General features: G+C 72.5%; 50 protein-coding genes, 4 tRNA genes and 1 riboswitch (2 of these 55 only partly in view). Of the genes, 37 read left to right on the forward strand and 17 right to left on the reverse strand.

Annotated features, from left to right (window positions below; genetic code table 11):
* A protein-coding gene (locus RIN46_RS03420; protein WP_309079973.1) for a DUF3159 domain-containing protein crosses the window boundary here: on the forward strand, nt 1-70 show its 3' end. The gene continues 671 nt to the left of window position 1, outside the view; the window shows 70 of its 741 coding nt (coding positions 672-741); the start codon falls outside the window, past its left edge; the stop codon is at nt 68-70.
* Between the two features lie 8 nt (nt 71-78).
* Here RIN46_RS03420 and RIN46_RS03425 read toward each other — a convergent pair whose 3' ends face one another.
* Nucleotides 79-741 carry a TrkA family potassium uptake protein gene (locus RIN46_RS03425; protein ID WP_309079972.1) on the reverse strand — a complete coding sequence of 221 codons (663 nt, stop codon included), beginning with the start codon at nt 739-741 and terminating at the stop codon, nt 79-81.
* Entirely contained in the window at nt 738-1,457 is a 720-nt protein-coding gene (locus tag RIN46_RS03430) for a TrkA family potassium uptake protein (protein ID WP_309079971.1), read from the reverse strand. The genes RIN46_RS03425 and RIN46_RS03430 overlap by 4 nt, the downstream gene beginning before the upstream one ends.
* 129 nt (nt 1,458-1,586) lie before the next feature.
* On the opposite strand from RIN46_RS03430, the gene RIN46_RS03435 reads away from it, so the two are divergent.
* From RIN46_RS03435 to RIN46_RS03465, 7 genes are all read left to right on the forward strand, one after another.
* Complete coding sequence (locus RIN46_RS03435; RefSeq protein ID WP_309079970.1) at nt 1,587-3,698, forward strand: APC family permease; 2,112 nt, start codon at nt 1,587-1,589, stop codon at nt 3,696-3,698.
* Entirely contained in the window at nt 3,695-5,125 is a 1,431-nt protein-coding gene (locus RIN46_RS03440) for a TRAM domain-containing protein (protein WP_309079969.1), read from the forward strand. The genes RIN46_RS03435 and RIN46_RS03440 overlap by 4 nt, the downstream gene beginning before the upstream one ends.
* Nucleotides 5,126-5,377: 252 nt before the next feature.
* Nucleotides 5,378-8,083 (forward strand): aconitate hydratase AcnA, encoded by a 2,706-nt coding sequence (acnA, locus tag RIN46_RS03445; protein ID WP_309079968.1) that lies wholly within the window; start codon nt 5,378-5,380, stop codon nt 8,081-8,083.
* 130 nt (nt 8,084-8,213) lie between these two features.
* Nucleotides 8,214-9,701, forward strand: a complete 1,488-nt coding sequence (locus RIN46_RS03450) for an MFS transporter (RefSeq protein ID WP_309079967.1) — start codon at nt 8,214-8,216, stop codon at nt 9,699-9,701.
* Nucleotides 9,702-9,792: 91 nt separating this feature from the next.
* Nucleotides 9,793-11,778, forward strand: a complete 1,986-nt coding sequence (gene dxs / locus RIN46_RS03455) for a 1-deoxy-D-xylulose-5-phosphate synthase (RefSeq protein WP_309079966.1) — start codon at nt 9,793-9,795, stop codon at nt 11,776-11,778.
* Entirely contained in the window at nt 11,775-12,437 is a 663-nt protein-coding gene (locus RIN46_RS03460) for a DUF402 domain-containing protein (RefSeq protein ID WP_309079965.1), read from the forward strand. The genes dxs and RIN46_RS03460 overlap by 4 nt, the downstream gene beginning before the upstream one ends.
* Before the next feature lie 73 nt (nt 12,438-12,510).
* Nucleotides 12,511-13,074 carry a hypothetical protein gene (locus tag RIN46_RS03465; RefSeq protein ID WP_309079964.1) on the forward strand — a complete coding sequence of 188 codons (564 nt, stop codon included), beginning with the start codon at nt 12,511-12,513 and terminating at the stop codon, nt 13,072-13,074.
* 161 nt (nt 13,075-13,235) lie between these two features.
* On the opposite strand, the gene argG is transcribed toward RIN46_RS03465, so the two are convergent.
* Nucleotides 13,236-14,663 (reverse strand): argininosuccinate synthase, encoded by a 1,428-nt coding sequence (argG, locus tag RIN46_RS03470; protein ID WP_309079963.1) that lies wholly within the window; start codon nt 14,661-14,663, stop codon nt 13,236-13,238.
* Between the two features lie 173 nt (nt 14,664-14,836).
* Between argG and RIN46_RS03475 the strand changes: the two genes are divergently transcribed.
* The 4 genes from RIN46_RS03475 to RIN46_RS03490 all read left to right on the forward strand — a co-directional run bounded on the left by RIN46_RS03475 (nt 14,837) and on the right by RIN46_RS03490 (nt 19,213).
* Nucleotides 14,837-15,937 carry a nucleoside hydrolase gene (locus RIN46_RS03475; protein WP_309079962.1) on the forward strand — a complete coding sequence of 367 codons (1,101 nt, stop codon included), beginning with the start codon at nt 14,837-14,839 and terminating at the stop codon, nt 15,935-15,937.
* A 114-nt stretch (nt 15,938-16,051) separates the two neighbouring features.
* On the forward strand, nt 16,052-16,927 hold the full coding sequence (locus RIN46_RS03480) for an ECF transporter S component (RefSeq protein ID WP_309079961.1): 876 nt from the start codon (nt 16,052-16,054) through the stop codon (nt 16,925-16,927).
* 7 nt (nt 16,928-16,934) lie between these two features.
* A complete protein-coding gene (locus tag RIN46_RS03485) occupies nt 16,935-17,687 on the forward strand; it encodes an energy-coupling factor transporter transmembrane component T (RefSeq protein WP_309079960.1) in 753 nt (250 codons plus the stop codon).
* Nucleotides 17,684-19,213: an ABC transporter ATP-binding protein gene (locus tag RIN46_RS03490; RefSeq protein WP_309079959.1), complete on the forward strand. Its 1,530-nt coding sequence runs from the start codon at nt 17,684-17,686 to the stop codon at nt 19,211-19,213. Before RIN46_RS03485 ends, RIN46_RS03490 begins: the two co-directional genes overlap by 4 nt.
* Before the next feature lie 51 nt (nt 19,214-19,264).
* Here the strand turns inward: RIN46_RS03490 and RIN46_RS03495 are convergent, their stop codons facing one another.
* From RIN46_RS03495 to msrB, 6 genes are all read right to left on the reverse strand, one after another.
* A complete protein-coding gene (locus RIN46_RS03495; RefSeq protein ID WP_309079958.1) occupies nt 19,265-19,777 on the reverse strand; it encodes a Rieske (2Fe-2S) protein in 513 nt (170 codons plus the stop codon).
* Between the two features lie 33 nt (nt 19,778-19,810).
* Nucleotides 19,811-21,952 (reverse strand): 3-hydroxyacyl-CoA dehydrogenase NAD-binding domain-containing protein, encoded by a 2,142-nt coding sequence (locus tag RIN46_RS03500; protein ID WP_309079957.1) that lies wholly within the window; start codon nt 21,950-21,952, stop codon nt 19,811-19,813.
* 53 nt (nt 21,953-22,005) lie between these two features.
* Complete coding sequence (locus RIN46_RS03505) at nt 22,006-23,190, reverse strand: nitronate monooxygenase (RefSeq protein ID WP_309079956.1); 1,185 nt, start codon at nt 23,188-23,190, stop codon at nt 22,006-22,008.
* A gap of 10 nt (nt 23,191-23,200) precedes the next feature.
* On the reverse strand, nt 23,201-24,427 hold the full coding sequence (locus RIN46_RS03510; protein ID WP_309079955.1) for an HRDC domain-containing protein: 1,227 nt from the start codon (nt 24,425-24,427) through the stop codon (nt 23,201-23,203).
* Between the two features lie 69 nt (nt 24,428-24,496).
* Nucleotides 24,497-25,126, reverse strand: a complete 630-nt coding sequence (locus tag RIN46_RS03515; protein WP_309080126.1) for a DUF3000 domain-containing protein — start codon at nt 25,124-25,126, stop codon at nt 24,497-24,499.
* A gap of 55 nt (nt 25,127-25,181) precedes the next feature.
* Nucleotides 25,182-25,700, reverse strand: a complete 519-nt coding sequence (gene msrB / locus RIN46_RS03520) for a peptide-methionine (R)-S-oxide reductase MsrB (protein WP_375141831.1) — start codon at nt 25,698-25,700, stop codon at nt 25,182-25,184.
* On the opposite strand from msrB, the gene RIN46_RS03525 reads away from it, so the two are divergent.
* Complete coding sequence (locus RIN46_RS03525) at nt 25,699-27,093, forward strand: alpha/beta fold hydrolase (protein ID WP_309079953.1); 1,395 nt, start codon at nt 25,699-25,701, stop codon at nt 27,091-27,093. The genes msrB and RIN46_RS03525 overlap by 2 nt on opposite strands.
* Nucleotides 27,094-27,183: 90 nt before the next feature.
* Here the strand turns inward: RIN46_RS03525 and ybaK are convergent, their stop codons facing one another.
* Genes ybaK through RIN46_RS03540 form a run of 3 tightly spaced genes read right to left on the reverse strand, consistent with a single transcriptional unit; the run spans nt 27,184 to nt 29,055 of the window.
* Nucleotides 27,184-27,681 carry a Cys-tRNA(Pro) deacylase gene (gene ybaK, locus RIN46_RS03530; protein ID WP_309079952.1) on the reverse strand — a complete coding sequence of 166 codons (498 nt, stop codon included), beginning with the start codon at nt 27,679-27,681 and terminating at the stop codon, nt 27,184-27,186.
* A gap of 6 nt (nt 27,682-27,687) precedes the next feature.
* Complete coding sequence (locus RIN46_RS03535; RefSeq protein WP_309079951.1) at nt 27,688-28,131, reverse strand: SufE family protein; 444 nt, start codon at nt 28,129-28,131, stop codon at nt 27,688-27,690.
* A gap of 3 nt (nt 28,132-28,134) precedes the next feature.
* Nucleotides 28,135-29,055: a sulfurtransferase gene (locus RIN46_RS03540; RefSeq protein WP_309079950.1), complete on the reverse strand. Its 921-nt coding sequence runs from the start codon at nt 29,053-29,055 to the stop codon at nt 28,135-28,137.
* Between the two features lie 211 nt (nt 29,056-29,266).
* Between RIN46_RS03540 and zapE the strand changes: the two genes are divergently transcribed.
* Nucleotides 29,267-30,310, forward strand: coding sequence for a cell division protein ZapE (gene zapE / locus RIN46_RS03545; RefSeq protein ID WP_309079949.1), 1,044 nt, complete (start codon nt 29,267-29,269; stop codon nt 30,308-30,310).
* A 115-nt stretch (nt 30,311-30,425) separates the two neighbouring features.
* Here zapE and RIN46_RS03550 read toward each other — a convergent pair.
* The 4 genes from RIN46_RS03550 to RIN46_RS03565 all read right to left on the reverse strand — a co-directional run bounded on the left by RIN46_RS03550 (nt 30,426) and on the right by RIN46_RS03565 (nt 30,868).
* Nucleotides 30,426-30,502, reverse strand: a tRNA-Gly gene (locus RIN46_RS03550).
* Between the two features lie 54 nt (nt 30,503-30,556).
* Nucleotides 30,557-30,628, reverse strand: a tRNA-Val gene (locus RIN46_RS03555).
* 25 nt (nt 30,629-30,653) lie between these two features.
* Nucleotides 30,654-30,724, reverse strand: a tRNA-Cys gene (locus RIN46_RS03560).
* Between the two features lie 70 nt (nt 30,725-30,794).
* Nucleotides 30,795-30,868: transfer RNA gene (locus RIN46_RS03565), tRNA-Gly, on the reverse strand.
* A 238-nt stretch (nt 30,869-31,106) separates the two neighbouring features.
* Here RIN46_RS03565 and RIN46_RS03570 point away from each other — a divergent pair.
* The 13 genes from RIN46_RS03570 (at nt 31,107) to hisF (ending at nt 42,796) form a co-directional block, all read left to right on the forward strand.
* The gene (locus RIN46_RS03570) at nt 31,107-31,988 is read left to right on the forward strand and encodes a cytochrome (protein ID WP_309079948.1); all 882 of its coding nucleotides are present in this window, start codon (nt 31,107-31,109) and stop codon (nt 31,986-31,988) included.
* 171 nt (nt 31,989-32,159) lie between these two features.
* Complete coding sequence (gene def / locus RIN46_RS03575) at nt 32,160-32,759, forward strand: peptide deformylase (RefSeq protein ID WP_309079947.1); 600 nt, start codon at nt 32,160-32,162, stop codon at nt 32,757-32,759.
* The gene (gene fmt, locus RIN46_RS03580; protein ID WP_309079946.1) at nt 32,756-33,718 is read left to right on the forward strand and encodes a methionyl-tRNA formyltransferase; all 963 of its coding nucleotides are present in this window, start codon (nt 32,756-32,758) and stop codon (nt 33,716-33,718) included. Before def ends, fmt begins: the two co-directional genes overlap by 4 nt.
* Nucleotides 33,715-35,238 (forward strand): transcription antitermination factor NusB, encoded by a 1,524-nt coding sequence (locus RIN46_RS03585; RefSeq protein ID WP_309079945.1) that lies wholly within the window; start codon nt 33,715-33,717, stop codon nt 35,236-35,238. Before fmt ends, RIN46_RS03585 begins: the two co-directional genes overlap by 4 nt.
* Before the next feature lie 56 nt (nt 35,239-35,294).
* Nucleotides 35,295-35,963 carry a ribulose-phosphate 3-epimerase gene (gene rpe, locus RIN46_RS03590; protein ID WP_309079944.1) on the forward strand — a complete coding sequence of 223 codons (669 nt, stop codon included), beginning with the start codon at nt 35,295-35,297 and terminating at the stop codon, nt 35,961-35,963.
* Between the two features lie 19 nt (nt 35,964-35,982).
* Nucleotides 35,983-36,137, forward strand: a riboswitch (FMN riboswitch).
* Between the two features lie 114 nt (nt 36,138-36,251).
* Complete coding sequence (gene pnuC / locus RIN46_RS03595; protein ID WP_309079943.1) at nt 36,252-37,067, forward strand: nicotinamide riboside transporter PnuC; 816 nt, start codon at nt 36,252-36,254, stop codon at nt 37,065-37,067.
* On the forward strand, nt 37,064-38,206 hold the full coding sequence (gene ribD / locus RIN46_RS03600; protein WP_309079942.1) for a bifunctional diaminohydroxyphosphoribosylaminopyrimidine deaminase/5-amino-6-(5-phosphoribosylamino)uracil reductase RibD: 1,143 nt from the start codon (nt 37,064-37,066) through the stop codon (nt 38,204-38,206). The genes pnuC and ribD overlap by 4 nt, the downstream gene beginning before the upstream one ends.
* A gap of 8 nt (nt 38,207-38,214) precedes the next feature.
* Entirely contained in the window at nt 38,215-38,889 is a 675-nt protein-coding gene (locus tag RIN46_RS03605; RefSeq protein ID WP_309079941.1) for a riboflavin synthase, read from the forward strand.
* On the forward strand, nt 38,886-40,199 hold the full coding sequence (ribB, locus tag RIN46_RS03610; protein WP_309079940.1) for a 3,4-dihydroxy-2-butanone-4-phosphate synthase: 1,314 nt from the start codon (nt 38,886-38,888) through the stop codon (nt 40,197-40,199). Before RIN46_RS03605 ends, ribB begins: the two co-directional genes overlap by 4 nt.
* Before the next feature lie 37 nt (nt 40,200-40,236).
* Nucleotides 40,237-40,719 carry a 6,7-dimethyl-8-ribityllumazine synthase gene (gene ribH, locus RIN46_RS03615; protein ID WP_309079939.1) on the forward strand — a complete coding sequence of 161 codons (483 nt, stop codon included), beginning with the start codon at nt 40,237-40,239 and terminating at the stop codon, nt 40,717-40,719.
* 79 nt (nt 40,720-40,798) lie between these two features.
* The gene (locus RIN46_RS03620) at nt 40,799-41,062 is read left to right on the forward strand and encodes a phosphoribosyl-ATP diphosphatase (RefSeq protein WP_309079938.1); all 264 of its coding nucleotides are present in this window, start codon (nt 40,799-40,801) and stop codon (nt 41,060-41,062) included.
* Nucleotides 41,063-41,145: 83 nt separating this feature from the next.
* Nucleotides 41,146-41,994 carry an ATP phosphoribosyltransferase gene (gene hisG, locus RIN46_RS03625; RefSeq protein WP_309079937.1) on the forward strand — a complete coding sequence of 283 codons (849 nt, stop codon included), beginning with the start codon at nt 41,146-41,148 and terminating at the stop codon, nt 41,992-41,994.
* Between the two features lie 31 nt (nt 41,995-42,025).
* Nucleotides 42,026-42,796 (forward strand): imidazole glycerol phosphate synthase subunit HisF, encoded by a 771-nt coding sequence (gene hisF / locus RIN46_RS03630; protein WP_309079936.1) that lies wholly within the window; start codon nt 42,026-42,028, stop codon nt 42,794-42,796.
* Nucleotides 42,797-42,808: 12 nt separating this feature from the next.
* Here the strand turns inward: hisF and RIN46_RS03635 are convergent, their stop codons facing one another.
* Nucleotides 42,809-43,441 (reverse strand): TIGR03085 family metal-binding protein, encoded by a 633-nt coding sequence (locus RIN46_RS03635; RefSeq protein WP_309079935.1) that lies wholly within the window; start codon nt 43,439-43,441, stop codon nt 42,809-42,811.
* 96 nt (nt 43,442-43,537) lie between these two features.
* Between RIN46_RS03635 and hisI the strand changes: the two genes are divergently transcribed.
* From hisI to RIN46_RS03685, 10 genes are all read left to right on the forward strand, one after another.
* On the forward strand, nt 43,538-44,011 hold the full coding sequence (gene hisI / locus RIN46_RS03640; RefSeq protein WP_309079934.1) for a phosphoribosyl-AMP cyclohydrolase: 474 nt from the start codon (nt 43,538-43,540) through the stop codon (nt 44,009-44,011).
* A complete protein-coding gene (locus tag RIN46_RS03645; RefSeq protein WP_309079933.1) occupies nt 44,008-45,690 on the forward strand; it encodes an anthranilate synthase component I in 1,683 nt (560 codons plus the stop codon). Before hisI ends, RIN46_RS03645 begins: the two co-directional genes overlap by 4 nt.
* On the forward strand, nt 45,687-46,274 hold the full coding sequence (locus tag RIN46_RS03650) for a Trp biosynthesis-associated membrane protein (RefSeq protein WP_309079932.1): 588 nt from the start codon (nt 45,687-45,689) through the stop codon (nt 46,272-46,274). The genes RIN46_RS03645 and RIN46_RS03650 overlap by 4 nt, the downstream gene beginning before the upstream one ends.
* A gap of 106 nt (nt 46,275-46,380) precedes the next feature.
* Nucleotides 46,381-46,644 carry an HGxxPAAW family protein gene (locus RIN46_RS03655; protein ID WP_309079931.1) on the forward strand — a complete coding sequence of 88 codons (264 nt, stop codon included), beginning with the start codon at nt 46,381-46,383 and terminating at the stop codon, nt 46,642-46,644.
* 3 nt (nt 46,645-46,647) lie between these two features.
* Complete coding sequence (gene trpC, locus RIN46_RS03660; protein WP_309079930.1) at nt 46,648-47,478, forward strand: indole-3-glycerol phosphate synthase TrpC; 831 nt, start codon at nt 46,648-46,650, stop codon at nt 47,476-47,478.
* 190 nt (nt 47,479-47,668) lie between these two features.
* A complete protein-coding gene (gene trpB, locus RIN46_RS03665; RefSeq protein ID WP_375141836.1) occupies nt 47,669-48,919 on the forward strand; it encodes a tryptophan synthase subunit beta in 1,251 nt (416 codons plus the stop codon).
* Nucleotides 48,919-49,728 carry a tryptophan synthase subunit alpha gene (gene trpA / locus RIN46_RS03670; protein WP_309079928.1) on the forward strand — a complete coding sequence of 270 codons (810 nt, stop codon included), beginning with the start codon at nt 48,919-48,921 and terminating at the stop codon, nt 49,726-49,728. Before trpB ends, trpA begins: the two co-directional genes overlap by 1 nt.
* A 4-nt stretch (nt 49,729-49,732) precedes the next feature.
* Entirely contained in the window at nt 49,733-50,749 is a 1,017-nt protein-coding gene (lgt, locus tag RIN46_RS03675) for a prolipoprotein diacylglyceryl transferase (RefSeq protein ID WP_309079927.1), read from the forward strand.
* 229 nt (nt 50,750-50,978) lie between these two features.
* The gene (gene gltB / locus RIN46_RS03680; protein ID WP_309079926.1) at nt 50,979-55,580 is read left to right on the forward strand and encodes a glutamate synthase large subunit; all 4,602 of its coding nucleotides are present in this window, start codon (nt 50,979-50,981) and stop codon (nt 55,578-55,580) included.
* A protein-coding gene (locus RIN46_RS03685; protein ID WP_309079925.1) for a glutamate synthase subunit beta crosses the window boundary here: on the forward strand, nt 55,573-56,837 show its 5' portion. Its footprint extends 193 nt past the window's final position; only the first 1,265 of its 1,458 coding nucleotides appear in the window; its start codon is at nt 55,573-55,575; its stop codon lies beyond the right edge, outside the window. The genes gltB and RIN46_RS03685 overlap by 8 nt, the downstream gene beginning before the upstream one ends.

Below are 56,837 nucleotides of genomic sequence, written 5' to 3' on the forward strand. Positions count from 1 at the left end.
GCTCTACGCCATGGGCCTCTGGCTCGCCTGGACGGTCTCGCGTCCCGTGCGCCGCGCCGAGCCCGCGTAGCCCCGGCGCTACTCGCCGCTGCGCAGGGACCGGCGCAGTTCCGGCTCCGCCGAGATCGCGGTGATGAAGAAGACCTCGTCGCCGCCCTCGAGCACGTCGTCGGGGCTGGGGATCAGGGGGCTCTCGTCGCGCAGCAGCGCCACCACGGCGCACTCCTCGGGCAGGCGCAGCGACCCGAGGGTCCGCCCCACCAGCGGCGAGTCCTGCGGCATCGTGAACTCGACCATCGAGGTCTCCCCGGTGCGCAGGGTCAGGAGCCGGACGACGTCGCCGATCTCCACCGCCTCCTCGACGAGGGCCGTCATCAGGCGCGGCGTGTTCACCGCGACGTCGACGCCCCACGAGTCGTCGAACATCCAGTCGTTCTTCGGGTTGTTGACCCGGCCGACGGTGCGGCGGATCCCGAACTCGCTCTTGGCGAGCAGCGATACCACCAGGTTCACCTTGTCGTCGCCGGTCGCCGAGACCACCACGTCGGCGTCGCCGAGCCCGGCCTCCTGCAGGGTGGTCAGCTCGCATGCGTCGCCGAAGAACCACTCGACGCCGACGAGCTCGCTCCGGGCGCGCGACTCGGGCTTCTCGTCGATGAGCAGGACGTCGTGCCCGTGCGAGACGAGCTCCCGGGCGATGGACGCGCCCACACTGCCGGCCCCGGCGATGACGACCTTCATGCCTGCTCCTCCGTGCTCGTCTCGTCGATGTTCCCCTCGGCCGCTGCTGCCGCCTTCGCCGGCGGCTTCGAGAGCACGCGGTCGACCTCCCCGGTCGCGTCCACGGGCATCATGGCGTGGAGGATGTCTCCGTCCTGGAGGCGGGTCCCGGACGTGGGGAGGATGCCCTGCCCGAACCGCGTCAGGTAGGCCACCCGGACGCCGGAGGCGGACTCGATGTCCGTGACGAGCCGCCCGTACCACTGGCGGTGCACGTCGATCTCGCCGAGGACCAGCCGGCCCGAGGCCTCGCGGAAGTCGCCCTGGACCCCGGTCTCCGGCAGGATCCGGCGCAGCACCTGGTCAGCGCTCCACCGGACGGCCGCCACCGTGGGGATGCCGAGGCGCTGGTAGATCTCGGCACGCCCCGGATCGTAGATGCGGGCCACGACGTGCGGCACGTTGTAGGTCTCCCGGGCGACGCGGGTCGCGAGGATGTTCGAGTTGTCGCCGCTGGACACCGCGGCGAACGCGTACGCGTCCTTGATGCCGGCCTGCTCCAGCGTGTCCCGGTCGAACCCGACGCCGGTGACGGTCCTGCCGCCGTACCGGCTGGCGAGCCGTCGGAAGGCGTGCTCGTCCTGATCGATGATGGCCACCGTGTGGCCGGCCTCGTCGAGGGTGTGGGCCAGCATGACGCCCACGCGTCCGGCCCCCATGATGACGAAATGCGGCATCGACGTCCTCCGCGTCCGTAGTGCGCGGCCACCTCGGCCGCCGTCTCGGATCCAGTCTTTCACGGCCTCCGCGCCGGCGCCGCCGCGGACGGCATGACACCGGGCGGGGGAGGGACTACCTTTGACGAGGTGTTGACGTTCCTGGAAGCGCTCAAGCGGGTTCTCGTCGGCCGTCCCATGCAGACGGAGAGCCTCAAGATGGCGCCGCTCGGCCGGTGGGTGGCTCTCGGCAAGCTGAGCTCGAATGCCCTGTCCTCCGTCGCCTACGCCCCGGACGAGATCCTGCTGACCCTCGCCATCGCGGGTCTGAGCGCGATTCACTTCTCCCCCTACATCGGCCTGGCCGTGATGGCCGTGATGTTCGTCATCATCGCGTCCTACCGCCAGTCGGTCCGCGCCTATCCGGGCGGCGGCGGAGACTACGTCATCGCCAGCACCAATCTGGGGCCCAGGGCCGGCACGACGGCGGCGGCAGCCCTCCTGATCGACTTCGTCCTCACGGTGGCCGTCTCCATGTCCTCGGCGGCCCACTACCTCGTCGCCGTGTTCCCCGGGCTGCAGGGGCACCGGGCCGAGATCGCCGCCTGGGGCGTGGTGCTCCTCGCGTTCGTCGGCCTGCGCGGCTTCGGGCGCTCGCGCCTGGTCCAGGTGCTGCCCACCTACCTCTTCGTCGGCGCGGTCCTCGTCATGCTCGCCACCGGCTCCATCCTGGCGGCGACCGGCCGGCTGGGGCAGGCCCCGAGTGCGGACTTCACCATCGTCCCGGAGGCGGGGTTCGAAGGCGGCCTCACCGGGTTCTTCGGCGCCCTGCTGCTGCTCCGCGCGTTCTCCACCGGCTCGGCGGCGCTGACCGGCATCGAGGCGCCCACCAGCAACGTCCAGCAACTCCGCGCCCCGCGGGCCAGGAACGCCGGAGCGATCCTCGTCTGGCTCGGTGCCGTTGCCGCGGTCCTGACCCTCGGGACGCTCTTCCTCGCGGAGGCGACGCACGTGCGCATGGTGGAGGAGCCGCAGCGGTACCTCCGGCTCGACGGCGGCCCCATCCCGGCGGACTACTTCCAGGCGCCGGTGCTCGGCCAGCTCGCCTCGGCCGTGTTCGGCCCGGGCAGCCTGGGCGCCGTGCTGATCCTGCTGGTGACCATCTGGGTCCTCTGGACGGCCGGCGTCTCGACGTTCAAGTCCTTCCCGTTCCTCGCCTCCCACCTGGCCACCGACGGGTACCTGCCGCGTCAGCTCCGCCGCCGCGGCGACCGCCTCGGCTACAGCAACGGCATCATCGCGCTCGCTGCCGCGGCCATCGTGCTGGTCCTGCTCTTCGACGCGCACCTGCCCGCCCTGATCCAGATGTACGTCGTGGGCGTCTTCGTGGCGTTCACGCTCAGTCAGGCCGGCATGCTCAAGCACTGGAAGCGGAAGTTCGTCCAGACCCCGGACCGCCAGGTCCGGGCGCGGATCGTCCGGGCCCGCCTGCTGAACCTCGTCGGCTTCCTGCTCTCGCTGGCGGTGCTCGTCGTGGTCCTGGTCACCAAGTTCGTGCACGGGGCCTGGCTCGCCCTGCTGGGGATCGCGGTCCTGTACCTGGTCATGTACTCGCTGCACCGGCACTACGAGGAGGTGGACCGCGAGCTGGCCGTCGACTTCGACTCCGAGACCAAGGCGCTGCCGGCCCGCGTGCATGCGCTCGTGCTGGTGACCAGCGTGCAGAAGCCGGTGCTCCGGGCCCTCTCCTTCGCGCGCGCCAGCCGGCCGTCCAAGCTGGACGCGATCGCCGTCGACGTCGACGAGGACCGCACCGACCGGATCGTCGAGGACTGGGACCGGCTGCGGGTGCCGGTGCCCCTGACCGTGCTCGCGTCCCCGTACCGCGAGGTCGCCTCCCCGCTGCTGGACTACATCAAGAGCATCAAGCGCGACGCCCCCCGCGACCTCGTCGTCGTCTACGTCCCCGAGTACGTGGTGGGTCGTTGGTGGGAGCACCTCGTGCACAACCAGACCACACTGCGCGTGCGGACTCGGCTGCACTTCGAGCCCGGCGTCGTCGTCGCCTCGGTGCCCTGGCAGCTCTCCGAGCGCACGCACGGGCGGGCGCTCTTCGGGTCCGAGTCGCACGACGCCGCGGATCCCGCCGCCGCCGACCCGTCCGCCGGTGCCCGCCGCGAGCCGACGGCCGAGGGGCCCCGCACCGAGGACCCCGGCACCGAGGACCCCGCAACCGCCACCACCGTGAAGGACCGCCCGTGACCGAGCAGACCCCAGCCCCCGTCGTCGAGTTGTCCGTGGGCGCCGTCGCCCACGGCGGGCACTTCGTGTCCCGGCACGAGGGCCGGGTGGTCTTCGTGCGGCACGCCCTGCCCGGTGAGCGGGTGCGGGTGCGGTTGACGGAGTACGACGACGACGCGCGCTTCTGGCGCGGCGACGCCGTCGAGGTGCTGGAGGCCTCGCCCGACCGCCGGGAGCATGTGTGGGCCCCGGCCGACGCGCTCGCCGCCCACGGCGCCGGACGTCTGCCGGCCGGCGGGGCCGAGTTCGGGCACATAACCCTGCCGCGTCAGCGGGAGCTGAAGTCGGACGTCGTCGTGGAGCACCTGTCCCGTGCGGCCGGCGTGGACGCCGCCGCCGTCGGATTCGCCGGGGTCGAGGCTGCACCGGGGGAGGACCCGGACGGGCTCGGCTGGCGCACCCGCATGGCGTTCGCCGTGTCCGCGGCGGGCCGCCCGGCCATGCACGCGCATCGCTCCGACCGGCTGGTGGAGATCTCCGGCATGCCGCTCGCCGCCGCCGGGATCCAGGACTCCCGCCTCTGGGGCACGGACCTGACCGGGTTCGGGCGCGTGGAGGTCGCGGCGCCGGCCGTCGGCGGGCAGCTGCTCGTCCTGCTCGTCCCCGCCGAGGGCACGGCACCGGCCACCGCACAGCGCGCGGCCCGGCGGGTCGCCCAGGACCTCGGGCCGGAGGTCTCGGTGGCCCTGCTCTCGCAGGCCGACGGGCCCGCGGCGGACGGCCGCGGCGGCCTGCAGCGCATCTCGGGGCGGACCTGGCTGCGGGAGACGGTCGACGTCGACGCGCCCGGAGCGCCCTACGAGTACCGGGTCACCGGCGAGGGCTTCTGGCAGATCCACCGCTGCGCGCCCGCGCTGCTCACCTCGGCGGTGCTGGACATCGTCGACGCGCGGCCCGGGCACCGGGTCGCGGACCTGTACGCCGGGGCCGGCCTGTTCACGCGCGCTCTCGCCGAACTCGTGGGGCCGACCGGAACCGTCCTGTCGATCGAAGGAGCCCCCGGCACCAGCCGGGACGCCCGCCGCAACCTCCACGGCCACGCCCAGGCGCGGATCGTGCAGGGGCGGGTGGAGCGGAGGCTGCGCCCCGAGCTCGCCGACGTCTCCGGCGCCCGGGCCGGGACGGGGGTACGCGCCCCCGGCCGCGGCGGTGCCCTGGACGCCGTCGTCCTCGATCCGCCGCGCGCGGGCGCCGGCAAGGAGGCCGTGCGCCAGATCGCGGCCGCCGCGCCGGGCACGGTCGCGTACGTCTCCTGCGACCCGGCGTCCTTCGCCCGGGACACCGCCTACCTCGCCCGGGAGGGCTACCGGCTGGAGGGTCTGCGCGCCTTCGACCTCTACCCGAACACCCACCACGTCGAGCTCGTGGGGCGCTTCGCCGCCCGGTGATCCGGCGGTGCGGCACCACCGTGTGACGCGTGCGTGACGCCCGGCCACCCGCCGACCGTCCGTCCGGCGCACCGGGCGGGCCGCCGGACGGGCGGTGCGCCGGGGAGCCCCGCTCGCCGTGGGTTTCGCCTGACCGAGCGGATAGGATGGCCGCAGCTCTGCCGCGAACTACCATCTGTGCCGGTTAGGCACGCCTAACTGGCGTCGGGTCAAGCGTGCAACAAAGATGAAAATCTGGCGAGAGGAGTCCCAATGAGCAATGTGGACAGCTTTGGTGCCAAGGGCGTCTTGGACGTCGAAGGCAAAGAATATGAAATTTTCCGGCTGAACGCCGTCGAGGGTGCCGAGAGCCTTCCGTACAGCCTGAAGGTTCTGTTGGAGAACCTCCTGCGCACCGAGGACGGTGCCAACATCACCGCGGACCACGTCCGCGCCCTGGCCGGATGGGACAAGGACGCCCAGCCCTCCACCGAGATCCAGTTCACCCCTGCGCGCGTCATCATGCAGGACTTCACCGGCGTGCCGTGCATCGTCGACCTCGCCACGATGCGCGAGGCCGTCCAGGAGCTCGGCGGCGACCCGAAGCGCGTGAACCCGCTGGCTCCGGCCGAGATGGTCATCGACCACTCCGTGCAGATCGACGCGTTCGGCAACGCCGGCGCACTCGAGCGCAACATGGAGATCGAGTACGAGCGCAACGGCGAGCGCTACCAGTTCCTGCGCTGGGGCCAGACCGCGTTCGACGACTTCAAGGTGGTCCCCCCGGGCACCGGCATCGTCCACCAGGTCAACATCGAGTATCTGGCGCGCACCGTCATGACCCGTGAGGTCGACGGCGTGCTGCGGGCCTACCCGGACACCTGCGTCGGCACCGACTCGCACACCACCATGGTCAACGGTCTGGGCGTGCTCGGCTGGGGCGTCGGCGGCATCGAGGCCGAGGCCGCGATGCTCGGCCAGCCGGTCTCCATGCTGATCCCGCGCGTGGTCGGCTTCAAGCTCTCCGGCTCCATCCCGGCCGGCGCCACCGCCACGGACGTCGTGCTGACGATCACCGAGATGCTGCGCAAGCACGGCGTCGTCGGCAAGTTCGTGGAGTTCTACGGAGAGGGTGTGGCCGAGGTTCCGCTGGCCAACCGCGCCACCATCGGCAACATGAGCCCGGAGTTCGGCTCCACGGCCGCCATGTTCCCGATCGACGACGTCACCCTCGACTACCTGCGCCTCACCGGCCGGTCCGAGGAGAACGTCGCCCTCGTCGAGGCGTACGCCAAGGAGCAGGGCCTCTGGCACGACCCGTCGCGCGAGCTGCGCTTCTCCGAGTTCCTCGAGCTGGACCTGTCCACGGTCGTGCCGTCGATCTCCGGCCCGAAGCGCCCGCAGGACCGCATCCAGCTGACGGACGCCAAGGAGCAGTTCCGCAAGGACATCCACAACTACGCCGCCGGCGAGGCGGACGAGCTGGGCATCGGCCGTCCCTCGAAGGCCGTCGACGTGGAGATGGAGGACGGCCGCGCGTTCACGCTCGACCACGGCCTCGTCTCGATCGCCTCGATCACCTCGTGCACCAACACGTCCAACCCGTCCGTGATGCTGGCCGCCGCGCTGCTGGCCCGCAACGCCGCCGAGAAGGGCCTGACGTCGAAGCCGTGGGTCAAGACCTCCGTCGCCCCGGGCTCGAAGGTCGTCACGGACTACTACGAGAAGTCCGGCCTCACGCCGTACCTGGAGAAGCTGGGCTTCTACATCGTCGGCTACGGCTGCGCCACGTGCATCGGCAACTCCGGACCGCTCGAGGCCGAGATCTCCGAGGCCATCCAGGCCAACGACCTCGCCGCCACCGCGGTCCTCTCGGGCAACCGCAACTTCGAGGGGCGCATCAACCCCGACGTGAAGATGAACTACCTGGCGTCCCCGCCGCTGGTCATCGCCTACGCACTGGCCGGCACCATGGACTTCGACTTCGAGTCCGACGCCCTGGGCCAGGACGCCGACGGCAACGACGTCTTCCTGCGCGACATCTGGCCGTCCCCGACCGAGGTCGAGGACGTCATCGCCAAGTCGATCGACAAGGAGATGTTCGCGAAGGGCTACGAGGGAGTCTTCGACGGAGACGACCGCTGGAAGAGCCTGGAGACGCCCACCGGCGCTACGTTCGAGTGGGCCGATGAGTCCACCTACGTCCGCAAGCCCCCGTACTTCGAGGGCATGCAGGCGCAGCCGGAGCCGGTCGAGGACATCCAGGGCGCCCGCGTCCTGCTGAAGCTGGGCGACTCGGTCACCACCGACCACATCTCCCCGGCGGGTTCCTTCAAGTCGGACACCCCGGCCGGCCAGTACCTGCTGGCCAACGGCGTGGACCGCAAGGACTTCAACTCCTACGGCTCCCGCCGCGGCAACCACGAGGTGATGATCCGCGGCACGTTCGCCAACATCCGCATCAAGAACCAGCTGCTCGACGGCGTGGAGGGTGGTTTCACCCGCGACTTCACCCAGGAGGGCGCCCCGCAGGCGTACGTCTACGACGCGGCCCAGAACTACCGCACCGCGGGCACCCCGCTGGTCGTGCTCGGCGGCAAGGAGTACGGCTCCGGCTCCTCGCGCGACTGGGCCGCCAAGGGCACGGCGCTGCTGGGCGTCAAGGCCGTCATCACCGAGTCGTTCGAGCGCATCCACCGCTCCAACCTCATCGGCATGGGCGTTCTGCCGCTGCAGTTCCCGACCGGTGAGTCCGCGGACTCGCTCGGCCTGGACGGCACCGAGTCCTTCGACATCGCCGGCATCACCGAGCTGAACGAGGGCCAGACGCCGAAGACCGTGAAGGTGACCGCCTCCAAGGCGGACGGTTCCACGGTCGAGTTCGACGCGGACGTCCGCATCGACACCCCCGGCGAGGCGGACTACTACCGCAACGGCGGCATCCTGCAGTACGTGCTGCGTCAGATCTCCGCGAACTGATCGCTGTAGCACCCTCCGCTGGGGCGGTCGCCGGTTCGCCGGTGGCCGCCCCAGCGGCGTTCCGGGCCGACGCCGCCCCGGCCAGGCCCGGGGCCTACCGGTCCCGCCGCGGCGGTCCTACGCTGTTGCCATGTCGCACGAAGAGCCGTCGCCCGCCGAGGGGGCGCCGCCCACCGCGCCGCAGACGGCCCCCGGGGCGACGCCACCGCTCCGACCCGCCCCGGCAGCCGCGGCCGTGCCGCTCGAGGGCGGCACGGACGACGGCGGGGCGGTCGCGGAGCCCACGGTCCCGGCGGGGACCGGACGCCGCACCTTCCTCCATGTCCTGGTCAACACGGCGCTGGCCAACGTCATCACCAGCTTCCTCTGGTTCGCCCTGACCTTCTGGGTCTACCTGGAGACGCGCTCGGTCCTGGCGACCGGTCTGATCGGCGGCGCCTACATGCTCCTCGTCGCATTCTTCGGCCTGGCGTTCGGCGTCCTGGTCGACCGGTACCGCAAGCGAGCCGTGATGATCGGGTCGACGGTCTTCACACTCGCCTTCTTCGCGCTGGCGGCCGCGATGTTCGCCGTGCTGCCGGAGCACGAGCTGCTGCGGCTGGACGGCCCCTGGTTCTGGACCTTCGCCGCCGTCGTCCTGGTGGGGGCGGTCGTCGAGCAGCTACGCAACATCGCCCTGTCGACGACGGTGACCCTGCTCGTCGAGCCCGAGCGCCGAGCCAACGCCAACGGCCTGGTCGGCTCCGTGCAGGGCCTCGCTTTCCTCGTCACCTCTGTCTTCTCCGGCCTGTCGATCGGCATGCTCGGCATGGCCGGTACCCTGGCCATCGCCCTCGCCGCCTGCGCCGTCGTCCTGATCCACCTGCTCTTCCTCCGCATCCCCGAGCCGCGCATCGTCCGCTCGGCGGACCGGAACACGTTCACCGAGGTACGGGCGGGCATCGCCGCCGTCAAGGCCTCGCAGGGGCTGTTCGCCCTCATCCTCTTCACGACGTTCAACAACCTCACCGGCGGCGTCTTCATGGCCCTCATGGACCCGTACGGCCTGACCCTCTTCCCGGTCGAGGTCTGGGGGATCGTCCTGGGGGTGACCGCCACGGGCTTCCTGATCGGCGGCGCCGCCGTGGCGAGGTTCGGCCTGGGGCGCAACCCGATCCGGACGCTGCTGCTCCTGGTCGCCTGCACGGGCGTCCTCGGTGCGACCTTCACGCTCCGCGAGTGGTGGTGGCTGTTCGCGGCCGGGATCTGGCTCTTCATGATGCTCATCCCCGCCATCGAGGCGGCCGAGCAGACGGTCATCCAGAGAATCGTGCCCTACGAGACGCAGGGGCGCGTCTTCGGCTTCGCCATGACGTTCGAGGCCGCGGCGGCTCCCATCACGGCCTTCCTCATCGCGCCGTTGGCCGAGTTCTGGATCATCCCCTACGTGGCTTCCGGCGAGGGACAGCAGGCGTGGGGGTGGCTGCTCGGCGAGGGCGACGCCCGCGGCATCGCCCTCGTCTTCCTGGTCTCCGGCGTGGCGTCGATCATCCTCGCCGCGACGGCGCTGGGCACTCGCTCCTACCGTCTGCTGTCCGAGGTCTACGCGCGCGCCGTGCCCAGCCGGCCCACGGCCTGACCCGCGGACGGACGCCGGGCCCGGTGCCGAGCCGGGGCGGCCCGGGCGGTAGGATTGACTGACCTTCAGCCGCATCGAAAGGACCGCCTCCGTGGGACTGCTTGAGACCATTCGCGAGCCGCGCGACCTGCGCGCCCTGAGCCTGGTCCAACTGCAGGAGCTCGCCGCGGAGATCCGGACCTTCCTGGTCGCCAACGTCGCCCGCACCGGCGGGCACCTGGGGCCCAACCTCGGCGTCGTCGAGCTCACCCTCGGGATCCACCGCGCGTTCGACTCGCCGCGCGACTCCATCGTCTTCGACACCGGCCACCAGTCCTACGTGCACAAGCTCGTCACGGGCCGGCAGGACTTCGACACGCTGCGCCAGGAGCACGGCATCGCCGGCTACCCGGACCGGGGCGAGTCGGTCCACGACATCGTCGAATCCTCGCACGCCTCCAGCTCGCTGTCGTGGGCCGACGGCATCTCCCGCGCGCGCGTCCTCAAGGGGGAGCCCGACCGCTACGTCGTCGCAGTCGTCGGCGACGGCGCGCTCACCGGCGGCATGGCCTGGGAGGCGCTGAACAACATCGCCGCGGACAAGGACCGCCGCGTGGTGATCGTCGTGAACGACAACGGGCGGTCCTACGCGCCGACCATCGGCGGGCTCGCGAACCAGCTGGCCGGTCTCCGGCAGATGACCTTGGACAAGGTCCGGACCTCGCAGGCCTACGAGGTCACGCTGGACAAGGTCAAGGAGCGCCTGCAGGGCGGCGGCGCGATGGGGCGCCTGACCTACAAGTCGCTGCACGCGGCCAAGAAGGGCATCAAGGACTGGTGGGCCCCGCAGGGCCTCTTCGAGGACCTCGGGTTGAAGTACATCGGCCCCATCGACGGGCACAACCAGGCCAGCGTGGACGAGGCCCTCCAGCAGGCGCGCGCCTACGAGGGCCCCGTCCTCGTCCACGCCCTGACCGAGAAGGGCCGCGGCTACGCGCCCGCGCGGGCGCACGAGGACGACCAGTTCCACGCCGTCGGCGTCATTGACCCCGTGACGGGCGAGCCGGTGGAGTCGGGCTCGGCCCAGTCGTGGACCTCCGTCTTCGGCGAGGAGATCGCCTCGATCGCCGACGAGCGCGACGACATCGTGGGCATCACCGGCGCCATGATGATCCCCGTGGGCCTGAAGACCATGGCCGACCGGCACCCCGGTCGCGTCATCGACGTCGGCATCGCCGAGCAGCACGCCATGACCTCGGCGGCCGGTCTGGCGTACGGGGGCCTGCATCCCGTGGTCGCCCTCTACGCGACGTTCCTGAACCGGGCGTACGACCAGCTGCTCATGGACGTCGCCCTGCACAAGGCGGGCGTCACAGTGGTCCTGGACCGGGCCGGCGTGACCGGCCCGGACGGCCCCAGCCATCACGGCATGTGGGACCTGTCGATCCTGCAGTCGGTGCCCGGCATCCACATCGCTGCGCCGCGCGACGCCGACCGCCTGCGCGAGCAGCTGCGGGAGGCCGTCGCCGTGGACGACGCCCCGACCGTCCTGCGCTTCAGCAAGGGCACCGTGGGCCGCGCGATCGAGGCCGTCGAGCGGCTCGAGGACGGCGTGGACGTCCTGGCCCGATCCGGCGAGAGCAGGGAACACGACGCCGACGCCCGCGACGTGCTGATCGTCGCGGTCGGCTCGATGGCCGGCACCGGTCTCGAGGTCGCCTCCCGGCTCGCGGCCCAGGGGATCACGGCCACCGTCGTCGATCCCCGCTGGGTCCTGCCCGTGCCCCGGTCCATCGTGGGACTGGCCGCCCGCCACCGCCTGGTCGTCTCGATCGAGGACGGGGTCCGGGCCGGGGGAGTGGGCGCGCGGATCCGGCAGGAGATGCGCGCGGCCGGCGTGGACACGGCGCTGAACGAGGTCGGCCTGCCGGTGGAGTTCCTCGCCCATGGCTCGCGCTCCCAGATCCTCGAGCGCGTGGGCCTGACGGCGGCGAACATCGCGCAGAGCACCGTCGCCCAGGTGCTCGGGACGCAGGTGCCCTTCGCGCGGCCGCTGCCCGGGCAGGACCTGCCCACCGGCCAGATCCCCCGGCTGTGAGTCCCGCGGCCGTGGGCGTGGACGCCGGTCCGCTGCGGTCCGAGCCGGCGGGCGCCATCCCGGGCGAGCTGGTGGTCGCCCGGGCCTGGAAGTACGACGGCGGACCGCACTGGGTGGTGCCCGGCACCTACCTGGGCGCCGATGCGGCCGGCCACTGGATCTTCCAGCCCGCCGGGGCGTTCGTCGCCCGGCCCGGTGCCGGCTTCTACGCGGCGTCCGACGCGGTCTGCCTCGTCCCGCACCAGGGGCCGAGCGGTCCGGACGCAACGGTCCGGACCGCGGACTGGGTGGCGACCTTCTACGACGCCGCCCACCCGGGCGACTTCCGCATCTACATCGACGTCTCGACCGGGATCGGCTGGCGCCCGCTGCGACCCACCGGCTGGGAGGTCCACTCGGTGGACATGGATCTGGACGTGGTCCGCTCGAGTACCCGCGGCGTCTACCTCGACGACGAGGACGAGTTCGCCGAGCACCGCGCCGCGTACGGGTACCCGGACGGGCTGGTGGCGCGGATGAGCGCGGCCGCCGCCGAGCTGATGGCCGCCGTCGAGGGCCGCCGCGGGGTCTTCGACGTCGAGCCCGGGTCGGGGGCGAGCCGCGCCGCTCGGGCCTGGCTCGAGGACGGTCGGCGGCTCGCGTCGTCGTCCGGGGGCTGAGCGGGCCGCCGGCGCACCGGAGTTTTCGAGGAGTACCGATCCACGGGCAAACCGCCCGGACTGGAGGAGAAGCATGGCCATCATCCGCACCTACCGCCGTCGAGACGACGGATCGCTCGAGTTCCGCGAGGCATGGTACGAGACCTACGCCGACGGCGGCCTGGGGCAGTTCGTCATCAACCACGGAGCCGTGGGGCACCAGTCGACCACCCAGGACGTGCAGGACGTCGACGAGGAGACCGGCGAGTCGCTGCTCGCGGGCTTCGAGCTGCAGTGCCGCGAAGACGGCTTCGCCGAGCTGGCGCCCGAGGAGCAGTTCTGGGTGGTCGCCCAGTACCCGGCCAAGTCGGAGGGCGGCTACGGGCAGCGGCTGCGGGACACCGCCGTCCAGGTCCTCACGCCCCACCTGGCCTGGCGCGGACTGGGCACGGTGGAGTCGGCCGAGTTCGCACCCGGCAAGCTGAACATCAAGATCCTCACGCCGGACGCCAAGTCCGCCGTGTCGGCCATCAAGACCGCGGTGCGCGACCACAACCTCGACTTCTCCAAGCTCCGCATCGCCGCGGCCCCGTACGGCGAGCCGGAGAAGCTCAAGCAGAAGCATCCGCTGCCGCCGAAGCCATTCAGCCTGGACTAGGCATCGCTCCGGCCCCGGCCGGAAACCGAGTCTGTTGCCGGACTCCCGGGACCGGCGGTGGACCAAAGAACGAAGCGCGCCCCGCGCGGCTGCACAGCAGCCGCGCGGGGCGCGCTTCCTCATGCTCCGTCCGGCTCCGGCCTGCCGGAACCGGCGTCGGGCTAGTCCGTTCCGGTGTCGAACGAGGCCCGCTCGAGGGCTTCGTCGGCCGCGCGGTCGTCCTCGGTGACCTCCGTGCCGCCCGTGATGGCCTCGGCGCCGCCGGCCTCCATGTCGCCGATCAGCTCTCCGGTGGCGCCGCCGAGCAGGCCCGACCCCGTGTACTGCTCCAGCCGGGTGCGGGAGTCGGCGATGTCCAGGTTGCGCATGGTGAGCTGGCCGATGCGGTCCAGCGGGCCGAAGGCCGCGTCGCCGACGCGCTCCATCGACAGCTTCTCCGGGTGGTAGCTCAGCGCCGGTCCGGTGGTGTCGAGGATCGTGTAGTCGTCGCCGCGGCGCAGACGCAGCGTCACGGATCCCGTGACGGCCGACCCGACCCAGCGCTGGATCGACTCGCGCAGCATGAGCGACTGCGGATCCAGCCAGCGGCCCTCGTACATCAGGCGGCCCAGGCGGCGGCCCTGCTCGTGGTAGGTCGCGACGGTGTCCTCGTTGTGGATCGCGTTCAGCAGGCGCTCGTAGGCGATGTGCAGCAGAGCCATGCCCGGCGCCTCGTAGATGCCGCGCGACTTCGCCTCGATGATGCGGTTCTCGATCTGGTCGCTCATGCCGAGGCCGTGACGACCGCCGACCGTGTTCGCCTCCATGACCAGTGCGACGGCGTCGGAGAACTCCTGGCCGTTGATGGAGACCGGGCGGCCGGCCTCGAACGCGATGGTTACGTCTTCGGTCTCGACCTCGACCGAGGCGTCCCAGAACTTCACGCCCATGATGGGCTCGACGGTCTCCAGCGGGGTGTCGAGGAACTCGAGCGTCTTCGCCTCGTGGGTCGCGCCCCAGATGTTCGCGTCGGTCGAATAGGCCTTCTCGGCGGAGTCCCGGTAGGGGAAGCCGTGGGCGGTCATCCACTCGCTCATCTCCTGGCGGCCGCCGAGCTCGTGGACGAACTGCGGGTCCAGCCACGGCTTGTAGATGCGCAGGTTCGGGTTCGCCATCAGCCCGTAGCGGTAGAACCGCTCGATGTCGTTGCCCTTGTAGGTGGAGCCGTCGCCCCAGACGTCCACACCGTCGTTGCGCATGGCCTGGACCAGCAGGGTGCCAGTGACGGCGCGCCCGAGCGGCGTGGTGTTGAAGTACGTCTTGCCGCCGGAGCGGATGTGGAAGGCACCGCAGGCCAGCGCGGCGAGTCCCTCCTCGACGAGGAGCGGCCTGCAGTCGACGAGCCGCGACTTCTCGGCCCCGTACTCGAGGGCGCGCCCCGGGATGGAGTCGATGTTCGACTCGTCGTACTGGCCGAGGTCGCCGGTGTAGGTGTAGGGGACGGCGCCCTTGTCGCGCATCCAGGCGACGGCGACGGAGGTGTCCAGGCCGCCCGAGAAGGCGATGCCGACGCGTTCGCCGACGGGGAGGGAGGTGAGTACTTTCGACATACCTAGAATGCTAGGCCCTCCGCGCCAGATTTCCAATTGTTATGCATGACTATGAATGACTATGCACATGGGTGGCGGCGTGCCCCCGGGCGGCCCGCGGTAGGCTCGCGGGCGGGCCGCCGCGAGCGCGACCGCCGATTGCACATCCACCGCACGACCCCTAGGAGGCCCGCATGGAAACCGGCCGATCCGGCGCACCCGACCCCACGGTCCGCCTCCTCCTCGACAACGACACCGGGATCGACGACGCCCTGGCGCTGGCCTACCTCGCCGCGTGCGACCACGTCGAGCTCGTCGCCGTCACCAGCACCCCCGGCAACGTCGGCGTGGAGCAGGTCGCCGCCAACAACCGGGCGCTGCTCGACCTCTGCGGCCGCCCCGAGGTCCCGGTCCTGATCGGCGCCCGGCAGCCGCTGCGGATCCCGCTCGTCACGACCCCCGAGACCCACGGCCCCCAGGGCGTTGGTTACGCGGAGCTCCCGGCGCCGTCCCCGTCCGGGCGCGAGGCGGCCGGGACGGCGGACGACGACGCGGTCGACTTCTGGATCGAGGCGGCCCGCGCCGCGCCCGGCGAGCTGACCGCCCTGCTCACGGCGCCGCTGACCAACTTCGCCCTCGCCTTGCGCCGCGAGCCGCGACTGCCGTGGCTGCTCAAGGGCGTCGTGGTGATGGGCGGCAGCTTCAACTACCAGGGCAACACGACGCCGACGGCCGAGTGGAACACCCACGTGGACCCGCACGCCGCGCACGAGGTCTATGCGGCGTACGGGGCGGCGGCCGCGGCCGGGCTGGACGCGGGCCGGCTGCCCGTCGTCTGCTCCCTCGAGGCCACCGAGCGCTACGAGATGCCCCCGGAGGTCGTGACCCGCCTCGCGGCCGCCGCCGGCTGCGAGGCGCCCGAGCGGGTGCGCCCCGAGGATCCGGAGGGTCTCCGCAGCCGGGCCTCGGACCCGCTGGTCCGCTACCTCTCCGACGCGCTGCGCTTCTACTTCGAGTTCCACCGCCGCTACGACCAGGGCTACATCGCCCACGTCCACGACTACTTCGCGGCGGGCGTCGCCGTCGGGACCCTGGCCCACCGGGCCCGTCCCGCCGTCGTCGACGTCGAGACCGAGTCGCCGCTGCTGGTCGGGACGACGGTCGCCGACTACCGGGGGCTCTGGGGCCGGCCGGCGAACGCGCGCGTCGTCGACTGGAACGACCCCGAGGCGGGTTTCGCCGAGCTCGTCGAGCGGCTCGGCGCCCACGCCCGGCGGCTCCGGACGGCACCCTAGGGGCGCGGTGTAAAATACACTCTCGGCTTCCGAGGTGACATAGGGGGCCGTGCCGACGCCCGCCGGGCGTCCCCACGCACACCGCCCGCGATTCCGCGATCCAGGAGCACCCCTATGTCCGTACCCCAGCCCGCTGCGCCCGAACCCGCCCCCGGACCCGAGTCCGGCACCGACGCCACGGCCGGCGGCCTGACCCTGGAGGACCGTCCCGGCCACTCCGGCCCCGGACGCCGCCTCCTGGCGACGGCCGGCTTTGCGATCCTCGCCGTCACCTACCTCGCGCTGGTCCTCACCCAGCCCGCGGGCATCGCGGAGGGGCTGGGACAGGGCGTCGCACTGGCCGCGTTCGCCGGGTACCTGGCCGCCGCGCTGCTCCTGCTCGCCGCGGTCCTACCGGAGCTGCCGGTAGGGACGCTCACCCTCATCCCGGTCGCGCTGGCGCTGAACATCGTCCTCGGCCAATTCGTCGGCTCGGTCATGGTGCCGCTCTACCTCGACTCGATCGGCACGGTCCTCGTCGGGTTCCTCGCGGGCCGCCGGGCCGGGGCCGCCACCGGCGTGCTCGGCACCCTCGTCTGGGCCCTGTTCAACCCGACCGTCCTGCCCTTCGCCGCTGGCGCGGGCCTCATCGGCCTGCTCGCGGGAACGGCCGCGCGCCTCGGGGCCGTCCGGAGGATCGTCCTGGCGCCGCTCGCCGGTCTCGTGGCCGGCGTCATCGGCGGGCTCGTGGCCGCCCCCGTGGCCGCCTTCGTCTTCGGCGGAACGTCGGGCGTGGGCACCGGCGCGCTGGTGAGCGCCTTCGGTGCCATGGGGGACTCGCTGCTCTCCGCGGTCACCAAGCAGGCCCTGATCTCCGACCCCGGGGACAAGGCCGTCGTCTTCCTCATCGCCGCGCTCCTGGTGTACGCCCTGCCCGGACGCCTGACCCGCACCTTCGCGTTCGTTCGCCGCTACCGCGTCCTCGGCCGGCGCCGGCAGGCGCAGGACTAGCGCGCCGGTGCACCCGTTCACGGTCCTCGCGGTCGCCGCGCTCGTCGTCACCAGCACGACGGCGCTGGCCGCCTGGCCCGTCAGCCTCTCCGTGGTCCTCGTCTGCCTGGGCGTCGCAGCGACCAGGGGACGGCTCGCGGCCGTCGCGGCGGCCTCGACCGCGATCCTCGTGCCGGTCTGGTGCTCGCAGCTGATGATCCACGCCCTGTTCGACCGGGCCGGAACCCATGTCCTCCTCGAGGCCGGCTGGCTCCGGCTCACCTCTGAGGGATTGACCGTCGCGGCGCAGCTCGGGCTCCGACTCGCCGTCCTCGTGGTGGTCGGCGCGACCGTGGCCGTGGCCGTCGACCGCCACCGGCTGGTCGCGGCCATCGACCTCGCGCCGGTCCCGCCGCAGGCCGGCTACCTGCTCGCCGCGACGCTCGCCCTGGTGCCGAGGCTCCAGCGTCGCCGGCGCGCGATCGCCGACGCCCAGGCGCTCCGTCTCCTGGACGCCGCCCCGGAGGCCCGCCGGGCCGGCCCGCTCCGGCGGGCCTGGCGGGCGGTCCGGCTCCAGGCCGTGCCGCTCGTGCTGTCCTCTGTCCAGGACGCCGCCGAGCGCGCCCCGCACCTGGCGGCGCGCGGCTTCCCCTCCACCGCGGACCGCCGGACACGCCTGCGGGACGTGCCGGACTCCCGGCTCCAGCGCCTCGTCCGCCGCGCGGCGGCCGTCGGCGCCGTCGTCGTGCCCGCCCTGATCCTGATCGGCGGTGCCGGATGAGCGCCGGCGCGGAACGCGCGACGGCGGCGCTGCTGGACGCGCGGATCGACTCCTTCCGGTTCGGCGGCCACGCGGGCGAGACCCTGCGCGGTATCCGTCTCGTGGTGGCGCCGGGCACGCTGACAGCGATCGTGGGCGCCTCGGGCTCCGGCAAGACGACGCTGGCCCGGGTGCTCGCCGGAATGCTGCCGCCCCCGTCGCCGGGAGGCGCACCTGTCGCTGGTGCCGATGACGACCCGGACGACGACGTCCTGGAGGCCGTCCTCGAGCTGTGCGGGCGGCGGGTCGCCTTCGCACCCGGGCACCGGGTCCGGATCGATCCGGCGGGTTGGGCAGGCCGTGTCGGCCTGCTCCCGCAGGAGGCGCGGCACTTCCTCTCCGGGGCGCGGGAGACCGTCGCCGAGGAGATCGCGTTCGCGCTCGAGAACCAGGGCGTGCCGAGGCCGCGGATGCGCGAGCGGGTCCGGGCCGTGGCGGTCGACCTCGGGCTGGAAGGTCTCCTCGACCGGGATGTCGAGCGGCTCTCGGGCGGCCAGGAGCGGCTCGTCGCGCTGGCGGCGCTGGCGGTCGTCGATCCCGCTGTGCTGGTGCTGGACGAGCCGCTGGCGGGGCTCGACGCCGAGGCTCGTGGCCGGGTGGTCGCGTGGGCCGCGGACCGGTGCGCCCGCGGGCGCTCCGTGGTGCATCTGACGCGCCGCGAGGACGAGATGACCGTCCGTGCCGACGACGTCCGCATCCTCGCAGGCGGCGGACTCGCGCGCTCGTCTCCCGCTCGCGCCGCGGAGCCCTGTCCGCCGGCGGCCGGGGGAGTGGTGCCGTCGGCAGCGACCGGTGCGTCCGCGTCCCACCGGCCCTCGACCGGTGGGTCGGCGCGAGGGCTGCTGGCGCTCTCCGGGGCGAGCCTCGGCTACGGCGACCCCGGGCGCGCCCGGCGAGTCCTCCGCCGCCCGCGCCGCACCGGTCAGCCGGTGCTGACCGGCGTGGACCTGACTCTCCACGCGGGGGAGACGGTCGCGCTCCTGGGCCCCAACGGCGTCGGGAAGACCACGCTGCTCAAGACCGCGGCCGGCCTGCTGGAACCCCTGGCCGGGACCGTCCGGCGGACTGGGCGGATCGGGCTGCTGCTGCAGGACAGCGGGGACCAGCTCTTCGAGCGGACGGTGCGCCGCGAGGTCGGGTTCGGGGTCGACGCCCCGCGGGCCGTCTCGCACGTGCTGGACGGGCTCGGTCTCTCCGATGTCGCAGCGGAGCATCCGTACGAGCTGCCCGGATCGGTCCGCCGTCTCGTCGCACTGGCCACGGTCCTGGTCAAGGACCCGGACGTGCTGCTCTGCGACGAGCCCACGGTGGCCCTGGACGATGCCGGGCTCGATCTGCTGCGCGGAGTCCTGGCGCAGCGTGCCGGCACGGGCGGGGCGGTGCTGTTCAGCACCCATGACGAGGACTTCGCCGCGGCGGCTGCCGACCGGGTGATCCGCCTCCCCGGCCCTGGCGGCCGCGATCCGCACGACGCCGCCGCGGCCTAGCCGTCCGGGCTCGACGTGTCCGCGGCGTCGGGTGCGGCCCGGGGGTGGAGCTCAGACGTGGACGATGACGTCCTCGCCGTCGATCTCCGCGGCGAAGCGCTCCAGCGGCGCGTCGGCCGGCCCGGCGGTGGGCGTCCCATCCTCGGGCGCGAACTCCGAGTTGTGGCACGGGCAGTGGAAGTCGTGCTCGTCGCCGACCTGCACCTGGCACCCCGCGTGCGTGCACAGCGCTCGGTAGGCCAGAACCGAGGTCTCGCTCGGCCGGAACAGCAGGTAGTTGCGCCCCTCGATCTCCACGCCGAGCTTGGAGCCGCGCGGCAGCTCGGAGGCGGCGGCGACCACATGGCCTGTGGTGCCCTCCGCGCCCGGCTGCGGCGTCGACGGCGCGGACGCCTGCGGCGGGGCTGCGGGGGAGCAGGCCCCGAGCGCGACGGTCCCGGCGACCGCCGTGCCGCCGAGGGCGGTGCGCTGGAGGAAGCCCCGACGCGTCGGGACCGGCGCGCCCGGGGCGGGCGGAGGGGTCGCCTCGGCGGCGGGGGTCGGTGCGGCGTCGGGATGGGTCATGCCTCCATCATAGGAAGCAACCCGCCCCGTGCCTCAGCGCGCGGGGTGGAACTTCCGACCGTTCACGCGCTCGGAGGCGCCGACCTGGTCCAGGTACGGTGTGATGCCGCCGAGGTGCATGGGCCAGCCGGCGCCGAGGATCATGCACAGGTCCACGTCCTCGGGGCTGTCGACGACGCCCTCGGTGAGGATGAGCCCGATCTCCTCGGCCAGCGCGTCCTGCGTCCGCCGGAGGACCTGCTCCGAGGTGGACGGCTCGTCGCCGAGCTCGAGCAGTCCCATGGTCTCCTCCGGGATGGCGCGGCTGCCGTCGTCGTTCTGGACCCAGATCGTGGAGACGCCGTGGTCGATGAGCCGCTGCAGGTTCGACGAGACGCGGAAGCGGTCGCCGAAGGCGGCGTGCAGGGACTCCATGACGTGCTGGGCCACCGGCATGCCGACCATCGCCAGCAGCGTGAACGGGGTCATCGGCAGCCCCAGGGGGCGCAGGGCGTTGTCGGCGATGTCGGCGGGGGTGCCCTCGTCGAAGGCGTTCTGGACCTCGCCCATGAGCCGCAGCAGGACGCGGTTGACCACGAACGCGGCGGCGTCGCGGACCAGGACCGCCGTCTTGCCGAGGTTCCTCGCGAGCGCGAAGGCCGTGGCGACGACGGCCTCGTCCGTCTCCGGCGCCCGGACGATCTCCACGAGGGGCATGACGGCGACCGGGTTGAAGAAGTGGAAGCCCACCACGCGCCCGGGGTGCTGCAGGTCCGCGGCCATCTCGGTCACCGACAGCGAGGAGGTGTTGGTGGCGAGGATGCAGTCGGCCGAGACGACCGCCTCGACCTCGGCGAAGACCTGCTTCTTGACGGCGAGCTCCTCGAACACGGCCTCGATGACCAGGTCCGCGTCGGCGAAGTCGGCCTTGTCCGTGGTGCCCGTGATGAGCGCCCGGACGTCCTCGGCGTCCTCGGCCCCCAGACGCCCCCTGGCGACCTGCTTGTCGAGCTCGCCGGAGATGTGGGCGAGGCCGCGGTCCACGCGGCCCTGGTCGAGGTCGGTGATCGTCACGGGCACGCGCAGGGCCTGGGCGAAGAGCAGTGCGAACTGGCCGGCCATGAGCCCTGCTCCGACGACGCCAATCCGGCCGACCGGGCGGGCCAGCCCGGGATCCGGGGCGCCGGCGGGGCGCTTCGCGCGCTTCTGCACCAGCTCCAGGAAGGCGTATACGGTGTTGTGGAACTCGTGGGTGCGCATCAGTCCGACCAGCGCGTCGACCTCCAGCCGCGCCGCCTCCGGCTGCGCCAGGTCGCGGCCGGCCTCCATGACCTCGAGGACCTTCAGGGGGGCGGGCGCTGCGTTGGAGATCTTGGCCTCCACGAACGCAGCGGCCTTCCGCAGGGCCGCGTCCCACCGTCCGCGCCCGTCGGGCGTGGAGGGGTCCGTGGCGTGCGGGCGTTCGACGGCGGCGCCGTCGAGCACGCTCTCGGCCCAGGCGACGGACTCGGCCACGAAGTCGCCGTCGGCGACGAGGTGGTCGGCGATGCCGAGCTCGTGGGCGCGACGTCCGGTGAGCGAGCGGTTGTTGTTCAGCGGGTTCTCGAGCATCACCTGGAGTGCGACCTCCGGGCCGATCAGGCGCGGCAGCCGGTAGACCCCGCCCCAGCCGGGGATGAGCCCGATGAAGGCCTCCGGCAGGCCGATGCCCTTCGCCTCGGCGGCGACGGTCCGGTACGTGCACGCGAGGGCGACCTCCAGGCCGCCGCCGAGGGCGACGCCGTTGACGAAGGCGAAGGTCGGCACGCCCAGATCCGCGAGCAGCCCGTAGACGTCGTGCCCGAGCTCGGCCATCTGCCCGGCGTTCGCCGACTCGCGCAGCGAGGAGACGAAGGACAGGTCGGCGCCGGCCACGAAGAAGCCAGGCTTGCCGGTGACGGCCAGTGCGTGGATCTCGCCGTCCCGGGCGCGCCGCTGCTGGTCGAGGAGGACCCGGCCGAGGCCGATCAGCGAGTTCGGCCCCAGCGTGGTGGGACGCCGGGCGTCCAGGCCGTTGTCCAGGGTGACGAGCGCCAGGATCCGGTCGCCGGAGAGCCTGCGGTCCTCCACTCTGGCATGGGTGACGATCTCATCGGCGACCTCGCCGGCGAGGCCGTTGAAGCGGTCGAAGCGTTCCGGGGCGGAGACATCTGACATGGGGCGGCGCATCCTTTCGGGGGTCACTGCGGGTCTGTGATCCACAGCATATGTTACTCGCCGGTAATATCTGAGGCAATCGACGTCCCGGTCAGGAGCTCGGCGGTGATCTCCGCCGCCGTCGCCTCCCGGGCCAGGCCGGCACGGGTCCCTGCCCAGAGGTGGAGCCGCTCCCGGTCGCCGCTGGCCGCGGCCTCGGCGCGGATCGGACGGGTCAGGTGGTGGACGGCCGGGTAGAGCGCCGGTGCGGCCTCCGAGTGGCGGCGGAGGAAGTCGTTCGCGATTCCCCGGGCCGGCCGACCCGTGAACGCACGCGTGACGGCCGTGCCGCCGTCCCCCTCCGGCCCGTCTTCCGGCGCGCCCAGGGCCCGCAGCGCGGACCGGTGGGCGGCGCCGGTCCCGGCCTCTCGGCAGAGCAGGAAGGCCGACCCGGCCTGCGCGGCATCGGCGCCGGCGCGCAGGACGCGCGCGACGTCGCCGGGCGTGGCGATCCCTCCCGCGGCCGCGATCCACACCCGGCGGGCCCCGGCGGCGGGCTCGGTGCCGCGAACGGCCGCGACGACGTCGGGCAGCAGACGTGTGAGCGGCCTCGGGTCCGGTGTCTGCGCGCACTGGTGGGTCCCGCGGTGGCCTCCGGCCTCGGGGCCCTGGACGCAGAGGCCACCGAGGCCCAGACGCACCGCGGCGAGGGCCTCCTCCTCGCTGGTCACGGTGGCGACGGTGACGACGCCCCGGTGGCGCAGGGCCGCGAGCTCCGCGGCCGTCGGCAGTCCGAACGTGAAGGAGACGACGGCGGGCGGGGCCGGGCGGGCCACGAGGGCCGCCAGCTTGGCGGGGTAGTCGTCGTCGTCCGGGCGCGCCGCCGTGTCCAGCGGGGCGGGCCCGGCCGGCGTCCGTCCGTCTCCGTCGGAAGCGGCGGGGAGTTCGGCGGCGAGGCGTTCGCGGTAGCGGGAGAGCCGCTTCAGATCGGCGTCGGCCAATCGACGGAGGCGGCCGTCGGGAGTTCGTTCGGGGACGAAGAGGTTGACGCCGAGCGGGTGGTCGGTGAGCGCCTCGGCCCGGTCGAGCTGTCCGAGCATCGCGTCGGCACTGAGATACCCGGCGGCGAGGAATCCGAGGCCGCCGGCGCTGCTGACCGCCGCGGCGAGTTCGGGCGTACCGGGACCGCCGGCCATGGGGGCCTGGACGAGCGGGGAGAGCGAGAGGACGGGCGAGTCCGCGGAGGTCATCGGGCGCATGGCCCCGACGCTACTCGTCGGGACGATCCGGGTCGAGGAACGCGACCGTGATCACCGGGGCCGTGAGCCGCACCTGCCACGGGCGGGCGCCGAGATCACGGAGCGCGGCCTCGATGGTCTCGGGCTCGACCGGTGTGGGCGGGCGCCAGGCGATCCGGCGCAGGTGGTCGGGGGTGAGGAGGTTCTCCAGCGGGATCTCGAGCCGCTCCGCGACGCGCGCGAGCCGCGGCTTCGCCGTGTTGAGGCGCGCAGCGGCAGCCGGGTCCTTCTCGGCCCAGACGCGGGGCGGGGGCGGCGAGTTGGTCGGCAGGTGCAGGGGCGGAAGGTCCTCGGTGGTGCGTGCGGTCTGGAGGGCACGCACCCAGCGCGCGGCCTCCTTGGCGGCGGCCCGGCCGTGGAACCCCGGCGTCTTCAGGAGGGCCGGCACGGTGGCCGGCATCGCCTTCGCCGCCGCGACGATCGCCGAGTCGGGGATGATCCGTCCCGGCGAGACGTCCCGGTTCTCCGCCAGGGACTCGCGTTCGTACCAGAGCTCGCGGGCCGCGGCGAGCCGCCGCTGGTCGCGCAGGGCGTGCAGCCCGGAGGTCCGCCGCCACGGGTCCTGGCGCGGAGCGGCGGGGGCGGCCGTCCGGATCGCCTCGAACTCCTGCTCGGCGAACTCGAGCTTGCCGGCCTCCTCCAGGATCCGGTGGAGCTCCTCGCGCAGCTCGACGAGCACCTCGACGTCGAGCGCCGCGTAGTTCAGCCACGGCTCGGGCAGGGGCCGCTTGGACCAGTCGGCCGCGGAGTGCTCCTTGGCCAGCGACAGACCGAGGAGCGACTCGACGACGGCCCCGAGGCCCACGCGTGGCAGACCGGCGAGCCGGGCCGCGAGCTCGGTGTCGAAGAGCGCGTCGGGGCGCATGCCGCACTCGGCCAGGCACGGCAGGTCCTGGGTGGAGGCGTGCAGGATCCACTCGACCCCGGCGAGCGCCTCGTTGATCGGCGCGAGGTCCTCGAACGCCTCCGGATCGATGAGCCAGGTGCCCGCGCCCTCGCGGCGGAGCTGGACCAGGAACGCGCGCTGTCCGTAGCGGAAGCCCGACGCGCGCTCGGCGTCGACGGCGACGGGACCGGTCGCCGCGGCGAGGGCGGCCGCGGCCCGGGACAGGCCGGAGGGGGTGTTCACGACCAGGGGGACGCCCTCGCCGGGTGCGGTCAGGGGGGTGGGCGTGGCGGCGTCGCTGGTCTCGGTCATGATGAGCCATTCTATGAGACGCCGCCGTCGTCTGCTCCGGGTGCCGGGCCGGGGCGTCCGGCCGGGTGGTCAGTTGAGGCGCCGGCGGGGGAGCGCGGTGACGCCCGGCGGCAGCGGGGGCAGCCCGGCGAACGCGCAGACCATGTCCGCCCAGGCCTCGAGGTGGGCGGTGACATCGGAGGTGGCCGGGGTCCAGGAGGCGCGGAGCTCGATGTCGATGGTGTCTGGGCGGTTGGAGAGGGTGCCGAAGCTCTCGGAGAGGACGCGGGTGGCCGTGCCCCCGGCGTTGGAGTACAAGGCGTGGTGCTCGTGCAGCGCGTCGGAGAGCCAGGTCCAGGCGACCGTCCCGACGAGCTCGTCGTTGCCCATGTCCGCGTCGAGCTCGGCCCGGATGTAGGTGACGATCCGGAACGTGCCGTCCCAGACGGGGGAGCCGGCCGGGTCGTGGAGCAGGATGAAGCGGCCGGTGGCGAGCTCCCGCCGGTCCTCGGCGGCCTCGCGGAGGAAGGAGGCGGCGGGGCCGTGCACCGGCCGCGGGCCGACCGGCTCGAGGACGTCCGCGGACAGCGCCACCCCGTACGGGGCGAGGTTGGCCGGGGCGGGGATCTCGGCGAGCCCGACCTCCGGGCGCAGGGCCGCCCGCCGCAGGGCGCCCAGCGCCTCCACGAAGTCGTGCGGCGCCGTCGCCAGGTCCCCGATGTTGTTCACGCCACCGATTCTAGGGTTGTGCCCGCGGCGAGGGCGGAAGGCTCGCCTAGGTCGATTCGCGCAGATGGATGGAGAGCGAGTTGATGCAGTACCGCTGGTCCGTGGGGGTCGGGAAGCCCTCGCCGCCGAACACGTGCCCCAGATGGGAGTCGCAGGCCGCGCAGCGGACCTCCACGCGGGCCATGCCGAGCGACTCGTCGCGCAGGTAGCGCACGCGCCCCTCGGCGAGCGGGGCGAAGAAGGACGGCCAGCCGCAGTGGGCGTCGAACTTCTCGCGGCTCGTGAAGAGCTCGGAACCGCAGGCGCGGCACGCGTAGACCCCCTCCTTCCGGGTGTCCCAGTACTCGCCGGAGAAGGGACGCTCGGTCCCGGCCTGGCGAAGGACGCGGTACTCCTCAGGGCTCAGCTCGCGGCGCCACTCCTCGTCGGACTTCGTCACGGCGGGACGGTATTGCTCTGCTTCGGAATGCTCAGTCACAACGGGAACAACGTCCCGGGGCGCCGCGGCATTCCCGCCCGCGCGGGTGTTTGGCGCGGCGTCGGCCGGTTGACATGATGGAGCCATGCCGCGCCAGCATCCTGCACCCCCCGCAGAGTTCAGCCGCCACGATCCCCGCGCCACCGAAGCCCGCAAGGCGAGGCCGGTCCGGTGGGCGGTCGTCGGCGCCGTTGCCGGGGCGACCGCGGGCTCCCTCGTGGCCGGGGCCGTGTCGGGCCTCGCCAGCTACTTCGCCCGCCAGGTGGTCACCCCCGCCCGTCTGCGCCCGGAGGATCTGGAGATCCTCGCCGTCGTACCCTCCGACCGCCTGACCTACGAGCCGGCGCCGGACGGGGCTGCCGACGTGGGGCACGGGCGCCACCGCGCGCCCGGGCGCACCGGCCTGGGCTGGGACGTGATCCTCCCCGCCACCGAGCAGACCACCGTCCCCGGGACCTACTCCCTCGTGTTCGACGGCGGACGCGGGCACGCGCGGATCGGCGAGATCGTCTCCTTCGCCCCGGCGGACGGGACGGTGACCCGGCACGTCGAGCGCATCTACGAGGGGAACCTGCACGGGGCCGTGCGCGGACGGTGGTCCGGGGCGGCCTACCCGACGCCTGCGGAGGTCGGGTACGACTACGAGGAGGTGGAGGTGCCGGTCCTCGGCGGCACCTCCGAGTCGTGGCTCGTGGCCGGGAGCCACCGCCGGAGCACCTGGGCCATCATGGTCCACGGGCGCGGCTCCGATCGATCCGAGGGACTGCGGGCCCTGCCCGTCGTGCAGCAGCTGGGCCTGACCTCGCTGCTGCTGTCCTACCGCAACGACGGCCACGCCCCGGCCGCGCCGGACCAGCGCTACGGGCTCGGCAGCACGGAGTGGGAGGACGTCGAGGCCGCCATCGACTTCGCGCTCGAGCACGGGGCCGAGGACGTCGTGCTCTTCGGCTGGTCGATGGGCGGGGCGATCTGCCTCCAGGTCGTGGACCGCTCCCATCACGCCCCCCGCATCGCCGCGCTCGTCCTCGACGGGCCCGTCGTCGACTGGATCGACGTCCTCGCCCATCAGGCGCGCATCAACCGGATCCCCGCCTCGGTGGGGCGGCTCGGGCAGTGGCTCCTGTCCAACAAAGCGGGACGGATGGTCACCGGCCTCGCCGCGCCGCTGGACCTGAAGGAGCTGAACTGGGTCGCCCGCGCCGAGCACCTGCGCACGCCGACTCTCATCCTGCACAGCGAGGACGACGACTTCGTGCCGGTGGGCCCGTCGGCGGCGCTCGCCGAGCTGAACCCGCAGGTGGTGGCCTTCGAGCGCTTCACGCGGGCGCGGCACACGCAGGAGTACAACGTGGACCCGGAGCGCTGGGACGATACCGTCCGCTCCTGGCTCGGGGGACGCCTGGACGCGCCCTCGCCGCGCCGCGCGCAGCAGCATCCGGCCGACCGTCCGGCGGAACGGCCCGGCGCCGAGGCGCTCTAGCCGGGCGACGTCGAGCAGCGGACCCGTAGACGAGGCAGGCAGCGGGCTTGGGCCTCCGGGAGGGCGACAGCGGGTCCTCCGACGGCCGGCTCAGCCGCCGAGGCCAGCCGTCGTGCCGTCCGTCGCGGCGAGGAGGTCCGGTCCAGCGATCTCGATCTCCAGACCCCGGCGCCCACCCGACACGAAGACGGTGCTCGCGGCGAGCACGGACGCGTCGGCCACGAGCCGGTGCGGTCGACGCTGCCCGAACGGGGAGACGCCGCCGAGCACGTAGCCGCTGCGGCGCTCGACCGCGGCGGGCTCCGCCAGCGCCGCGCGCTTGACGCCGAGGGCGGCCGCCGTGGCCTTCAGGTCCAGCTGCCGGTCCACCGGGACGAGAGCGAGCGCGAACTCCTCGGGCTCGAGCCGGATCATGAGCGTCTTGAACACGCGGGCCGGCTCGACGCCGAGCGCCTCGGCCGCCTCGAGGCCGAAGGAGCCCGACGCGGGGTCGTGCCGGTAGGCGTGCAGCGCGAAGGGCACCCCGGCGGCGGTCAGTGCAACCGTCGCGGGAGTGCCCTTGGCCGAAGCGGCGGACCTGCTGCCCACCGGTGCCTAGGCCTCCAGGGCCCGGGCGACCTGGCGCTTGATGCGCCCCAGCATCGCCGTCATGCCGCGCATCCGCAGCGGCGTCACGGCGCGGGTGAGCCCCAGCTGCTCGGGCATGTCGTCCGGAACGGAGAGCACCGTCTCGGCGGGCAGGCCGTCGAGCCCCTCGTGGAGCACGGAGGCGAAACCCCGAGTCGTCGGGGCCTCCGGGGGAGCGGAGAAGTAGAGGCGCACGGGACGGTCCGCCTCCGCGCCGACCTCGAGGGTCAGGAAGAGCGGGGACTGACACTCGACGACCTGCTCCAGCAGCTCCGGGTGCTCGCGGAAGCGCTCCGGCAGCTCCGGCAGCGACTCGGAGAACTCCAGCAGCAGCTCCAGGCGCTCGCGCTCCTCGAGGGCCTGGAAGTCCTCGACGATCTCGGCCAGGGACGGGGGGAGGGACGCGGCCATCGGCTAGCCCACCGCTCCCGCGCCGCGGCCGGGCAGGGAGCCCGGCGCGGAACCCCGGACGATCGGGACGCGGACGGCGTTGCCCCACTCGGTCCACGACCCGTCGTAGTTGCGGACGCTCTCGAACCCGAGCAGGTGCTTGAGGACGAACCAGGTGTGGCTGGAGCGCTCGCCGATGCGGCAGTAGGCGATCACGTCGTCGCCGTCGGCCAGCCCGGCCTCGCGCAGGTATACGTCCTCGAGGGCGGCACGGTCCTTGAACGTCCCGTCCTCCGCGGCGGCCCGGGCCCACGGCACGGACGCCGCGGTCGGGATGTGCCCGCCGCGCAGCGCCCCCTCCTCGGGGTACGCGGGCATGTGCGTGCGCTCGCCGGAGTACTCCTCGGGGGAGCGCACGTCGATGAGGGGCCCGCGGCCGAGATGCGCGAGGACCTCGTCCTTGTAGGCGCGCGCGGCCGCGTCGTCGCGCTCGACGACGGGGTACTCGGTCGCCGTCGGAGCCGGTTTGTCCTTGGTCAGCTCGCGGCCCTCGGCGATCCACTTGTCGCGGCCGCCGTCGAGCAGGCGGACGTCCTCGTGGCCGAACAGCGTGAAGACCCAGAGGGCGTAGGCGGCCCACCAGTTCGACTTGTCGCCGTAGAAGACGACCGTGGTGTCGCGGGCGATGCCCTTCTCGGACATGAGCCGGGCGAAGCCCTCGCCGTCGACGTAGTCCCGCGTGACCTCGTCGTTGAGCTCGGTGTGCCAGTCGACCTTCACGGAGCCGGGGATGTGGCCCGTGTCGTAGAGGAGGATGTCCTCGTCCGACTCGACGACGACCAGGCCGGGGTCGCCGAGATGGGCCGCGAGCCATTCGGTGGAGACCAGCCGCTCGGGGTGGGCATAGGCGGAGAACTTCTCGTGGGTGTCTGGCGGTAGAGCCACGGTGCACCTCGGTTCGCACTAGACAATGGGGACTGCTCCCCAGACTACTGCCGCTCGGGCGCCTGGGGTGCGGATCGGCGTCGTCTCCGTCCCGGGACCCGGCGTGTTTCGCGGACAGCGTGACGCGCGGGTGCGTCCGTGCACGGGCGCACGTAAAGTTGCGGTGGCGGCACCGCTGCCGCCGCGACGCCGACGAAGGACTCAGACACCCGTGCCCACGATCGAACACCTGTCAGAACGCACACCCAACGTCTCGCCCGAGCAGCTGCTCGACGGGTTCAAGCCGTCCTACCGGTTCGGCGAGGTGTCGTTCGACAACTACATCCCCGACCCGCGCCAGCCGTCCCAGTCAGCGGCGGTCCAGCGCATGCGGGAGTTCGCCGCGTCGATCGACGGCGGCCATGGCGGCGGCTTCCTCGGCCGGCTCTTCGGCGGCGGCGCCAAGAAGACCAAGGCGGGCCTCTATCTCGACGGCGGGTTCGGCGTCGGCAAGACGCACCTGCTCGCCTCGCTGTGGCACGCCGCGCCGGGGCCGAAGGCGTTCGGCACCTTCGTGGAGTACACGAATCTCGTGGGCGCGCTGTCCTTCCGCAAGACGGTGGATGTGCTCAAGGGGTACAAACTCGTGTGCATCGACGAGTTCGAGCTCGACGACCCGGGGGACACCGTCCTGATGTCGCGGCTGATGCGCGAGCTGGCGGACGCCGGGGTGCGGCTGGTGGCCACGTCCAATACCCTGCCGGGTGCGCTGGGGGAGGGTCGTTTCGCGGCCGTCGACTTCAAGCGGGAGATCCAGGTCCTCGCGGACCAGTTCGACGTCCTCCGGGTCGACGGCGAGGACTACCGGCACCGCGGGCTTCCGGACGCCCCGGCGCCGCTGCCCGACGAGGGCCTCGAGGCGTACGCCGCCGAGCGGTTCCCGGACAAGACGCTCGCCGTGGACGACTTCTCCGCGCTGGCCCAGCATCTGCAGCGCATCCATCCGAGCCGGTACCGGCAGCTGATGGAGGGCATCGACGTGCTCGTCCTGCACAACGTGGAGACCATCACCGAGCAGTCCTTGGCGCTGCGGTTCGTGGTCCTGGCCGACCGGCTCTACGACCGCGACGTGCCGATCGTCTCGTCCGGGGTCCCCTTCGACGAGCTATTCACCCAGGAGATGATGGGCGGCGGCTACATGAAGAAGTACTTCCGCACCGTCTCGCGTCTGACGTCGCTGGCGCGCAACGCGCAGCTGGACGAGCCGGTCGCCTGACGCGGACCCTGCCGTCCGGGACGCCCGCGCCCCGGACGGCAGGGTCCGCCGTCGCACGGAGGCGGACGCAGACGAGGGAAGCCCCGGTCCGAGGACCGGGGCTTCCCTTTATTCTTGGAGCGGACAACGAGATTCGAACTCGCGACCTCCACCTTGGCAAGGTGGCGCTCTAGCCAGCTGAGCTATGTCCGCGCGTCTGACGTGACATCAGACCAAGGATTGCCCCCGCGAGGGGGAATGCCTGAGTGGGCGATACTGGGATCGAACCAGTGACCTCTTCCGTGTCAGGGAAGCGCGCTACCGCTGCGCCAATCGCCCGTGAGGGTTCGCATTACTGTAGCCGAGGTGGGGACGGGATTCGAACCCGCGTATACGGCTTTGCAGGCCGCTGCCTCGCCTCTCGGCCACCCCACCATGTCCATGGACACGATTCCTAGCAGAAATCGCATCCGTGGAGCGGTCGTGAAGACCTACAGTGAATGCGAGCGGACAACGAGATTCGAACTCGCGACCTCCACCTTGGCAAGGTGGCGCTCTAGCCAGCTGAGCTATGTCCGCATGTCAAGATCGCGGCCTTCCGGATTCCGTATCCGTTGCCTTCCGGCCGCGTTCCAACGAGTAAATACTCTAATGACCTTTTCGGCCGTGTGCAAATCGAGTGGCCGCTCGAGGGCCTCACAGTCCCCGTTCCCGGCCTGACAAGGCGCATTCTGCCGCGAGATCCCGGGGGAGGAGCAGGTTTGAGAATTTTTTCCCGGGAGCCAAGTTCTCAGTGCAGCGTGCCAGAATCGAGGCCATGACGACCCCAGCCCTCGCCCAGCAGACCGATCTCGGCCGGATGTACGCGCGAACAGTAGGAGGTCCCCTGGAGGTCCCGTCCATCACCACGGTGATCGGGCAGGCGTCCACGGATTTGACCGGCTGGGCGGGGCACATGGCCGCCAGCGCAGCCGTCCGGGATCCACGCCTGGCGAGCGCGGTCGGATCGCCCGGCCAGCTGACCGCGATCGCGCGCGACGCGAGCCGGGCCGCTGCCACGCACCGCGACGGCGCCGCGGCACGGGGGGACCGGGTGCACCAGTACTGCGAGCAGCTCGCGCTGCGGCAGCTGGGCCGCGAGCACCGGCTGGACGCGGCACGGGCGGATCTCGAGACGCACGGCGAGGGCTCGTTCGCCCAACGGGTCGACGAGTGGTGGTCGCTCTACGGGGTGGAGCCCATCGCGGCGGAGATCACGGTGTGGAACCACACCGTGGGCTACGCCGGGACCCTGGACCTGGTCGCTCGCATCGGCGGGCGCCTCTGCCTCATCGACTACAAGACGAAGGGGACGACCCGCGACGGCCGCGCGAAGCCGTTGGACAACAAGGTCGTCATGCAGCTGGTCGCCGGGTACAAGGCCGAGGAGATGATCGCGGACCCCGTGGGCGGCGCCTGGGAGCCGTGGCCCCACGGCGGGGACGGGGTGCCGCTGCTGCTCGGGGTCGCCGTCTCGGAGACCGAGGTCGTGGCGCAGCAGGCCCAGCCCGCCACCCTGCCGACCTATTGGCGGAAGTTCTGGGCGCTGCGGCAGGCCTGGGAGGCCGACCGCGTCCTGGCAGGCGTCGGACCCGCTCTGCGTCCCATCGCCCCGCCGCCGGTGACGGCGGCACCGGACTCCTCCGGCGCGGCCACCTAGACTGGACCGGGCGCCGCCGGCCCGCACCGGCTCCTCCCTGCGAGGCGGCCGGTCCGCCGCCGGCGCACGCACCCAGAGACACCCACCGCCAGACACCCATCCACAGCACATTGAGCCGCGACGCGCGGGGCCGGCAAGCCCCAGCGCGGACAGTCGGCGAGAGGAACCAGCATGGCCGTTCTACCCATCCGCATCGTCGGCGACCCCGTCCTGCGCACGCCGTCCGAGCCCGTCACGGAGTTCGGGCCGGAGCTGGCCCGTCTCGTCCGCGACATGGAGGAGACGATGCTCGACGTCGAGGGGGCCGGTCTGGCCGCGCCGCAGGTCGGTGTGAGCCTCCGCCTCTTCACCTACGCCGTCGACGGCCGCAGGGGGCACGTGGTGAACCCCGTGCTGGAGGTCGGCGACGCTCTCCAGACGGACGGATCCGAGGGGTGCCTCTCCGTCCCGGGCCTCGGATATCGGACCGTCCGCGCCGAGTGGGCCAGGGTCCGCGGTGTCGACGTCGACGGCGTCCCCGTCGAGGTCGAGGGCACCGGCCTCCTCGCCCGTTGCCTGCAGCACGAGACGGACCACCTGGACGGGAAGCTCTACATCGACGGCCTCGAGGGTCCGGAGCGGAAGGACGCGCTGCGTCGCATCCGCGCCGGACAGTTCAACCAGGTCGCCGAGTCCACGCAGGCCAGCCGGGCCCGGTCCGTCGGCAGCGTCTTCGGTGCCAGTCTCGGCCACGGCTCGGTGGGGCATCGCACGGACGGGGGCGCCCGATGAGGGTCCTCTTCGCCGGAACCCCGTCCGTCGCGGTCCCCTCCCTGCGGCGCCTCGTCGCCGACGGTCACGACGTTGTCGCCGCCCTGACGCGCGAAGACGCGCCGATCGGACGCAAGCGCCACCTGACGCCGTCGCCGGTTGCCGCGGCCGCCGACGAGCTGGGGCTTCCCGTGCTCAAGTTCAACCGCATCGATGCCGCCGCCGAGCAGGCCATCGCCGAGACCGGCGCCGACATCGCTGCGGTCGTCGCCTACGGGGGTCTCGTGCCACCGAGCGCCCTCGCAATCCCGCCCCTGGGCTGGATCAACCTGCACTTCTCGCTGCTCCCGCGCTGGCGAGGCGCGGCCCCCGTCCAGCACGCCGTCATCGCCGGGGACGACATCACCGGCGCGGTCACTTTCCAGCTCGAGGCAGGTCTCGACACCGGCCCGGTCTACGGCCAGCTCACCCAGGAGATCGAGCCCGGACAGACCTCCGGCGAGCTGCTTGGATCTCTCGCGGACTCCGGCTCCGTCCTCCTGTCGCAGACGATCGCCGGCATCGGCCAGGGCCGACTCGTCGCCGTCCCGCAGTCCGGGGAGGTCACCCACGCGCCCAAGCTCGTCCTCGAGGACGGTCGGATCGATTGGACCCAGCCCGCGCTGGTCATCCGTCGGCGCATCAACGGTGTCACCCCCGAGCCGGGTGCATGGACCACGTGGAGGGAAGCCCGCCTCAAGCTCGGACCGCTGACACGCCAGCCTGACCCAGCCGAACTCGCGCAGCTGACGGGTCACGGCGACCTTCGGGAGACCGCGCCGGGACGAGTCGTCGTCGCCGGGGAGCGGAAACCGAGAGTCTTCGTCGGCACCGGATCCCATGTGCTCGAACTCGAGGCCGTCCAGCCGGCCGGCAAGAAGATGATGGCCGCGAGCGACTGGGCCCGCGGCCTCGGGAACGACGAGGTGGCTTTCGCATGAGCAACGAACAGGGTCGCAACGCGCCGCGCCGCAACGAGCAGGGCCGCCAGCGCAACCGCGGCGGCAACGCACCGCGCCGGTTCAGCGCGGCAGCGCCGTCCGGCCGCAAGCGCGCCGCCGACCCGGCCCGGCTGACGGCCTTCGAGGTCCTCCGCGCCGTGAGCGCCGACGACGCCTACGCCAACCTCGTCCTGCCGGCGAGGATCCGCGCGCACCGCTTGGGCCCGCGCGACGCCGGTTTCGCCACCGAGCTGGCCTATGGCGCGCTGCGTGGGCAAGGACTCTACGACGCCGTGCTGTCGCGCTGCGTCGACCGCGCCCTGGGCCGGCTGGACGCCGCGGTCCTGGACGTCCTCCGTCTCGGCGCGCACCAGCTGCTCGCGATGCGGGTGCCCAGCCACGCCGCCCTCGACGAGACGGTGGCGCTCACCCGGGCCGAGATCGGCGCCGGCCCCTCGGGCCTGGTCAATGCGGTGCTGCGCAAGGTCTCCGCGCGCACGCTGAGCGAATGGACGGAGGAGCTCACCGCCGGCGTCGCCGACGACACGGCGCGCGCCAGTCTCCGGCACAGCCACCCGGAGTGGATTGTCCGCGCGCTCCGGCAGGCGCTCGTCGCCCACGGTCGGGGCACCGACGAGCTCGAGCAGCTCCTCGCCGCCGACAATGCCGCGCCCATCGTGAACCTCGTCGCCCTGCCCGGGATCGGCGATCTGGCCCCCGTCGTCGAGCGCGGCGCCCGCGCCGGGGAGCTCGTCGAGGGCTCGGCGCTGTACGACGGCGGCGACCCCGCCCGGCTGCCCGGCGTCGCCGAGGGCGCCGTACGCGTCCAGGACGCCGGATCCCAGCTCGTGGCCCGGGCCCTGGCCGACCATCCGCTCGAGGGGCGCGACGAGCGCTGGCTCGACCTCTGCGCAGGCCCCGGCGGCAAGGCAGCCCTCCTCGCCGCCCGAGCGGCCCAGCGCGGGGCGCGGCTCACCGCCAACGAGGTGGCGCCCCACCGCGCCCAGCTGGTGCGCAACGCGCTCGCGGCGGTCCCCGGTACCGTCTGGGAGGTCGAGGTCGGCGACGGACGGCGCTACGCGGAGTCCGCGGACGGCTACGACCGGATCATGCTCGATGCGCCGTGCAGCGGCCTCGGGGCCCTCCGCCGGCGACCCGAATCCCGCTGGCGCAAGCAGCCCGCGGACATCCCCGAGCTGACCGCGCTCCAGCAGGAGCTCGTCGACGCCGCCGTCGCAGCGCTGCGGCCCGGGGGGCTCCTGGCCTACGTGACCTGCTCCCCGCACCCGGCCGAGACGACCGCCGTCGTCCTCGACACCCTGTCTCGTCACCCCGGCATCCGGCTGCTCGACTCCGGTGCTGCCCTGGACGCCGCCGCGCTGCACCCCGTCGCCGCGGCAGCGCCCGTGCTCGGCCGCCGCGGCGAACCGCTTCCCGGTGCGACCACCGCGCAGCTCTGGCCCCACCGGCACGCGACCGACGCGATGTTCTTCGCGCTCCTGCAGCGGGCCGCGGACTGACCCCGGCCCCGCCGGACGCACCGCCCCGACCGAACCACGACCCCCCCGAGGTACCCATGACCTGCCGCATCCACCCCAGCATCCTGTCCGCCGACTTCGCGAACCTCGAGACCGAGCTGCTGCGGATCCACACCGCCGACGCCGTGCACGTGGACGTCATGGACGGGCACTTCGTCCCCAACCTGACCCTGGGCCTGCCCGTCGTGCAGCGGCTCGGGCAGGTCACGGGCCTGCCGCTGGACGTCCACCTGATGATCGAGGACGCGGACCGGTGGGCTCCCGGCTACGCGGAGGCCGGCGCCGCATCGGTCACCTTCCACGCCGAGGCGTCCGCCGCCCCCGTCCGCCTCGCCCGCGAGCTCCGCTCCGCCGGTGCGCGGGCGTCCATGGCCCTGCGGCCGGCGACGCCCATCGAGCCCTACCTCGACCTGCTGCCCGAGCTGGACATGGTGCTCATCATGACCGTGGAGCCCGGCTTCGGCGGCCAGTCCTTCCTCGATGTCACGCTGCCCAAGATCCGCCGGGCGCGGCAGGCCGTCGACGGGACCGGCCTGCCCATTGCTATTCAGGTCGACGGCGGCATCTCCCGCGACACGATCCGGCGGGCCGCGGACGCCGGTGCCGACGTGTTCGTCGCCGGGTCCGCCGTGTACGGGGCCGTGGACCCCGCGGCCGCGGTCGACACGCTGCGCAATCTCGCGGGCGCGGACCCGGCGCAGATGTGATGTAATCCTCTACGTACACAACGTGCTCCGGGGTCGGTGAAAGTCCGAACCGGCGGTGATAGTCCGCGACCCGAGCCGCAGCCCCGACCAGCGCCAGCTGGCAGGGGAGGCGGCGAGGCCGAACCGGTGGAATTCCGGTACCGACAGTCAAAGTCTGGATGGGAGAAGCACGAACAGTCACGGCCGAGACCGGCCGAAGGCTTGCCACGCAGTGCGGCGGCGCCTCCACCGGTCGACTCCAGCATCTGTCGTACCCCGGAGCTACCGCAGCTTCGCAAGGGAGGACACATGGAGAGTCTGCGGTGGCTCACCGAACTTTTCAACGCCTACATCCCCGTCGCCGGCGGCGGCCTGCTGATCCGCGAAGTGGTCGGCAACGCGTTCGGGCTCGCCAGTGCGCTCGGCGGGATGCGTCGGCGCATCTGGGCCTGGCCGGTCGGCATCATCGGCAACCTGCTCCTGCTCACGGTCTTCCTCGGCAGCCTCTTCGGCGACGCGGATGCAGCCAACCTCCTGGGCCAGGCCGGGCGCCAGATCATGTTCATCGCGGTGGCGGCCTACGGCTGGCAGCGCTGGCGGAGCGCCGGACGCGACAACGACGGCGGGCACGCCATCACGCCCCGCTGGGCGAGCCCGCGGCAGCGCATCGGCCTCGTGGCCGGTCTCCTGCTCGGCACAGTGGCGCTCACCCCGCTCTTCGCGGCGCTCGGATCCTACGAGCCCGTCTGGGCCGACGCGTGGACCTTCGTCGGATCGCTCCTGGCCACCTACGGCATGGCCAAGGGCTGGGTCGAGTTCTGGCTGATCTGGGTCGCGGTAGACGTCGTCGGCGTGCCGCTGCTGTTCTCCGCGGGCTACTACGCCACCGCCTTCATGTACCTCTTCTACGGGGTCTTCACTCTCATCGGCTTCTTCGTCTGGTGGCGTGCCCAGCGCGAGGCGAAACCGCGCATCGAGACCCGGCTGCCGGACCCGCGCCTGCAGCCGGCGGCGGACGTGCCTGCGAGGCGCACGTTCAGGGAGCACGGTGACCGGAGCACGGCCCCGGCCACCGGCCCGGAGTCCGGGGCCGCACCCGCGGTCTCCGGACGGGACGTGCGATGAACCACGGGGCAGCTGCAGGGGCAGCCAGATCCGACCGGGCAGGCGCCGGGCTGCTGCGGCGGACGGACGCAGGGCGCCGCGCGCTCGAGGCTGCGCTCCGGGGCGTGCGCGGCGCCAACCCGCTCGTCGGGGCCGTCGTCCTCGACGCGCACGGGACGGTCCTGGCCACCGGGCACCACGGCGGCGCCGGCACGGCCCACGCCGAGGCGGCCGCGATCGCCGAACTCGAGCGCCGGCTCGACGCCGGAGAGATCGCACCGGTGCCGGGGAACGAACCGGCCGACTGGAGCATCGTCGTCACCCTGGAGCCGTGCAACCACACGGGCCGGACCGGCCCGTGCTCGCATGCCATCCACCGGGCCGGGATCGGGACCGTCGTCTTCGGCGCCGCCGACACCACGGCGGAGGCGGCCGGGGGAGCGGCGTGGCTGGCGGCGCGCGGGCACACCGTCCACGCGGGCGACGCGGTCGCCCCGGACTGGGCGCACTCCTGCCGCCGCCTCAACCACCGCTGGGCGGCAGCGCGCGCCGACGGCCGCCCGTTCGTCACGCTGCACCTCGCGCAGACCCTCGACGGCCGGATCGCGGCCGAGGACGGCACCAGCCAGTGGATCACCGGAGCGGAGGCGCGCCGGCACAGCCACGGGGTCCGCGCCCGCGCCGACGCGATCGTCGTCGGGACCGGGACCGTCCTGGTGGACGACCCGCGGCTGACGGCCCGCACCGACGACGGCCGGGCCACCGACCGGCAGCCGCTGCGCGTGGTCATGGGCGAACGCGACGTCCCGGCCGCTGCCGCCGTGCGCGGACCCTCCGAGGAGTACCTCCACCTCCGGACGCGCGATCCACGCCGTGTCCTGCGCGTCCTCGCGGACGGGGCAGGCGGCCGCACCGTCGACCACGTCATGGTCGAGGGCGGCGCCTCCGTCGCGACCGCGTTCCTGGCCGCGGACCTCGTCGACGAGGTCTGGCTCTACCAGGCGCCGCTCCTCCTCGGCGCCGGCCGAGGCGCCGTCGGAGATCTCGGGGTCTCCACCCTGGCCGACGGCCGGCGCTTCGACTACGACGACGCCGGCGACGGCGCCGTCCTCCGGCTCGGCGGCGACGTCGCGCTCCATCTCGTACCCACCAGCAAGTGAGGCAACCCATGTTCACCGGAATCATCAGCGGCAGGGGCCGCATCGAAGCCATCGCACCGGCCGCCCAGGAGGGCGGGCTCGTGCTCACGCTCACCGTGCCGGGGCACACCGACGGGCTCGGGCTCGGCGGGTCCATCGCCATCGACGGCGTGTGCCTGACCGCGACCTCGATCGACGGGGACCGCATCGACGTGGACGTCATGGGCGAGACCCTCACCCACACGACCATCGGCTCCCTGGTCGCCGGCGACGAGGTCAACCTCGAGCGCTGTGTCCCGGCCGACGGGCGGCTCGACGGGCACATCGTCCAGGGGCACGTCGACGGCGTCGGCGCGCTGATCGAACGCGAGGACCAGGGCGCCTGGGAGCGGTTGCGCTTCTCCGTGCCCGCCGAACTCTCCCGCTTCGTCGCCAGGAAGGGCAGCATCGCCATCGACGGCGTCTCCCTGACCGTGACCGAGGTGTCCGGCCCCGCCGAGGAGCAGCAGTGGTTCGAGGTCGGTCTGATCCCGACCACCCTCCGTGACACCGGGCTGGGTGCCAAGCAGATCGGCTCCGCCGTCAACCTCGAGGTCGACGTCCTCGCCAAGTACGCCGAACGGCTGTTCGCGTTCCGGCCCGGCGCGGAGCCACGCCACGCCGCGGGCTCCGCCGACGGCGACGCCCGGACGGAGCGCGCGTGAGCGCCACCCGGCCGGCCGCGGCGGCCGGAGCCCCCACCGGGGCTGAGCCCGTGCACCTCGACCCCATCGAGACCGCCGTCGAGGCGATCGCCGCCGGCCGCCCCGTCGTCGTGGTCGACGACGAGGACCGGGAGAACGAGGGCGACATCGTCTTCGCCGCCCAGTTCGCCACGCCCGAGCTGATGGGCTGGACCGTCCGGTACACCTCCGGCGTCGTCTGCGTCCCGCTCTCCGGCGCCCGCGCGGACGCGCTGGGTCTGCCGCCGATGGTCGCGCGGAACGAGGACCGCAAGGGGACCGCCTACACCGTCTCCTGCGACGCCGCCTCCGGCGTGTCCACGGGGATCAGCGCCGCCGACCGGGCCCTCACCGCGCGGCTCCTCGCCGCTCCGGAGTCCACCGCCGCGCACTTCACCCGCCCCGGTCACGTCTTCCCGCTGCGGGCCGCCGAGGGCGGGGTGCTGCTGCGGCGCGGCCACACGGAGGCCTCGGTGGACCTGTGCCGGCTCGCCGGGCTCGAGCCGGCCGGGGTGATCGCCGAGCTCGTGCACGACGACGGGACGATGATGCGCCTTCCCGCCCTGCGCGCCTTCGCCGACGAGCACGGGATCCCGCTGGTGAGCATCGAGGACCTCGCCGGGCGGCTGGCCGCGCTGCGCGGGACTGCCGAGGCGGTGCCGGAGGAGCCTGTCTCGCCGGTCCGGGGCGGCCCCGTGGTCAAGCTGCCCACCCCGCACGGCGAGTTCGACGCGCAGGTCTGGACCGAGTCCGGCAGCGGAATCGAGCACTTCACGCTGACCCACCCGGGCTCCTGCGCGGACGGCGGGGAGCCGGCGGTGCCGCTCGTGCGCCTGCACTCGGAGTGCCTCACCGGGGACATCTTCGCGTCCTACCGCTGCGACTGCGGCGAGCAGCTGGATACCGCCCTGCAGCGGATCGCCGTGGAGGGCGGCACCGTGGTCTACCTACGGGGGCACGAGGGCCGCGGCATCGGGCTGGGCAACAAGATCCGGGCCTACGCCCTGCAGGACGGGGGAGTCGACACGGTGGAGGCCAACGCCCAGCTCGGGCTGCCGATCGACGCCCGCAGCTACGAGGCCGGCATCGCGATCCTCCACGGCCTGGGCTACTCGCGGATGCGCGTGCTGACGAACAACCCGCTGAAGACGGACGCCCTCGCCCGGGCCGGGTTCGACGTCGTCGAGTCCGTGCGCGCCCTCATCCCCGCGCGACCCGAGAACACCCATTACCTCATGACCAAGCGCGAGCGCCTCAACCACGCGATCGGCGACGACGCGTTCGAGATCTGATCGAAGCACCCCAGAGCACCAGCAGAAGGAGAACACCATGGCAGGACACGGCGCACCGAGCACCGACCCCGGCGAGCTGAAGGCCGCGAGCGGACTGGCGGTGGCGATCATCGCCGCCAGCTGGCACACGCAGGTGATGGACGGACTGCTCGCCGGCGCGCTGCGGGCCACGGCCGAAGCCGGCGTGGAACCGGCCGTCGTGCGGGTCCCGGGCACCTTCGAGCTGCCCGTCGCCGCCGTCCGGCTGGCCCCGCAGTACGACGCCGTGGTGGCCCTCGGCGTCGTCATCCGCGGTGGCACACCGCACTTCGACTATGTCTGCCAGGGTGCGACGGCGGGGCTCACCGACGTCTCCGTCCGCACCGGGATCCCGGTCGGCTTCGGCGTCCTGACCTGCGACGATGAGCAACAGGCGCTGGACCGGGCCGGACTTCCCGGGTCCGTCGAGGACAAGGGCTACGAGGCCGCGGCGGCGGCCCTGCAGACCGCCGTCGCCCTGCGCGACGCGCTCGAGGCCTGATGCCGGACGCGGGCGTTCGCATTGTCACAATGGGCCGGGCCGTGCCGGGGCCCCACCCGGAAACGGATAGGCTGGTCGGGTGAAAACTTTTGACGCGCTCTTCGCCGAACTGGCGGAGAAGGTTGCCAGCCGGCCGGAGGGCTCCCGCACCGTCCAGGAGCTGGACTCCGGCGTGCACGGCATCGGCAAGAAGGTCGTCGAGGAGGCGGCCGAGGTCTGGATGGCGGCGGAGTACGAGTCGGACGAGGCCGCGGCCGAGGAGATCTCCCAGCTGCTCTACCACCTGCAGGTCCTCATGCTCGCCAAGGGACTGAAGCTCGCGGACGTCTACAAGCATCTCTAGCCGCCGGCCGCCCTGCGTGGCCCGGCGGCTCCGCGCCCGTCTGCAAGCACCCAGTCCCGCACGCGAATCCCAGGAATAATCACATGTTGCGAGTAGCAGTCCCGAACAAGGGCGCCCTCTCCGAGGCCGCCACGTCCATGCTCCGCGAGTCCGGCTACCTCCAGCGCCGCGACAACCGCGAGCTCGTGATCGTCGACAGCGAGAACGAGATCGAGTTCTTCTATCTCCGTCCCCGCGACATCGCCGTCTACGTCGGCCGCGGCATCCTCGACGTCGGCCTCACCGGCCGCGACCTCTTCCTCGACGCCGAGGTCAACGGCGACGCCGAGGAGATCCTCCCGCTGGGCGTCGGTGCCTCCACGTTCCGCTTCGCCGGCCCGGCCGGCGCGTTTACCACGGAGGCCGAGCTCAACGGCAAGCGCATCGCCACCAGCTACGACGGCCTCCTGCGCGGATACCTCCGCGAGAAGGGGATCGACGCCGAGGTCGTCCGCCTGGACGGGGCCATCGAGTCCTCGGTCCGGCTCGGCGTCGCCGACGCGATCGCCGACGTCGTGGAGACCGGCAACACGCTCAAGGCCGCCGGCATGGAGACCTTCGGGGAGCCCATCCTCGCCTCCGAGGCCGTGCTGATCGGACGCACCGGGGCGAGCCCCGCCGGCCTCGAGGTCCTCAAGCGCCGTCTGACCGGCGTCCTCGTGGCGCGCCGGTACGTGATGCTGGACTACGACATCCGCAAGGAGCTCGTCGAGCAGGCCATCGCCGTCACCCCGGGCCTCGAGTCGCCCACCATCTCGCCCCTGGCGGACTCGGAATGGGTCGCCGTGCGCTCGATGGTCAAGAAGAACCAGACGAACACCATCATGGACGAGCTGTACGACCTCGGCGGCCGCGCCATCCTCGTCAGCCAGATCCACGCCTGCCGCATCTGATCCGCGGTCACCAGAGAAGAGGATTCCCCGCATGAGTGTGGCTGTCCGGGTCATCCCGTGCCTCGATGTCGACGCCGGCCGCGTCGTCAAGGGTGTGAAGTTCGAGGGCCTGCGCGATGCGGGCGACCCCGTCGAGCTGGCGAAGCGGTACAACCTCGCCGGCGCCGACGAGCTGACCTTCCTCGACGTCACCGCGTCGTCGTCGGACCGGGAGACCACCTTCGACGTCGTCCGCCAGACCGCCGAGCAGGTCTTCATCCCGCTCACGGTCGGCGGCGGCGTCAGAACGGTCGAGGACGTCGACCGCCTCCTGCGAGCCGGCGCGGACAAGACCTCGATCAACACGGCGGCGGTCGCCCGGCCCGAGGTCATCAGCGCGATCACCGACCGCTTCGGCTCCCAGGTCCTCGTCCTCTCGCTCGACGCGCGCCGCAGCGACGACCCGGCGCTGCCGTCCGGCTTCGAGGTCACGACCCACGGCGGCCGCACCGGCACCGGGATCGACGCGATCGAATGGGCCCGGGAGGCGGCCCGCCGCGGGGTCGGCGAGATCCTGCTGAACTCGATCGACGCCGACGGCACCAAGGAGGGGTTCGACCTCGAGATGATCCGGGCCGTCCGTGCCGCCGTGGACGTGCCGCTGATCGCCTCCGGCGGCGCCGGGTCCCCGGAGGACTTCCCGCCGGCCATCGCCGCGGGTGCGGACGCCGTCCTGGCGGCCTCGATCTTCCACTTCGGGCCGGTCGACATGATCGCCCGGGTCAAGCAGGCGATCCGCGACGCCGGTTTCCCGGTCCGCTGACGGACGCGTCCGCTACGTCGTGCTCCGCAGGAGCGCGACGGCGTCGTCCGTGCCCTCAAATGTCACGAGGGCGTGGTCCCGCCGTCCGAACGCGTGCATCAGCAGCTCGGAGGGCTCACCCGTGATCGCCACCGACGTGGCGGCCTTCCGGACCACGTGCCGCTGGCCGTCGGGGCGGACCAGGATCAGTCCGACGTCGACGCCGCGGTACGTGAGCCGCGCGACGCGCACCAGGGCCTTCCAGAGGCGCTCGGAGTACTCGGCGTCCAGCACCCGCGGCGCCCAGCGCTCGTGGGCGCGGCGGATGTCCTCGGTGTGCACGAAGAACTCGGTCAGGTTGGCGGCCCGCTCGACGGGGCCGACGGCGAACGGCGAGAGCTTGTGGGGTCCCTGTGCGAATCGACGGACCAGCCGGGCGTAGCCCGCGGGGGTCGAGGCCTGCTCCGCCCAGTCCTCGAGGAGCCGGTTCATGGGCCCCTCGAGCGGCCCGCCGGCGAGGCCCGCCGCGAGCAGGTGCTGCTCCCGCAGCACCAGGTGCGCCGCGAGGTGCCGCGTCTCCCACCCCTCGCACAGGGTAGCCGCCGAGGGACCCGCCGCCAGGAGGGTCTCGGCCAGCATTGCGCGCGAAGGCGGTACGAATTTCATCATCATGAAAGTAACACGGCCTACCGCGAAAGACCGGCACCAGTGCCGCCCGCAACAGGAGGCGCAGGACCGGCACCGGGACTAGACTGGCTGGCGATGTCCGAAAACTATGAAGAGCCCGGCCGCCCGTCCGGCGGGACCACGCAGAGCACCGCAGGGGAGGGACCCGCGGGCCGCGTCCCCAGCGGCCTCGCACCCGAGATCGCCACGCGGCTCAAGCGCGACCGCGACGGCCTGATCGCCGCCGTCGTGCAGCGGCACGACACCCGCGAGGTGCTCATGCTCGGCTGGATGGACGACGAGGCCCTGCACCGCACCCTCACGACGGGCCGCGTGACCTTCTGGTCCCGCTCGCGCGGGGAGTACTGGCGCAAGGGCGACACGTCCGGCCACGTCCAGTACGTCAAGGGTGTGAGCCTGGACTGCGACGGCGACGCGCTCCTCGTCGAGGTCCAGCAGATCGGCGCCGCCTGCCACACGGGCGCCCCCACCTGCTTCACGGGCCGCGCGCTGGAGGCCGTCGTCGGGTCCCCGGAGGCCGCCGACGCGGCGACGGGAGAGGCACGATGACGCAAGCCCGCCCCGAATCCGCCCGAACCGGGACGCAGCCGGGGCCGGCCGCCGGCGAGGCGCCGCATGCGGAGCGCGCCGCCGACGTGGCCGGGATCCGCCCGTCGCTCGCCGAGTTCCGCGGCCTCGCCGCGAGCCGCCGCGTCATCCCGGTCCACCTGAAGGTCCTCGCCGACGGGCTCACGCCGATCTCCATCTACCAGCGCCTGGCCGCCGGGCGGCCCGGCACGTTCCTGATGGAGTCCGCCGCCGCCGGCGGGGTCTGGAGCCGACACTCCTTCATCGGCGTCCGCTCACCGGCGACGCTGACCACCCGCGACGGACGGGCGCACTGGATGGGCGACGTCCCGGCCGGCCTGCCCACAGCCGGCTCGGCCGTCGACGTCCTCCGGGATACCGTCGCCGCGCTGCGCACCGAGCCGCTGCCCGGGCTGCCCCCGCTGACCAGCGGGATGGTGGGCTTCGTCGGCTGGGAGTGCGTCCGGCACTGGGAGCGGCTCCCGAACCCGCCGGCGGACGACCTCGGGCTGCCCGAGCTCGCCATGAACCTCGTGGGCGACCTCGCCGTGCACGACAACACCGACGGCAGCGTCACCCTGATCGCCAACGCGATCAACCACGACGGTGCCGACACCGGCGTCGACGAGGCCTACGCCGCGGCCGTCGAGCGGATCGACGGGATGCTGGCCGCCCTGAATCGGCCGGTGCCGACCGCCACCGCGACCTTCTCCGGGGCGGACGTCCCCGCCGAGGAGCTGATGGCGGCCGTCACCCACAGCTGGGACGAGGACGCCTACCGGCAGGCGATCCTGCGCGGCAAGGAGGCGATCGTCGACGGCGAGGTCTTCCAGGTGGTGGTCTCGCGCCGGTTCGAGTTCGAGACCCCGGCCGACCCCCTGGACGTCTACCGGATCCTGCGCACCACCAACCCGAGTCCCTACATGTACCTCTACACGCTGGCGGATCCCGACGGCGGCGAGTACTCGATCGTCGGCTCGTCGCCGGAGGCGCTGGTCACGGTGGACGGCCGCGACGTCGTCACCCACCCGATCGCCGGGTCTCGCCCGCGCGGGGCCACGCACGAGGACGACGCGCTCCTGGAGAAGGACCTCCTCGCCGACGACAAGGAACGGGCCGAGCACCTCATGCTCGTGGACCTCTCCCGCAACGACCTCTCCAAGGTCTGCCGGCCCGGGACCGTCGAGGTCACCCAGTTCATGGAGGTCGAGCGCTTCAGCCACATCATGCACCTGGTCAGCAACGTTGTCGGACGCCTGCGCGACGACGCGACCGCCTACGACGTGCTCGCCGCGACCTTCCCGGCCGGGACGCTCTCCGGGGCGCCGAAGCCGCGCGCCCTGCGATTGCTGGACGAGCTCGAGCCCCATCGGCGCGGCGTCTACGGGGGAGTGGTCGGCTACCTCGACTTCGCCGGCGACATGGACATGGCGATCGCCATCCGCTCGGCGCTGCTCAAGGACGGCCGCGCGTACGTGCAGGCCGGCGGCGGCATCGTCAACGACTCCGAGCTGGACGCCGAGGCGCTGGAGACCGTCAACAAGTCCGCTGCACCGCTGCGCGCCGTCTGGGCCGCCGGGACGCTCGCACCGTACGGGGCGGCACCGCCGGCCGCGGCGCTGAACGACGACGTCGCCCCGTCCGGCGGTGCCGCCCGGTGACGCGGCGCAACGTCGTCCTCGCCGGTCTGCTCGGCGGGCTGGCCGGCCTCCTGACCGCGACCCGGACGTGGATCACGGTCACGCCGGGGGCAGGGGCCATCATCCACGAGCCGGTGGACGTCTCCGGCTCCGACGCGGCCACCAGCGTCTCCGCCCTGGCGATCGTGGTGCTGGCCGCGAGCGTCAGCGCCACCATCGCCGGGCGGATGGCCCGCTGGATCGTCGCGGCGCTGTTGATCCTCGCCGGAGTCGGCATGGTCCTCGCGGCCGCGTCGGTGCTGGGCGACCCGCAGGCCGCGGCCGCGGCCGTGGTGGGGGAGGCGGCCGGGACCGCTCGGATCGAGGCGGACTACCGCCTGAGCGTCTGGCCGGCGGCCACCATCGCCGCCGGCGGCTGGACGGTCCTCGTCGGGGTTGCCCTCGCCGTCGCCGGGCGGCGCTGGAAGGTCGGCCGCAGGTACGCGCGGCCCGCGGCCGGGGAGCCGGCCGCACGGCGTGGGGAGGGTGTGGCGGACACCCGGGCGCGGCTGGACGAGATCGACGGCTGGGACCGCCTGTCCCGCGGGGACGACCCCACGCGCTGACCCGTGTCACCCGGCGGGCATTCCCCGCCGAACAGTGGCAGAATATTCCGTAGTTCTACGAAGGGGCGAAAACGACCCCGCCAGAGTCCACGAGGAGTCCTCCAGCATGGCCAATGCCGTCAATTCGCCCACCAACGCCGTCGATCCGATGCACTCCGAGCAGCCGGGCCACGGCAACAGCGTCGCCGCCTGGACGATGGTCGCCATCATGCTCGTCGGCGTCGGCGTCGGCTGCGTCGGCTACGGCCTCGCGAGCGTCACCGTCGTCATCGTCGGCCTGGCCCTCGTGGCCGTCGGCCTGATCGCCGGCTGGGTCCTGAAGAAGGCCGGCTTCGGCGTCGGCGGCGCCAAGAGCAAGTCCGGCCACTGACCCGTGTCCGTGCTCGCCGAGATCATCGCAGGGGTCCGTGAGGACCTCGAGGAGCGTCGTGCCGTGGTCGGCGACGCCGGCATCGCCGCCGCCGCTGCCGCGGCGCCCCCGGCCCGGGACGCGTTCCGGGCCCTCGGCGGCGCCCGGTCGCCGGAGGAGCGGGACGGCCGGCTCCGCGTCATCTCCGAGGTCAAGCGGAAGAGCCCGTCCAAGGGCGATCTGGCCGGGATCCCCGAGCCCGCGGCGCTGGCCCGCCAGTACGCAGCGGGCGGTGCCGCCGTCGTCTCGGTTCTGACGGAGCGCCGCCGCTTCGGCGGGTCGCTCGCCGACTTCGACGCCGTCCGCGCCGCCGTCGACGTGCCGCTGCTCCGCAAGGACTTCACGGTCGAGCCCTACCAGATCCACGAGGCCCGCGCCCACGGCGCGGACCTGGTCCTGCTCATCGTGGCGGCGCTCGAGGACCACGAGCTCGTGCAGCTGCTCGAGCTCACCCGGAGCCTCGGCATGGAGGCGCTCGTGGAGACGCACACCGAGGAGGAGGTCGACCGCGCGGTCGCCGCCGGAGCCCGGATCATCGGCGTCAACGTGCGCAATCTCAAGACCCTCGAGGTCGACCGCTCCACGTTCAGCCGACTGGCCGACCGCATCCCCTCCGAGGCCGTGATCGTCGCCGAGTCCGGCGTCCGCAGCGTTGACGACGTCGTCTCCTTCGCCGAGCGAGGGGCCGACGCCGTCCTGGTCGGCGAGGCACTCGTCAAGGACCAGGACCCCACAGCAGCAGTCGCCGCCTTCTCCGAGGCCGGCAGCGCCGCCAAATCCCCGCGCCGGGACTGACCGTTCCGCGCGGCCGGCGCCGCATCCACGCATCATTGGCGAAAGTAGGAACCACGTGAGCGAGTCCGCAGCGTCCCAGCCCGACACGAACCCGGCCGAGGGCTTCCTCGCCGGCGCCGACCCCAGCGCCGGGCCGGCCAGCCTGAAGGACGCCCCAGGCCCGTACTTCGGCGACTACGGCGGCCGCTGGATGCCCGAGTCCCTCATCGCCGCGCTCGACGAGCTCGCTCGGACGTTCGACGAGGCGAAGAACGACCCGGACTTCGCGGCCGAGGTCGCCGCGCTGAACCGCGACTACGCGGGCCGTCCCTCCCTCCTCACCGAGGCCAAGCGCTTCAGCGAGCACGCCGGTGGAGTCCGGATCTTCCTCAAGCGCGAGGACCTGAACCACACGGGCAGCCACAAGATCAACAACGTGCTCGGGCAGGCGCTCCTGGCCAAGCGCATGGGCAAGACCCGCCTGATCGCGGAGACCGGGGCGGGCCAGCACGGCGTCGCCTCGGCCACGGCGGCGGCCCTGCTGGGACTGGAGTGCGTCGTCTACATGGGCGCCGAGGACACGCGCCGGCAGGCGCTCAATGTCGCCCGCATGAACCTCCTCGGTGCCACGGTCGTGCCCGTCGAGGCCGGATCGCAGACCCTGAAGGACGCCATCAACGAGGCGCTGCGGGACTGGGTCGCCAACGTCGACTCGACCCACTACCTCCTCGGCACGGCGGCCGGCGCGCATCCCTTCCCGGCGCTCGTCCGCTACTTCCACCAGGTTATCGGCGACGAGGCCCGGGAGCAGATCCTCGAGCAGACCGGTCGCCTGCCGGACGCGGTCTGCGCCTGCATCGGGGGCGGATCCAACGCGATCGGTATCTTCCACGGCTTCCTCGACGACGCCGACGTCGAGCTCTACGGGTTCGAGGCCGGCGGCGACGGGGTGGACACGCCCCGGCACGCCGCGACCATCACCCTCGGTCGCCCCGGCGTGCTCCACGGTGCGCGCAGCTACCTCATGCAGGACGAGGACGGGCAGACCATCGAGTCCCACTCCATCTCCGCCGGACTCGACTACCCCGGCGTCGGGCCGGAGCACTCCTACCTCCACGACATCGGGCGGGCCACCTACGAGCCCATCACGGACGCCGAGGCCATGGAGGCCTTCCGGCTCCTGTGCCGCACGGAGGGCATCATCCCTGCCATCGAGTCCTCGCACGCCCTCGCCGGCGCCCTGAAGGTCGGCCGGCGCAGGGTGGAGGCCGGTGCCGCGCCGGAGGACGTCGTGATCATCGCCAACCTCTCCGGACGCGGCGACAAGGACGTGGCGACCGCCGCCGAGTGGTTCGACTTGCTCGACGCCGAGACGGCAGAGGCGGCCCGCGCCGAGGAGCCGCTCGAGGAACCCGCTACCGCCCGCGAGGGCCGGAGCCACGCAGAAGGGCAGGACGCCTGATGACCACCGCACCCGCAGCGACCGGGCGGACCTCCAAGTCCGCGGAGGCGATCGAGAAGGCCCGCGCCGAGGGCCGGCCCGCGCTGATCTGCTACCTGCCCGCCGGATTCCCCGACGCCCAGACCACGATCGACGCCGCCGTGGCCATGGCCGAGAACGGCGCCGACGTCATCGAGCTCGGCATCCCGTACTCCGACCCGGTGATGGACGGCGAGGTCATCCAGGCCGCGACGGTCCAGGCACTCGCGAACGGATTCCGCGTCTCCCAGATCTTCGACATCGTGGCCGCGATCACCAGCCGTTGCGACGCGGCCGTCATGGTGATGACCTACTGGAACCCCGTGCTGCGGCTCGGCGTGGACGAGTTCGCACGACGACTGGCCGACGCCGGCGGAGCAGGCCTGATCACCCCCGATCTCGTCCCGGACGAGGCCTCCGACTGGTTCGCCGCCTCCGACGCCCACAGCCTCGACCGCGTCTTCCTCGTGGCGCCCAGCTCCACGGAGCGGCGGATGCGCGAGGCCGTCGCGGCGAGCCGCGGCTTCGTCTACTGCGTCTCCATCATGGGGGTCACCGGGGCCCGGGCCTCGGTTGCCGCCACCGCCCAGGGCGTCGTCGCGGCGGCCCACGCCGCCGGCGCCCCCCGCGCCTGCGTGGGTCTCGGCGTCTCCACCCGCCAGCACGTCGACGAGATCGGGTCCTACGCCGACGGCGTGATCGTCGGGACCGCGCTCGTCGCTGCGCTGCGGGACGGCGGAGTCGACGCCGTCGCGGACCTCACCGCCGAGCTCAGCGGCCGGAAGGACTGAGGCCGTGCTGTCAGCGTCGATCCCCAGCCCTCCCGCCGAGTGGGCCAGCTTCGGCCTCGGCCCGCTGACCATCCACTCCTACGCGCTGTGCATCCTCGCCGGCATCCTGGCGGCCATGTGGTTGACCAACCGCCGCTGGCTCGCCAAGGGCGGGCCCGAGGGGGTCGTGTGGGACATCTGCATCTGGGCCATCCCCTTCGGCATCGTCGGCGGCCGGCTCTACCACGTCCTGTCCTCGCCGGACGCGTACTTCGGGCCGAACTTCGACGGCACGGGGGATCTCGGCCTCACCTGGCAGATCTGGCGCGGCGGCCTGGGCATCTGGGGTGCCGTGGCGCTCGGCCTGATCGGCGCCTGGATCGCCTGCCGGCGCTACGGGGTTCGGCTCTCGGCCTTCGCCGACGCCGCCGCCCCCGCCGTCCTGCTGGCCCAGGCCATCGGCCGGCTGGGCAACTGGTTCAACCAGGAGCTCTTCGGCGCCCCCACGACCCTTCCGTGGGGCCTGGAGATCGACGCCGATCATCCCAACTTCCCCGCCGACGCGGCGGCCGGAACACTGTTCCACCCCACGTTCCTGTACGAGATGGTCTGGAACCTCGCCGGCGTCGTCCTGCTGCTCGCCCTGGACCGGAAGTTCAAGTTCCGCCGCGGGGCGATGATGTGGCTCTACGTGGCCGTGTACACCCTCGGCCGGGTCTGGATCGAGATGCTCCGGATCGACGACGCGGAGCTGATCACACTCTTCGGCACCACCCAGCGGCTCAACGTCTGGACCAGCATTCTGCTGCTCGCCATCGCCGTCGTCGCGTTCGCCGTCACCGCCGCACGCTCCCGTAACAAGCCGGACCCCGGCGTCTACCTCGCGGGCCGCCAGCCGGCCCCTGGGGACTCCGCCGATGCGGCGGCCGCTCCGTCCGCCGCAGGCCAGAATTCCGCCGATCCCGCGGTGCCAGGGGCCGTGGACGACGACGGCCCCGACGCCGGCCGGGCGTCCGGGTCCCGGTCCGGGACCGGAGCGTAAAGAAACAACGCGCTCCGCGACCCCGCCGCCTGTCCCGGTGTAGTGTCGCGTCACCCAAGCGATGCGCTGACGGGATCACGACGCTGTGTCCCGTGCCGTTGAGAACCGGCACGCTCGGACCGCGATCTCCCCATCCGGCCGGCAGTGCCGGCCGACGCCGCCGCCACCCTCCCCGCCGCTTTCCGCGCCAGGGGTGGGCCGTGCGCCGGCCCCCCGGAGAAAGGACACCATGAATCAGACAGGTACCCCGAACACCGGCCTGGAGCCCCAGGCAGAGGTCGCCGTCTCGCCTTTCGTGCGGTTTGCGCAGATCCCCGAGGCGCAGGGCGTCTACGACCCGGGCCTGGAGAAGGACGCCTGCGGACTGGCGGTCATCGCCAGCATGCGCGGCGAGCCCGGGCACGACATCGTGGACCACGCCCTCACCGCCCTGCGGAACCTCGAGCATCGCGGCGCCGTCGGCGCCGACGAGGGAACGGGCGACGGCGCCGGTCTGCTGACGCAGGTCCCGGACGAGTTCTTCCGCGCCGTCGTCGACTTCGAGCTCCCCGCCCCCGGCCGCTATGCGGTGGGCACCGCCTACCTGCCCGACGTCGCGGCCGAGGAACGGGTCGCCCGCGAGGGCCTCGAGGACCTCGCCGACCAGGAGGGCCTCGTGGTCCTCGGCTGGCGCGAGGTGCCGGTGGAGGCGTCGATCATCGGCGAGGCCGCGCGTGCGTGCATGCCGCACTTCGTCCAGCTCTTCCTGGCTCCCCGGGACCCCGGCACGGAGGACCTCGACGCCCGTGCCTTCCGCGTGCGCAAGCGCGCCCAGAACAAGCACGGCGTGTACTTCCCCTCGCTCTCCTCGAAGACGATCGTCTACAAGGGCATGCTCACGACGGCCCAGCTGGAGCCGTTCTACCCGGACCTGTCCGACGAGCGGTTCAAGACCAAGCTCGGCATCGTCCACTCGCGCTTCTCCACCAACACGTTCCCGTCGTGGCCGCTCGCCCAGCCCTTCCGGACCATCGCCCACAACGGCGAGATCAACACGGTCAAGGGCAACCGCAACTGGATGCGTGCCCGTCAGTCGCAGCTCTCCAGCCCGATCCTGGGCGACGTCCCCGAGGAACTGTTCCCCATCTGCACGCCGGGCGCCTCGGACTCGGCGTCCTTCGACGAGGTCGCGGAGCTGCTGATGCTCTCGGGCCGACCCATCACGCACGCGATCATGATGATGGTCCCGGAGGCGTGGGAGAACCACGAGACGATGGACCCGGCGCGCCGGGCGTTCTACCAGTACCATTCGATGCTCATGGAGCCGTGGGACGGCCCCGCCGCCGTCTCCTTCACCGACGGCACGCTCGTCGGCGCCGTCCTGGACCGCAACGGCCTGCGGCCGGCCCGCTACTGGGTGACCGACGACGGCCTGGTGGTCCTGGCGTCCGAGGTCGGCGTGGTCGAGCTCGACGAGAAGCGGATCACGGCCAAGGGCCGCGTGTCCCCGGGCAGGATGTTCCTGGTGGACACCGAGGCCGGCCGGATCGTCGACGACGAGGAGATCAAGGCCGAGGTCGCCGCCGCGAACCCGTGGCAGGAATGGGCCGAGCAGAACCTCATCGACCTCGCCGATCTGCCCGAGCGCGAGCACGTCGTGCACAACACCGCCTCGATCCAGCTGCGCCAGCGGACCTTCGGCTACACCGAGGAGGAGCTGCGCATCCTCCTGAACCCGATGGCGCGCACCGGGGCCGAGCCGCTCGGTGCCATGGGCTCCGACACCCCGATCGCCGTGCTGTCCCAGCGGCCGCGCCTGCTCTTCGACTACTTCGCGCAGTCCTTCGCCCAGGTGACCAACCCGCCGCTGGACGCGATCCGCGAGGAGCTCGTCACGAGCATGCGCACGTCGATCGGCCCGGACGGGAACCTCCTCTCCCTCGAGCAGGTCCGCCGCCCCCAGATCGGTCTCGGCTTCCCCGTCATCACGAACGACGAACTCGCCAAGGTAGCGAACATCACCGACGAGGACGGTGCCAAGGTCTCCCTCAGGGTGCGCGGGCTCTACCGCGCCGGAGGCGGCGCCGCCGAGCTGAAGCACCGGCTGCAGGAGATCTGCGAGACGGTCTCGGCGGCCATCAACCGGGGCATCCAGTACATCGTGCTCTCGGACCGCGACTCCAACGCGCAGTGGGCGCCCATCCCGTCGCTGCTGCTGACGAGCGCCGTGCACCACCACCTGCTCAAGAGCGCCAACCGGACCAAGGCGTCGCTCGTCGTGGAGGCGGGCGACGTCCGCGAGGTCCACCACGTGGCCGTCCTCATCGGCTACGGCGCCTCCGCCATCAACCCGTACCTGGCCCTCGAGTCCGTCGAGGAGATGGCCCGCAGCGGGGAGCTCGGCGACGTCGCACCGGAGCGGGCGCACGCGAACCTCATCAAGGCGCTCGGCAAGGGCGTCCTGAAGATCATGTCCAAGATGGGCATCTCCACCGTGTCCTCGTACTGCGGCGCGCAGACCTTCGAGGCGCTCGGGCTGTCGCAGCAGTTCGTGGACGCCTACTTCACGGGCACCCACTCGCAGATGGGCGGCGTTGGGCTCGACGTCGTCGCCCAGGAGACCGAGCAGCGCCACGCCGGGGCCTACCCGGCCGACGGCAACAGCGATCCGCACCGTCCGCTCGAGATCGGCGGCGAGTACCAGTGGCGTCGGGAGGGCCCGCCGCACCTGTTCAACCCGGAGACCGTCTTCCGGCTCCAGCACGCCACGCGCGAGCGCCGCTACGACATCTTCAAGGCGTACACGAAGGGCGTCGACGAGCAGGCCCGCGACCTCATGACCCTGCGCGGTCTGCTCGACTTCAAGACCGGCGAGCGCACCCCCGTCCCGATCGAGGAGGTCGAACCCGTCTCCGAGATCGTCAAGCGCTTCTCCACCGGCGCGATGAGTTACGGCTCGATCTCCAAGGAGGCGCACGAGACCCTCGCGATCGCCATGAACCGCCTGGGCGGGAAGTCGAACACCGGCGAGGGCGGCGAGGACATCGAGCGCCTGCTCGACCCCGAGCGCCGCAGCGCCGTCAAGCAGATCGCGTCGGGCCGCTTCGGCGTCACGAGCATGTACCTCACCAACGCCGACGACATCCAGATCAAGATGGCCCAGGGCGCCAAGCCCGGCGAGGGCGGCCAGCTCATGGCCCAGAAGGTCTACCCCTGGGTCGCGCGGACACGGCACTCCACGCCGGGCGTCGGCTTGATCTCCCCGCCGCCGCACCACGACATCTACTCGATCGAGGACCTCGCGCAGCTGATCTACGACGCGAAGCGCTCCAACCCGGGCGCCCGCGTCCACGTCAAGCTCGTCTCCGAGGTGGGCATCGGCACGGTCGCCGCCGGCGTCACCAAGGCGAAGGCCGACGTCGTCCTGGTCTCCGGGCACGACGGCGGCACCGGTGCGTCGCCGCTGAACTCGCTCAAGCACGCGGGCGCGCCCTGGGAGCTGGGCCTCGCCGAGACGCAGCAGACGCTGCGCCTGAACGGTCTGCGCGACCGAGTCGTCGTCCAGGTGGACGGTCAGCTCAAGACCGGCCGCGACGTCGTCATCGCCGCCCTGCTCGGTGCCGAGGAGTACGGCTTCGCCACCGCGCCGCTGGTGGTCTCCGGCTGCATCATGATGCGCGTGTGCCACCTGGACACCTGCCCGGTCGGCGTCGCCACCCAGAACCCCGAGCTGCGCTCGCGGTTCACCGGGAAGCCCGAGTTCGTGGTCAACTTCTTCGAGTTCCTGGCCGAGGAGGTCCGCGAGGTGCTCGCGCAGCTCGGCTTCCGCAGCATCGAGGAGGCCATCGGCCACTCGGAGCTGCTCTACAAGGACGCGGCGATCGACCACTGGAAGACCGCCGGCCTGGACCTCGAGCCCATCTTCGAGGGCCTCGAGGAGGACGGCTCCGCGGTGCGGAACCTGCAGCCGCAGAACCACGAGCTGGACCAGCACTTCGACAACAGGCTGATCGAGCTCAGCGCGGACGCTCTGCGCGACCGGCAGCCGGTGCGGATCAGTCTGGACGTCATCAACACGGACCGCTCGGTGGGCACCATGCTCGGCCACACGGTCACGAAGACGTTCGGCGCCGAGGAGCTCGCCACCGACACCATCGACGTGACGCTCCAGGGCCAGGCCGGCCAGTCGCTCGGGGCCTTCCTGCCGGCCGGGATCACCCTCCGGCTCTACGGCGACTCGAACGACTACGTCGGCAAGGGCCTCTCCGGAGGCCGCATCATCGTCCGCCCCGGCCGGGACAGCCAGTTCATCGCGGAGAACAACGTGATCGCGGGCAACGTCATCGGCTACGGGGCCACGAGCGGGGAGATGTTCCTCCGGGGCATCGTCGGCGAGCGGTTCCTGGTCCGCAACTCGGGGGCGCGCGCCGTCGTCGAAGGCATCGGCGACCACGGCCTCGAGTACATGACGGGAGGCCTGGCCCTGATCCTGGGCCGGACCGGACGCAACTTCGGCGCCGGCATGTCCGGCGGCGTGGCCTATGTGCTCGACCTGGACAGGCGCAAGATCAACAAGGACGCCCTCGAGGCCGGCGACCTGCTCCTGCGGCCGGTGCCGGCCGAGGACGCGGAGACCGTGAAAGCCCTGCTCTCCCGCCACGCGGAGGAGACGGGGTCGACGCTCGCGGCGAAGCTGCTCGTCGACTTCCCCGACACCCTGGCACGCATCACCCAAGTCATGCCGCGCAACTACGCGGCCGTGCTCGAGACGCGAGCGAAGGCCGAGGCAGAAGGACTAGATCCCGACGGCGATGTCGTCTGGAACCGGATTTTGGAGGCTACCCGTGGCTGATCCCCGTGGATTCCTGAAGGTACGCGAGCGCCAGACGCAGCCGCGCCGCCCCGTCCCCGTGCGCATCATGGACTTCGCGGAGGTCTACGAGCGCCAGCAGAAGGGCACGCTCCACGAGCAGGCCTCGCGCTGCATGGACTGCGGCATCCCGTTCTGCCATCAGGGCTGCCCGCTGGGCAACCTGATCCCGGAGTGGAACGACCTGGTCTACAAGGACCGGATGGGGGAGGCCGCCGATCGGCTGCACGCCACGAACAACTTCCCCGAGTTCACGGGGCGCCTGTGCCCGGCCCCGTGCGAGGCGTCCTGCGTGCTGGGCATCAACCAGCCCGCGGTGACCATCAAGCAGGTCGAGGTCGAGATCGCCGACCAGGCGTTCGACGACGGCAATGTGGAGCCCGTCCTGCCGCAGCGGCACACGGATCGGACGATCGCCGTCGTCGGCTCCGGCCCGGCCGGTCTCGCCGCGGCCCAGCAGCTGACCCGCGCCGGGCACACGGTCGCCGTCTTCGAGCGGGACGACGCCGTCGGCGGGCTCCTGCGCTACGGCATTCCCGACTTCAAGATGGAGAAGTCCGTGCTGGACCGGCGGTTGGACCAGATGAAGGCCGAGGGCACCCGCTTCCGGACCAACGTCGAGGTCGGCAAGGACATCTCGTGGGCGCAGCTGCGCCGCCGGTACGACGCCGTCGTCGTCACCACCGGTTCGACCGTCCCGCGCGACCTGGCCATCCCGGGCCGCGAGCTGGACGGCGTGCACTTCGCCATGGAGTACCTGGTCCAGTCCAACCGCGCCGTCGCCGGCCAGGAGGTACCGGAGCAGATCTCGGCCGAGGGCAAGCACGTCGTCATCCTCGGCGGCGGCGACACCGGCGCGGACTGCATCGGCACCGCGCACCGGCACAAGGCCGCCTCCGTCACGACGCTGGCCATCGGCCAGCAGCCGCCGAGCGAGCGCCCCGGGCACCAGCCCTGGCCGATGTTCCCGACCCTGTTCGAGGTCCAGTCGGCGCACGAGGAGGGTGGCGAGCGGACGTACCTCGCGTCTACGGTAGAGTTTGTCGGGGAGAACGGCCGTGTGACTGGTGTCACCGTGGCCGAGACGGAGTTCGTGGAGGGCCGCCGGGTTCCGAAGGCAGGGACCGAGCGGACCATCAAGGCCGATCTCGTTCTCCTGGCTCTCGGCTTCACCGGCCCGGAGCCCGCAGGTTTGGAGCAGCAGGCCGGCACCGAGTTTGATGACCGGGGCAATGTCGC

The sequence above is a fragment of the Zhihengliuella sp. genome (genome assembly GCF_031178195.1).
Lineage (GTDB): Bacteria > Actinomycetota > Actinomycetes > Actinomycetales > Micrococcaceae > Zhihengliuella.

Excerpts from the sequence above, each read along its gene's own strand:
- argG (WP_309079963.1), bottom strand. The coding sequence starts at position 14,663 with ATGTCGAAAGTACTCACCTCCCTCCCCGTCGGCGAACGCGTCGGCATC.
- fmt (WP_309079946.1), top strand. The coding sequence starts at position 32,756 with ATGAGGGTCCTCTTCGCCGGAACCCCGTCCGTCGCGGTCCCCTCCCTG.
- hisF (WP_309079936.1), top strand. The coding sequence starts at position 42,026 with ATGAGTGTGGCTGTCCGGGTCATCCCGTGCCTCGATGTCGACGCCGGC.
- trpB (WP_375141836.1), top strand. The coding sequence starts at position 47,669 with ATGCCCGAGTCCCTCATCGCCGCGCTCGACGAGCTCGCTCGGACGTTC.
- RIN46_RS03450 (WP_309079967.1), top strand. The coding sequence starts at position 8,214 with ATGTCGCACGAAGAGCCGTCGCCCGCCGAGGGGGCGCCGCCCACCGCG.
- ribD (WP_309079942.1), top strand. The coding sequence starts at position 37,064 with ATGAACCACGGGGCAGCTGCAGGGGCAGCCAGATCCGACCGGGCAGGC.
- RIN46_RS03490 (WP_309079959.1), top strand. The coding sequence starts at position 17,684 with ATGAGCGCCGGCGCGGAACGCGCGACGGCGGCGCTGCTGGACGCGCGG.
- RIN46_RS03525 (WP_309079953.1), top strand. The coding sequence starts at position 25,699 with ATGCCGCGCCAGCATCCTGCACCCCCCGCAGAGTTCAGCCGCCACGAT.
- RIN46_RS03535 (WP_309079951.1), bottom strand. The coding sequence starts at position 28,131 with ATGGCCGCGTCCCTCCCCCCGTCCCTGGCCGAGATCGTCGAGGACTTC.
- RIN46_RS03430 (WP_309079971.1), bottom strand. The coding sequence starts at position 1,457 with ATGCCGCATTTCGTCATCATGGGGGCCGGACGCGTGGGCGTCATGCTG.
- msrB (WP_375141831.1), bottom strand. The coding sequence starts at position 25,700 with ATGGCTCCATCATGTCAACCGGCCGACGCCGCGCCAAACACCCGCGCG.
- RIN46_RS03585 (WP_309079945.1), top strand. The coding sequence starts at position 33,715 with ATGAGCAACGAACAGGGTCGCAACGCGCCGCGCCGCAACGAGCAGGGC.
- rpe (WP_309079944.1), top strand. The coding sequence starts at position 35,295 with ATGACCTGCCGCATCCACCCCAGCATCCTGTCCGCCGACTTCGCGAAC.
- RIN46_RS03645 (WP_309079933.1), top strand. The coding sequence starts at position 44,008 with ATGACGCAAGCCCGCCCCGAATCCGCCCGAACCGGGACGCAGCCGGGG.
- RIN46_RS03465 (WP_309079964.1), top strand. The coding sequence starts at position 12,511 with ATGGCCATCATCCGCACCTACCGCCGTCGAGACGACGGATCGCTCGAG.
- ribH (WP_309079939.1), top strand. The coding sequence starts at position 40,237 with ATGGCAGGACACGGCGCACCGAGCACCGACCCCGGCGAGCTGAAGGCC.
- RIN46_RS03500 (WP_309079957.1), bottom strand. The coding sequence starts at position 21,952 with ATGTCAGATGTCTCCGCCCCGGAACGCTTCGACCGCTTCAACGGCCTC.
- RIN46_RS03510 (WP_309079955.1), bottom strand. The coding sequence starts at position 24,427 with ATGACCGAGACCAGCGACGCCGCCACGCCCACCCCCCTGACCGCACCC.
- RIN46_RS03655 (WP_309079931.1), top strand. The coding sequence starts at position 46,381 with ATGGCCAATGCCGTCAATTCGCCCACCAACGCCGTCGATCCGATGCAC.
- trpA (WP_309079928.1), top strand. The coding sequence starts at position 48,919 with ATGACCACCGCACCCGCAGCGACCGGGCGGACCTCCAAGTCCGCGGAG.
- hisI (WP_309079934.1), top strand. The coding sequence starts at position 43,538 with ATGTCCGAAAACTATGAAGAGCCCGGCCGCCCGTCCGGCGGGACCACG.
- RIN46_RS03495 (WP_309079958.1), bottom strand. The coding sequence starts at position 19,777 with ATGACCCATCCCGACGCCGCACCGACCCCCGCCGCCGAGGCGACCCCT.
- gltB (WP_309079926.1), top strand. The coding sequence starts at position 50,979 with ATGAATCAGACAGGTACCCCGAACACCGGCCTGGAGCCCCAGGCAGAG.
- pnuC (WP_309079943.1), top strand. The coding sequence starts at position 36,252 with ATGGAGAGTCTGCGGTGGCTCACCGAACTTTTCAACGCCTACATCCCC.
- RIN46_RS03570 (WP_309079948.1), top strand. The coding sequence starts at position 31,107 with ATGACGACCCCAGCCCTCGCCCAGCAGACCGATCTCGGCCGGATGTAC.
- RIN46_RS03425 (WP_309079972.1), bottom strand. The coding sequence starts at position 741 with ATGAAGGTCGTCATCGCCGGGGCCGGCAGTGTGGGCGCGTCCATCGCC.
- RIN46_RS03475 (WP_309079962.1), top strand. The coding sequence starts at position 14,837 with ATGGAAACCGGCCGATCCGGCGCACCCGACCCCACGGTCCGCCTCCTC.
- acnA (WP_309079968.1), top strand. The coding sequence starts at position 5,378 with ATGAGCAATGTGGACAGCTTTGGTGCCAAGGGCGTCTTGGACGTCGAA.
- def (WP_309079947.1), top strand. The coding sequence starts at position 32,160 with ATGGCCGTTCTACCCATCCGCATCGTCGGCGACCCCGTCCTGCGCACG.
- hisG (WP_309079937.1), top strand. The coding sequence starts at position 41,146 with ATGTTGCGAGTAGCAGTCCCGAACAAGGGCGCCCTCTCCGAGGCCGCC.
- RIN46_RS03605 (WP_309079941.1), top strand. The coding sequence starts at position 38,215 with ATGTTCACCGGAATCATCAGCGGCAGGGGCCGCATCGAAGCCATCGCA.
- RIN46_RS03480 (WP_309079961.1), top strand. The coding sequence starts at position 16,052 with ATGTCCGTACCCCAGCCCGCTGCGCCCGAACCCGCCCCCGGACCCGAG.
- RIN46_RS03505 (WP_309079956.1), bottom strand. The coding sequence starts at position 23,190 with ATGCGCCCGATGACCTCCGCGGACTCGCCCGTCCTCTCGCTCTCCCCG.
- RIN46_RS03635 (WP_309079935.1), bottom strand. The coding sequence starts at position 43,441 with ATGAAATTCGTACCGCCTTCGCGCGCAATGCTGGCCGAGACCCTCCTG.